Below are 57,671 nucleotides of genomic sequence, written 5' to 3'. Positions count from 1 at the left end.
GGCTGAGCCCAACCGCCGCGGGGTCGTCCTCGGGGCCCCGGATCGTCACCGCGTCCAAGTCGTCGACGATCGTCACCGATCCAGCCGTTGCTGTGCTCACCCGGCCAGCTTATCGACCGACGCGGGGACGGGCCGCACGGCTGTGAGCGAGACGGCGATCCACGCCCGAGCCCGCCGAAGGCGATCTCCGGCTCCGCGTTCCGAGTTGCCGAACCCGCGGGACTCGGCAATCCTGGGCCCTGTCATTGGCACTCGCCCGGGAGTCGACATGCCGATCTTGCTCGCCCGCATCATCGCCGTTCCGGTCAGTCTCTGGCTGATCACCATCCTCGCCGTCGACCCCGACTACCGCGCGGACAATATCTTCGCCCTCCCCGACGCCGCCTTCTCGCTGCTGCTGCTGATCGCCGCCGCGCTGCCCGCCCGGCTGGCTGTTCCTGCCCTGACCGCGGGGTTTCTCTTCGGTGCGGGCGTCATCACGGTCGCCGCCCTCGACCGCTTCGACCGCGACAACACACCACAGGGCATCCTGAACCTCGTCATAGCGGCGGTCTACGTCGTCTCCGCCGTGCTGCTCATGCGACGAAAGGAAACGGCCGCCCCCGTCTAGGGCCAGATGATGCTGCAATGGTGGACCGGACAGAGTTGGTACGCACCGGACGCTCGACGGTGCGCGGTCATCGGAGCTTCGACGTTCCGCCACGTCTCGGGAGCATCGCGACCGCGGCCGGAAGCCGCCACCGTGCTGCTCACAGCGGCGCCGTCTGCCACCACTGGTCGAACAGGTCCTGGCCGGTGTGGTGATCCCACGACACGTCGATGACCACCCACGCCCGCGCCGGGTCGTCGAAGCCGGCCGTGAGCAGTCCGGTATTGCCGCCCGGGTAGTGGCTCCAGCGCACCCGCCCGGAACCGGACGGCCTGCGCCAAGTGTCGCGGCGGGTGGTGTCGTTGTCGATGTTAGTGTCGAACGTCGAGTCGCGCCGGGGATCGCCGCGCCGGAAAGACCATACGTACCAATGGATGCCGTTGTCCTGACGGCACTCCACCGCAGGGGCTCCACCGTTGTTGACCACGTTGATGTCGGTGCATCGCGCGCCTTGATAGCCGGACCCCTCGGGGGTGGCCGGGAGCAGCCCGGGGAACAGTGCGACGAGTTCGGCATTGCGTCCCCAGGCAGCGGCGGCCACCGTGGTGGTTCCGGCACTGGATGACGTCGCAATCGCGGTGGATGTGGCGGAGGACGTCGCGGTATCGGGAATTCCCGCTCCGGGTACTGTGCTCGAGCGAAAGAGCAGCACACCGGCCAGCGCCAGTACCAGAACCGATACGGCGGCCGCGGTCACCAGCACCCGCGGCGATGTCCGCGCGGACGGCGACGGCGCGACGAATCGCGGGCCGGGTGGTGCGGGCGGCGGGGCGAATGCCGCCGCGGCAGCGGCGGCCAGCGCGCCGCAAGTGGCGTAGCGGTCCTCGGGCCGCTTCGCCATCGCGGTGGCGACGACGGCGTCCAGCGCCGCGGGCAGCGCCGGGTCGGCCGCCGAGGGGCGCGGCGGCGGTTCGGCCAGATGCGCCCGCAGCACCGCCGCAGGGGTCGTGTGCGCGAACGGCATCGCGCCGGTCAGCATTTGGTAGAACGTCGCGCCGAGGGCGTACACGTCGCAGCGATGGTCGAGCGGCTCGCCACGGATCTGTTCGGGGGCGACGTAACCGAGCGTCGCGATCAGCGCCCCGGCGGCGGTGAGGCCGGTGGTGTCGTCGCGGCTGCGCGCGATGCCGAAATCGGTGACGAAGACGTGGTCGCGCCCGTCGTCGCCGGTGGCCACCAGCAGGTTGGCCGGTTTGACATCCCGGTGCAGCAGGCCGCGCCGATGCGCGGCGTCCAGCCCCTGGGCGGCCTGGGCGAGGATCTCGATCGCCCGGCCCGGCGGCAGCTCGCGTGACCGCCGCTGGATCAGCTGCGCCACATCCGAACCCGCCACGTACCGCATCGACATCCACAGCCGGCCGTCGTCGCTGCCGCGATCGTAGATCTCCACGACATTGGGGTGATCGAGGCGAGCGGCCAGTTCGGCTTCCCGCTGGAACCGGGCGCGGAATTCGGAATCGGCGCCCGCCACGGGGTCGAGGACCTTCAGCGCCACCGAACGCGGCAGCCGTGGATGACGCGCCAGATACACCGTCCCCATGCCACCCGAGCCGAGCGTGCGCTCGATACGATACCCGGCGAACACCTGCCCCGGTCGCAGCGTCATACCCTTCCCGTCCTCGGTTCAGATCGGCGCACCGGTCCACCATCTGTCGTAGACGTCCTGGCCGCCGCTGCCGCCGGAAGCGCCGACGGTGCAGAAACTGCGGTGGTCGGTGAACGCCACGTCCAGCAGGCCGAAGCCGGCGAGACTGTCGGTGGCCCAGCGGACCGTGCCCGTGCCGGACGGTCGCGTCCAGGCCTGTTCGTGCAGATCGGCGCGGCCGAGGGTATCGGAGGTGTAGGTCACCGGACGGCGCGACGGGTCACAGCGGATGTTGACGTTGATCCCGTCGTCGGTCTCGGCCGGGCAGTGCAGCCACGCGCCGCGGTCGTCGTTGAGAGCGCAGCGGATTCCTTGGTAGCCCACGCCTTCCGGGTCGGCGGGCAGCAGGTTCGGGAACGCCTCCACGATGTACGCGGCAGGTCCCCACGCGGAGGTGACCGCGGTAGTGGTGACCGGACTGGTGGTCGTGGTCGGCGAGACGGCCGAGGACGGGGCGGCGACCGGATTCCCGCCGGATCGTTCGGCGGTGCGCAGGAGGACCGCCGCCACGGTCGCGATGACCACGAGAGCGACCGCACCGGCGATCAGCGCCGGCCGTCCGCTCCGCGCGGGCGGAGGTGGCGGCGCGAACGCCGGGGCGGGCGGGATCGGCGGCGGCTCGAGCGCCCGAATCGCCGCGGCTGCCAGTTCCGCGCAACTGCCGTACCTGGCGGCCGGGTTCTTCGCCATCGCCCGGGTGACCACCTCGTCGATGGCCGGTGGCAGCGCCGGGTTCGCCAGCGACGGACGCGGTGGCGGCTGGTACAGATGCGCCTGCATGCTGGCCGCCGGAGTGCGGGGGCCGAACGGCACGGAGCCGGTCAGCATCTCGTACAGGGTGCAGCCGAGGGAGTAGATGTCGGCGCGATGGTCGAGCGGAGCGCCGGTCAGCTGCTCGGGGGCGGCGTAGGCGAAACTGGCCAGCACCGATCCCGTGGTGGTCAACGAGGCGGTCGCGTCCAGCGAGCGGGCGATCCCGAAATCGGTGATGCGCACCGCGTCGGACCCGTCGTCGGCCGTCGACACCAGGATGTTCGCCGGTTTCACGTCGCGGTGCAGCAGTCCGCTGCGGTGTGCGGCGTCCAGGCCGCGGGCCGCCGCCGCGACGATCCGCACCGCACGCCCAGCGGGCAGCACCGCCGGGCCGCGGCGCACCAGCTCCGCGGCGTCCACGCCGTCGACGTACCGCATGGCGATCCACAGCACGTCACCTTCGGCGCCCCGGTCGTAGATGGAGACGACATTCGGATGTTCCAGCCGGGCCGCCAATTCGGCCTCCCGCTCGAACCGGGCCCGGAACTCAGCGTCCGTCCCCAGACCCGGATCGAGGATCTTCAGCGCGTCCCGGCGCGGCAGCCGCGGATGCTCGGCGAGATACACCGCCCCCATCCCACCGGCCCCGATCCGGCGCACGATGCGGTAGCCGGCGAAAACATCGCCAGGTTGCACAGACACGACGCGTCCTCCTCCCTGACCGGCAGAATACCGGTCAGGTCGGGATCAGCGGTTGTGCAGCCAGCTCTCCTTCAGTTTCCAGTGGTTGTCCCACCATGCCTGGACGACGGCGGGATCGGCGTTCCAGGGCGGCGGCGGGGACTCGCCAGGGAAGAGGAAGGGTTCGTCGGGGACGGCGGCGGTGGTCGGCGGCGGGCCCGGAGGTTCCGGTGAGATCGTCGTGGTCGGCCGGTGCCGGTCCGGTGTCGGCTGCTGTTCGAGCGGCGGTGCGGGAGCCGGCGGAATGATCGGTTCGACCGGCATCTCCGCTTGGGTATTCGCGGGGTACGGCGCCGGTTGCGGTGGCACCGGCGGTCCGGGATACGGCCCGGGGACGGCGGCCGAGTCGGGCTGCGGGGCTATGGGAACCACCTCGGGCGCGGGTGCCGGGGGCGCTACCACGGGATTCGGCTCGACAGGTTGGGCGGCGGAGACCGGCGCTTGCGCAGGGCCGCCGACCTCCGCGTTCGCCGGGAGGTCCTCGCGCGCCTGAACGACCGCGACCGCGGCTCCGCCCAGCAGTGCGGCGGCGGCCGCCCCGGCCAGAATCCCGCGGCCGACATGTCGGCGGTGGGCGACCGGCGGTGCCGGCGGCGCGCTTCGGAACGGAGCGGCGGCGACCAGAGCGGCGCCGTAGGCGGCCGCGTCGACATGATCGGGCGATACCACGACGGACTCCGGGAAGCCCAGCCGCAACACCGAGGCGATACCCGGATCCCGCACCGACGAGCCGCACAGGACGACGGCGTCCGGCAGCAGCCCCGCCGCCTCCAGCGCCGACTGGATCCGGCCGAGCGCCGAGCGCGCGGTTTCGGCGTCGACGACACCGGAGGACCACGAGTCGAAGGCGAGAACGTCCGCCCGATTCGGCCCGACCACCAGATAGGACGTGTGGTAGCCGACGACTTCGACGACCAGCAGGGTGCCGTAGTCCGCCAGATCCGGCAGGTCCTCGACCAGTGCCAGCAGCGCTGTCTTGGTCGACACCAGCGAGGACGATCGCCACGCCGCCGACGACAGCTGCGACACGATCGCCCGCCGCTCGGCCACCGTGCGGTACGCCACGGCGACGTCGTCTATCTCCGCGCCGGAAGCGGCGTCGGCGGTCAACGCGTCGAGGGTGGCGGCGACCGACGCGGCGGTCGAGTGCTCGACCGGCCGTTCCACCTCCCGCAAAACCGTGGGACAGGTGCCGCGTGGCGCCGTCGACGACAGCAACACGCCACGCACCACGGCCTGTTCCGCTGCAATACCGACTGTGGCCCTCATGAGATCACCTCTGCTCGAGACCGGTCTTGAAAGGAGTTCGTCACCGCGGTCGCCAACGATTGGCCCGGGTTCGTTTTCGAGCCGCGCACAGTCGCCGCGACTCCCCTTCGCCGACGCTCGCGGAAGCTCCCGTTGCCGAGCGGTGGTACTCCGTGGTCCCGCAGCTGCGACGAAGACAGACAGCCGAATGACCTGGGCATCGCCTCGGGAGACGGGGCCGATGCGGCACGACTGTCCCTACTGCGGGTTCACCCGGTGCATAGGGATTGCCGCCGACCTCACATAGTCCGGCGAGTTCGAAGCTGAGCGTTTGCTCGACTGCGTTGGAAGGAGTGCGAGACCGCCCCGCCTGCGATGTCCGGCGGTGTGCCAGACGCGCGGGCGAGCGCTCGGATCAGCCCGCCGGAGGAGGCGGCGGTGCGGGGAGCGGGATCACGATCCCGAAAGGAAGGGTGATCGCGGGCGGCGGGGTGGGAACTGGTTCCGGCGCGGGCGCCGGTTCGGGTTCCGGCGCGGGCGGCGTGGTCATGGCGGGTTCAGGGGCGGCGTCCGGCTCAGGGTTCTCGGGCGCGGGGTCCGGCGCCGGGGCGGCAGGTGCGGGACCGGTGGCGGCCTCCGGCCCTGGTTGCGCGCAATCGCCTGCTCCGGCTTCGCCGAGGCCAGATTGCCCGGCGGCGCCTGCGCTGTCCGGGTTCCTCTGTGCTGCGGGATCGTTCGGATCGACATCGGGTAGCTGCCCGGGAGCCGCGCCGTAGGGTTGCCCTGGTGCGAGTGGGATGCGCGCGATACCGGGCTGTCCCGGTTGCGGCATGGGTGCGGGGACGGGTTGCGCCACGCACGGATGCACGGGCGGCGGCGGTGGGCAGAAGATGCCGCACGGAATCGGCGGCAGTCCCGGAATCGTGATCATCACTTGCGTCGGCTGCGGGCGCGGCGGCGCGTGGCCCGCCGCCCGCGCCTGCTCGGCAGGATCGACCCGATCGGCCGGATCGACCGTCGGAGTGCTGGTGCGCACCGCGGACATGTCCGGTCTCGGCGACAACGTCCCCGGCGCCACCAGATCCGGCGAAATATGCACCTGCGTCGGCGAACCCCCACTCCGATACGCCGCCGACCAACTCAGCACATTCGCCGCATACGCCATCGAGTTGTTGTACCGCAACACCGCCCGCAACTCCTGCGACCGATCACGCAGATCCATACCCCCCGAACACAAATACTTCCCCGCCGCCAACGCCGCATCGAACACATTGTGCGGATCGGCCACACCGTCCCCGTTCCCGTCCGCGCCATAACCACCCCAGGTCCCCGGCAAGAACTGCATCGGACCCAACGCCCGCACGAACCCCCCATCAGCAGCCCGGATCACCTCGTTACCCGGCAAACTCCCATCCAACGCCGGACCGAAGATCGGCGTCACCGTCGTACCCGCCGCATCCGTACGCCCACCCCGCGCATGCCCCGACTCGATCCGCCCGATCCCCGCCAGCAGATGCCACGACAACCCACACCCCGGCGCCGAGGACGCCAACGCCAACTCCGCATTCCGATACGCCGCCAACACCACCTCCGGAATCCCCAACGCACCCCCCACCGCGGGCAACCGAACCTCCTGCAACGGCACCACACCCGCGAACGGTGGCGACACCGCCCGCAACCGCCGCGGCAACTCCGCCGACACCGGCAACAACCCCACCACCCGCGACTCCGCGCCTCCGGTGCCCGCGGCCGCCGCCAATACCTCGGGCGCTCGCGGCGCTTCGGTACCCACCGGGGAATGCACCCCCGAACCACTCACCACCACACCAGCAACAACCAAAGCCGAGACCGTTATCGGAGCAGATACACGCATTCGGCCACACCCAATCCTCGACGTCGTGGGAGCGGCTGTCCGGGACATCCCCTGCCCTGGCCGCTCTGGACAACGTTGTCCAGGTTACCCACCAGTCAGGTCGTTATTCGGTATTTCCGGTTGATCACTGGTTACCGCTGGTGAAACCGGAGTGGGGGCGGGCTTTCGGCCGGAGCTTTTCTTGCGACCGCTCTTTCCGCCGCTTTCCACGCGGATCTCGTGATCCGGGGATTCCGCGGACTCGATGCGGTCCAGAATCCCTTTCAGCTCTTCCAATTCCCGGCGCAGGTAATCGCGGGTGGCCACTTCGCCGACCGCGATGCGCAGCGCGGCGAGTTCGCGGGCCAGGAACTCGGTGTCGGCCTTGGTCTGCGCGGCCCGCATGCGGTCCTCCTCCAAGGCGACCCGGTCCCGGTTGTCCTGCCGGTTCTGCGCGAGCAGGATCAGCGGCGCGGCGTAGGCGGCCTGGGTGGAGAACGCCAGATTCAGCAGGATGAACGGGTACGGGTCCCAGCGCAGCGCGACCACGAAGACGTTCAACCCGATCCAGACCAGCACCAGCAGCGTCTGCACCGCCAGATATCGTCCGGTGCCCAGGAATCGCGCCACCCGCTCGCTGCTGCGGGCCAGCGCCTCGGCGTCCCACTCGAACCGGAATCGGCCTTCCACCGGCGTCTCCAGGCGCTGGCGGGCCCTGCTGTGACCGAGCCGCGCGCCCGGTTCGTTGTCGCTCACGGTGTGTCCTTCCGGGCGTGCGGGCGGCCCCGCGTGGTCACGCCGCGCTGTCGCCTCACGCCCCACCCCTCTCGTCGGTCTCTTCCTGGTCGCGCCAGTCCTCCGGCAGCAGGTGGTCGAGGACGTCGTCGACGCTCACCGCGCCGAGCAGGTGGTTCTCCTCGTCCACCACCGGTCCGCAGACCAGGTTGTAGGTCGCGAAATACCGGGTCACCGCGGCCAGCGGGAGTTCGGGGCGCAGCGGCGCGAGATCGGTGTCGAGAATGCCGCCCACCAGGTGGGCCGGTGGCTCGCGCAGCAATTGCTGGATGTGCACCGAACCCAGGTAGCGACCGGTCGGCGTCGCGGTGGGCGGACGGACCACGAAGACCATGGAGGCCAGCGCCGGGGTCAGGTCGGGGTTGCGCACCCGCGCCAGGGCTTCGGCCACCGTGGTGGACGGCGTCAGGATGACCGGCTTCGGCGTCATCAGACCGCCCGCGCTGTACGGGGAGTGCTCGAGCAGCCTGCGCACCGGCTCGGACTCCTGCGGGTCCATCAGGGCCAGCAGCGATTCCGCCTCGCCCTCGGGCAGCTCACCCAGCAGGTCGGCGGCGTCGTCGGGGTCCATCGCCTCCAGCACGTCGGCGGCCCGGCGCACTTCCAGGTGGCTGAGCAGTTCGACCTGCTCGTCGTCGGGAAGTTCCTGCACCACGTCGGCCAGGCGTTCGTCGTCCAGCGCTACGGCCACCTCGATCCGCCGCTTCTCCGGCAGCTCGCGCAGCTGCTGCGCGACGTCGGCCGGGCGCATGCCCTCGAACTGTTCCAGCAGCTGGGTGACGTCCTGTCCCGGCCTGCCGATCTCGTAGGGCGTCAGGCCGGACACCATGGTCCAGTCGACCACGTGCACGGTGCGCCTGCGGCCCAATCTGCGGTGCCCGCGCACCGCGACCCTGGTGACCAGCCAGTCCCTGGATCGGGCCTGTTCCAGGCCGAGATCGATCACGTGCACGTCGACGCCCGCCAGATCCGGCAGGTCCGGGTCCTCGACCCGCACCACCGAGTCGACGATCTGCGCGAGGGCCAGCATCTCGCCCGGTCGCTGGGTGAATCGCCGCAGGCTGACCGTTCCGGTGTTCAGCGTGACCACGCCAGGCTCGATCGCGGTGACCCGCAGGATGGGCACGAAAATACGCCGCCGCGTGGGCAATTCGACGACCAGGCCGTGCACTCGGGGCTGCTGGCGGTCGGAGCGGACGGCCACGACGACGTCACGGATCCGGCCGATAGACTCCCCGTCCGGTCCCAGCACCGCCAATCCGGCCAGCCTGGCGACGTACACCCTGGTAGCTGCCATGCTGCCCAGGCTAGATGTTCGCGGGCCGGTGTTCGCACCGCGCCACGATCGACGGGAGTGATCATGCAACCACGCCGTTCGGTGCTCGCCTGTCCGGGCAGCAACACGAAGATGATCGAGAAAGCCAAGACCTTGCCCGTCGACGAGGTGTTTCTCGATCTGGAGGACGCGGTCGCCCCGGCCGCGAAGGCCGAGGCGCGGGCGAACATCGTCGCGGCGCTGAACGACTCCGGGTGGGGAGGGCAGCTGCGCGTGGTCCGGGTGAACGACTGGACCACCGAATGGACCTACGCCGACGTCATTTCCGTGGTCGAGGGCGCGGGCGCGGCGCTGGACGCGATCCTGCTGCCCAAGGTCACCGACGCGGGCCAGGTGCGCGCGCTGGATCTGCTGCTGACCCAGCTGGAGAAGACCTGCGGCCTGGAGATCGGCCGGATCGGCATCGAACCGCAGATCGAGAACGCGCTGGGGCTGCGCAACATCGACGCGATCGCCACCGCCAGCCCCCGGGTGCAGACCCTGGTGTTCGGCCCCGCCGACTTCATGGCCAGCATCAACATGCGCACCCTGGTGGTCGGCGAACAGCCGGAGGGCTACGACACCGGCGACGCCTACCACCACATCCTGATGACCATCCTGCTCGCCGCCCGTGCGCACGGACTGCAGGCGATCGATGGGCCGTACCTGCAGATTCGGGACGTCGAAGGCTTCCGGCGGGCCGCCGCGCGCACCGCGGCGCTCGGCTTCGACGGCAAATGGGTGCTGCATCCCGGCCAGATCGAGGCGGCCAACGAGATCTTCAGCCCGCGCCAGTCCGACTACGACCGCGCCGAGGAGATCCTCGACGCCTACGCGTTCCACACCTCGGCGGCGGGCGGCGCGCGCGGCGCGGTGATGCTCGGCGACGAGATGATCGACGAGGCCAGCGCCAAGATGGCTCAGGTGATCGCGCAGAAGGGACGCGCCGCGGGGATGACGCGCACCACGCGTTTCACACCACCGCGGGATGCGTCGGAATAGCAGAATGGAGCCATGACGAATCCTTTGGGGAACTCGAGCCGCGCGCGGCAGGGCCTCCCGACGCCCCCGTCGGGCTGGCCGGTCGGTTCCTACCCGACCTATGCCGAGGCGCAGAAGGCGGTCGACTACCTGGCCGACAACCAGTTCCCGGTGCAGGACGTGACCATCGTCGGTGTCGACCTGATGCAGGTCGAACGGGTGCTCTACCGGCTGACCTGGGGCAAGGTGATCGGCGGCGGGGTGGTGTCGGGCGCCTGGCTCGGCCTGTTCCTCGGCCTGCTGCTGAGCCTGTTCACCACCAGCGGCGCGCTGGGGCCACTGCTCGTCGGCCTGGTCGGCGGCATCATCTTCGGCGTCATCTCGACCTCGATCCCGTACGCGGCGACCAGGGGGCAGCGCGACTTCGCGTCCACCATGCAGCTGGTGGCGGGCCGCTACGACGTGCTGTGCGATCCGAAGTCGGCCGAACAGGCGCGGGATATGCTCGCGCGGCTGGCGATCTGACGCATGGAGGTGCTGGAGAAGGTCCGCACCGAGGTGCTGGGCCATTTCGGCGTGGACGTCGCGCACGTCGACGCCGCGTCGGTGACTTTCCTGGGCTTGGAGCCGATCGAGATCCTGCGCATCGCCGACGGTGACCTGGTGCACTACGTGACGCTGGGCGGCAGCCGTCACCCGATGGGCGATCCCACCGCCCTGCTCGCGGATCCGCTGCGCGGGCCGCGCGCGGAGTTGGTGCTGACGCTGCGCTCCGGCGTCGGCGCGAGCGCGGGGCTGGCCAAGTCGCTCGGGGTGCTGGCCGCGGCGCCGGTGGTCGAAGGCGTTGTCCTGCAAGCGGACGCGCTGATGGACCTGGGCGAGCCGATCTGGCGCGACGCGCCGTTCACCGCGGTGCTGCTGGGCGACAGCGATATACCGGACGTGGCGCTGCCCGACCCGGCCGAGCCGGTGCGGTACTTCGGCGTGACGCCGGTGACCGCGACGGAAGCGGCATGGGTGCGGGTGCGTGGCGCGCAGGCATTGCGGGACGCCTGGCAGGAGGCCGGGATCGACGTGCGCGACCCGGGACGCGGCGCCGCCAGTCTGTGACCCGCGGCCCGGCTACAGCCACTTGTTGCGTCGGAAGGTGAAGAACAGGCTGGTGCAGATGGTGAGGATCACCAGCCATACCGCCGGATAACCCCAGACCTGGTGCAATTCGGGCATGTGGTCGAAGTTCATGCCGTAGATGCCCGCGATCATCGTCGGCACCGCCGCGATCGCGACCCACGCTGAGATCTTGCGCATGTCGGTGTTCTGCTGCACGCCGATCCGGGCGAGCGCGGCGGTGATCAGCGCACTGAGCGACTCGTCGAAGTCGTTGATCCGTTCGGCGACGGCGGCGTGCTGTTCGGCGACGTCGCGCAGATATCGCCGGACCTCCTTGGGCACCGGCAGATCCGGCTTGCGACTCAGCTGCTCCAGCGGCGCGGCGAGCGGGTTGACCGCACGCCGCAATTCGACCACTTCGCGCTTGAGCTGGTAGATCGATTCCACCGTGACCCGGCTGCGCGGGGTGAAGATCTCCTCTTCCATCTCGTCGATGTCGTTCTCGACCTGCTGGGCCACCTCGATGTAGGAGTCCACGATCCGGTCGGCGATCGCGTGCAGCACCGCGCCGGGGCCCAGCGCCAGCTGCGCCGGATCCTCTTCCAGGGCTTTGCGCACCTCGGCCAGTCCGGAATGCTCACCGTGCCGGACGGCGACCACGAAGTCGGGACCGGTGAACACGATGATCTCGCCGGTCTCCACGATCTCGCTGACGCTGTTCATATCGTGCTCGACGTAGCCGACCGTGCGCAGCACCAGCAGCAGCGAATCGTCGTAGCGCTCCAGCTTGGGCCGCTGGTGCTGCTCCAGGGCGTTCTCGGTGGCCAGCTGGTGCAACCCGAAAGTCTGGGCGATGTCGGTCATCTGCGCGAGGTCCGGATCGTGCAGCCCGACCCAGACGAATCCGGTTCGCTCCTCCCTGGCTCGCGCCAGCGCCGCCTGGTGGGTGAACTTCCCGGGCAGCCGCTTGCCGTCCACGTACACCGCGCAGTCGACGATCGCCTGCGCTGTCGGAACCGGGATGAACCGTTGCTCTCGGCGGGGCGGCGTCCGGCCGGAACCACGAAACGACGAGAGCGGAGAAAACGACGGCACGGAGACGATGCTACGTGGAACGGGGCCGGGGAAGGTCGCCTGCGCGTGCGGGCCGACCGCGCCGCACTGTAAGACTTGAAGGCGTGCGCATCGACCTGCATACCCATTCGACCGCGTCCGACGGCACCGACACTCCGGCCGAACTCGTGCGGAACGCGGCCGCCGCGGGCTTGGACGTCGTCGCGATCACCGATCACGACACCACGGCCGGATGGGCCGACGCGGTCGACGCGCTGCCCGAGGGGTTGACGCTGGTGCGCGGCATGGAGATGTCCTGTGTCGGGCTCGGCGCGGACGGCTGGCCGGTGCCCGTGCATTTGCTGGCCTACCTGTTCGATCCGACCCATCGTGGCTTCGCCGAGGAACGCGAACGGCTGCGCGCCGAACGCGTGGAGCGGCTGCGCGCCATGGCCGAGCGCATGGCGGCCGACGGACTGCCGATCGATCCCGACGCGGTGCTCGCCTCGGCGGGCCCCTCGGCGGGCCGACCGCACCTGGCCCGCGCGCTCGTCGCCGCGGGCGTGGTGCCGAGCGTGAACGCGGCGTTCGACGAGTTGCTCGCACCGCACGGCCGCTACTACGCCGAGAAGGCCGACACCCCGCTGCGTCGCGCGGTGCAGATGATCGCCACCGCGGGCGGGGTCAGCGTCCTCGCGCACACCAGGGCGCGCAAGCGGGGCAGGCTGCTGGCGCTGGACGACATCCGCGAGCTGGCCGCGCTCGGACTCGGCGGCCTGGAGATCGCCCACCCCGACCACTCCGCCGCCGACCGGGCGGTGCTGAGCGATCTCGCCGCCGAACTCGGCCTGCTCACCACCGGTTCGTCGGACTACCACGGTACGAACAAGACCATCCGGCTCGGCGAATTCACCACCGACCCGGAGCAATTCGAGAAGCTGGTGGGCAAAGCCTCCGGTGTGCCGGTGATCACCTCGTGAGACCGGTGCGCGGACTCAGCGGCCTGGTCGCCGGGGGAACGGTGGTGGGGATGCTGGTGGTGGTCGTCGCCGCCGTCCTCGCGGATCGGCGCGGGTTCCCCGGTCCCGGCGGCGAATCGGTGGCATGGCACGTGGCGGCCGCGGCGGTAGCCCTGGCGGCGCAGATTTATGCGGATCGCCATCGGGGTCCGGCCGCCTTTTCCGGGTCCATGGTGGTTTTTCTGGCTGCTGGACTATTGCTCTGGACACAATGGTGGAGCTAGAACCTCGCTTTGGTTGCGGGCAAATGAATTGTGCCCGAATATTTTCTCTATGATCGAACTCGAGACGGATGTACTGGTTATCGGCGGTGGTCCCGCCGGTATCTGGGCGGCCGTCTCGGCCGCGGCGGCGGGCGCCGCCGTCGTGCTCGTCGACAAGGCGCGCTGCGGGTCGAGCGGCCCGACCGCGCACGGCGCGATCTCGCTGTGGCACATCCCGCCGGGCCCCGCGCGGGACGAGGCGGTCCGGCGAGGGCACGCGCACGGCGGCGGACTGGGCGACCCGGACCTGATGCACCGCGTGCTGGAGGAGACCCATCAGCGGATCGAGCAGGTGGCGCGGTGGGGGCATCGGATCGCCGCCGATCCGGCGGGTCCGGCCACGCGGCGGATCCATCTGGACGGCGCCGGTTACCTGCGGCGGATGCGTCGCGTACTGCGGGAAGCGGGTGTGCGTGTGCTCGATCATCATCCCGCGTTGCAGTTGCTCATGGACCGTGACGGTGTGGTGGCCGGCGCCACCGGCTTGCGTAGCGATGCCGGGTTCCAGCCCTGGACCGTGCGCGCGGGAGCGGTCGTGGTGGCCACGGGCGGCTGCGCGTTCCTGTCCGGTGGCGCAGGCACCGACGTGGACACCGGCGACGGTCTGTTGTTCGCCGCGGAAGCGGGCGCCGAGCTGTCCGGGATGGAGTTCTCCTGCGCCTACAGCCTGGTTCCGCAGGGGAACGCCGAGACGGCCGCGCCGCGGAGTCGCACCCTGCGGTTCGCCGCGCTCTACGACGAATCCGGCGCGGAGTTGCCGGGGCATCGCTCGGCGGCGCTGGCCGCCATCGCCGATGGTCGCCGGGTCTTCGCCGCCCTGGACGACGGTCCCGCCGTGCTGGACGACGGTCCTGCCGCGCTGCGCGCCCGGCCTGCGCGCCAGGGCATCGCCGACCGCGCGAAGCGGGTGCCGCTGCGTGCGGTGCTGGACGGCACCGTGCGCGGTACGGGCGGCCTGCGCGTCACCGGGCCGGAATGCGCGACGACCGTCGCCGGCCTGTTCGCCGCGGGCGACGTCGCCAGTCGCGAGCCGGTCACCGGCGCGGTGAGCGGCGCGGACGGCCTGGGTGGGGCGTGGGCGATCGCGTCCGGCGTCTGGGCGGGGACGGGCGCGGCGAGATTCGCTCGCACGGCCGATCGGCGTGCTCCGGCGCACGGGGTGCCGGGTGCCGGGCTCGATGCCGTGGCGCGGATCGATCCGCGGGCGGTGGTCGGTCTGGTGCAGGAGCACACGCTGCCGCTGCGGCGCAGCTACTGGCGCAGCGCGGGCAGTCTGCGCGACAGCATCGGCGAACTCGACGGGATGTGGCCTGGCGCGGAATTCGACCTCGGCGGCCGGGGTGTGGACCTGCTGCGAGCCCGGCAGGCCGCCGCGCTGCTGGCGGTGGCGCGCTGGACGAAACACAGCGCGCTGCTGCGCACGGAGAGCCGGGGCATGCACCGCAGGACCGATCATCCCGGCGCGGCCGACACCTGGCGGGTGCGGTTGACCTCGGGCGGAGTGCGCAGCGTGTGGGTGCGCCCTGAGGCGCCGCGCACCATGCCGCGGCAGCCTCGCGATATCGTCGCGTGACGGGGGCCGGACCCGCCGGCTGCGGGACGTGCGCGGGCACGTCTCACATCGGCGCCGCCCCGAGCGGTGCGACTACTCACCGCGTCCGGGCCGGAAACGGCGAGTTTCCCCTTACCTGAGGGTAATTCCCGGCCCCTAACGTTGGGTGATGGAGCGCGACACGGCCCGGAGAGTAGCCGGTTTGGCAACTCGCCCACCGGGCTGGCAGAATGTGTCGGATTCCTTACCTCCGCCACCGCCGGGTGAGGGAATCACGGAGGTCTCCGCCTCGCCGACGTACCGTCGCGACCCGAGAGATCACACCGCATGTTCTGTCCGGGCACACCCGTCCGGTTCCGCTTCGCGGATCAGTGCCGCGCCCGTCGTCGAGATACCGGCAAGCCGTGTTCGCTCGCTCGCAGCCACCTCGAAACACAGCGGTCAGCGCACTCGATGAGCGTAGTGAAACGACTTATACCCATTACCCGGTGGTAACCGTCCCCCGGTTTAGCCCGACCTGAGCAGGAGTGAAATCGTGTCACCTGTGACTGATGCACCGAATTCCACCGCAAGCCTGTCCGAAATCACAAACGACGAAATCTTCGCGGGACATCTCGGCGGCAAGCTCTCGGTCGAACTCAGTGCTCCCCTGGAGACCCAGCGCGACCTCTCGATCGCCTACACACCGGGCGTCGCCCAGGTCAGCCGCGCGATCGCGGAGGACGAGGCGCTGGCCAAGCGCTACACCTGGACCGATCGGCTCGTGGTCGTGGTGAGCGACGGCACCGCCGTGCTCGGCCTCGGTGACATCGGCCCGCGCGCCTCGCTGCCGGTGATGGAGGGCAAGGCGGCGCTGTTCAAGAAGTTCGCCGGGCTGGATTCGATCCCGATCGTGTTGGACACCAAGGATGTCGACGAGATCGTCGAGACGCTGATCCGCCTGCGCCCGAGCTTCGGCGCGGTGAACCTGGAGGACATCTCCGCGCCGCGCTGCTTCGAGATCGAGAAGCGCGTGATCGAGGCGCTCGACTGCCCGGTGATGCACGACGACCAGCACGGCACCGCGATCGTGGTGCTCGCGGCCCTCAACGGCGCGGCCAAGGTGCAGGGCCGCGGCATCGAGGGGCTGAAGGTCGTGGTGTCCGGCGCGGGCGCGGCAGGTGTCGCGTGCACGAACATCCTGCTCGCCGCCGGTGTCCGGGACGTCACCGTGCTCGATTCCAAGGGCATCGTCAACCGGGAGCGCGGCGACCTCAACGAGGTGAAGGCCGAGCTGGCCACCCGTACCAACCCGCGCGGCCTGGCCGGCGGCGCGGCCGAGGCGCTGGCGGGCGCCGACGTGTTCCTCGGCCTGTCCGCGGGCCTGATCGCCGAGGACCTCATCGCGTCGATGGCGCCGGAGTCCATCGTGTTCGCCATGTCCAACCCGGACCCGGAGATCCACCCGGAGGTGGCGCGCAAGTACGCGGCGATCGTGGCCACCGGCCGCAGCGACTTCCCGAACCAGATCAACAATGTGCTGGCGTTCCCGGGCGTCTTCAAGGGCGCGCTGGACGCGGGCGCCCGGCGGATCACCGAGGGTATGAAGATCGCCGCCGCCGACGCGATCCTCAGCGTGGTGGCCGACGAACTCGGCCCGGACAAGATCGTCCCCAGCCCGCTGGACCCGCGGGTCGCTCCGGCCGTCGCCGAGGCGGTCGCGGCCGCCGCCCGCGCCGAGGGCGTCGCGTAACTTCCCACGCAGCGACGAAGGCGCCCCGTTCAGCTCGAACGGGGCGCCTTCGTCGTAGGACCCGGGCTGTCGATCGGTGATCTGCAATACGGCCGCGGGCGGACCCGGCCTGCAGCGAGATCAAGCCGGGGACCAGAAGGCGCGCAATACCTTCGCGTCTACGTCGGTGACGGTCTCGGACTCGGGGAAAGTCGCCGAACCGACGGTCAACGCCTCGCCCGAACAGTTGCCGCCGGTGGCGAGCGGGCCGGAATCGCCGCACGCCGACAAGATCATCGCGACGGCGAGCGCCGTGGCGGCGACGAGGACGCGGGCGGCGCACAGCGCGACGCGCACAACGGGGCGCCGACGCGCGGCGGCGTCGCGACTGCGGGTGGATTTCACGACAGTCCTTCCGACGTGACGGCGGTGCGCGGTCTCGGCTGCGAGCGGCCGCCGGTACATTCTGGGTGTCCATACTGCCCGCTGACGGGTTTTGCTGGTTGGTGTGTCGATTCGACGGAGAGTTGGTGTCGCCGGATGGTATTGGCCGCGTCACAGCGGGTGCTGGCTCGGTTGCTGGTCGTCGCGTCCGTCGCGCTGGTCGTCTCCTGCGGGAACGACGCGCGGGAACCATCGATCACCGTCGGCGCGGGCGATTCGGTGGAGTCGTCGGTGCTCGCCGAGATCTATGCGGGCGCGCTGGCGCGTACCGGGGCACGCACCGCGGTCGCCGCGCGTCTGGGCAGCCGGGCGGACTACCTCGCCGCGCTGGACGCCGATCGGGTCCAGGTGGTCGCCGAGCACACCGGCGCGTTGCTGACCCATTTCGATGAACACGCGGCGGAGCAGCTGCCGAAAAAGGTGGCGGACGCGGTGAGCGCGGCCCTACCCGAGGGGCTGGTGATCGCCGACTTCGCCGATGGCGCCGATCTGCGTCCGCGGCTACTGCTCACCGCGCAGGCGGCGGCCGGGGACAAGGTGCGTTCGGTGGCGGATCTCGCGCCGCGCTGCGGTGAGCTGACCGTCGGCGTGGCGGTCGCGCCCGGGCTGATGCCCTCGGGCCGAAGCGAGCGCGTCAGCGGATGTGATTTCGCGGCCACCATGGCCTTCCCGGATCCGGCCGCACTGCGAAAGGCTTTGCTGGACGGGCGGATCCAGGCCGGTCTGCTGAGCGGCCCGCCCGAGCTGGCGCCCGGCGCGACCGACGGGCTGGCCGTGCTGTCCGACGACGGCTACGCGGTGCGTGCCGAGAACGTGCTGCCGCTGTTTCGCAAAGGGCTGCTGGACCAGCGCCAGATCAAGAAGCTGAACTATGTCGCGGGTGAACTGACCACGGACGAGCTGGCGGGAATGATCCGGCGCGTCCGGGACGAGGGCGCCGCGCCGGGTGACATCGCGCGCGACTGGTTGGACCAGCACGCCCTGTAGGTGGTCGTGGTCCGCTCCGGTACCCGTTCGGCGCAAGGCCGACCGCAGGAGTGATGTCGGAAATCGAGCGATAGATGTCGCATCCGACACTGCCGCTGCGGGCAACTCGGGCATAGCCTTCTTATCGAGCCCTCTGATGGGTTCGCGAACATCACTACGCAGTCCCCGTATCAGCAAAGGCGCTGGACCTAGGTCGCCGACGATGCCGACCTCGCGGCGGGAGCTGATCGAGAGGCCGTCGAGTGTCACACTCGACGGCCTCTCGTCGTCTATCCGGCAGGTCGTCGGTATCAGGAACTGTGTCACCCATCACCGGTCGCGCACCCTTGCCGTTCAGTTGTTCCGCGCCGTATATTCCATGTGGAATATTTAGCGTGGAGCATGTCGGGAGCCGCCGATACCGTGCGTGGTTCGGGCTCGGTGTAGGCGGCCGACAGTCGAAAATCCGCTACGGAGGTGAACGGGTATGGGGGAAGGGCAGGCGCAATCATCGGTGACGCCGCTGGCCATCGCCGTGCTCGCGCTGCTCGAGGAGCGGCCCATGCATCCCTACGAGATGTTCCAGACGCTGATCGCCCGGCGCGAGGACAAGCTGGTCAAGGTGCGGCCCGGTTCGCTGTACCACACCGTGTCCCGGCTGGCCGACCAGGAATTGGTCCGCGCCGAGGGCGTCGACCGGGCGGGCAACCGCCCCGAACGCACCACCTACCGGATCACCGGGCGCGGCAGGGACGCGCTGCGCAACCGCATCGCCGAGATCGTGCGACGACCCGTTCCGGAGTATCCGATCTTCCCGGTGGCGCTGGGCGAGATGCACAACCTGCCCAAGCCGGAGGCGCTCGCGCTGCTGCGCGAACGGATCGGCGTATTGCGAGCCGAGTTGGCCGACACCGACATGCTGAGCGCGTGGGCCGGCGAGCACGCCGTTCCCCGCCGCTACTGGATCGCCCTGCCCTACCTGCGGGCGATGCTGGCCGCCGAACTCACCTGGGTCGAGGAGTTCACGGCCGAATTGGACAGCGGCGCACTCGAATGGGAGGACTTCGACCCCGTGACCGGCGCGCCCACCGGCTCCGGCGACGGCCCGCCGCGGGCCGCCGACCCCAGCACGACGCCACCGCCGCCGCGCGGCCACGTGGCGGACCCCGACGCGAGCTTTTCGGATAGTCCGAGTTAGGAACGAAACCCATGTCCACACCACGCAATCCGTGGCCGGCGCTACTCGCGCTGGTCGTCGGCTTCTTCATGATCCTGCTGGACATGACGATCGTCGCGGTCGCCAACCCCGCGATCATGACCAGCCTGCACGCCGACATCGCCCAGGTGATCTGGGTGACCAGCGCCTACCTGCTCACCTACGCGGTGCCGCTGCTGGTCACCGGACGGCTGGGCGACCGGTTCGGCCCCAAGAACATCTACCTGATCGGCTTGGCGGTGTTCACCGCCGCGTCGCTGTGGTGCGGCCTGTCCGGCAGCATCGGCATGCTGATCGCGGCCCGCGCCGCGCAGGGCATCGGCGCCGCGCTGATGACGCCGCAGACCATGGCCGTGATCACCAGGACTTTCCCGCCGGACCGGCGCGGCGCCGCCATGGGTCTGTGGGGTGGCGTCGCGGGGTTGGCGACGCTGGTCGGTCCGATTCTCGGCGGTGTGCTGGTGGACGGCCTCGGCTGGGAGTGGATCTTCATCGTGAACGTCCCGGTCGGCGTGGCCGCTTTCGCGCTGGCGGTCTGGCTGGTGCCCGCGCTGCCGACCCACGAGCACAAGTTCGACATCCCCGGCGTGCTGCTCAGCGGCGTCGGCATGTTCCTGCTGGTGTTCGGCATCCAGGAGGGCAACAGCTACGACTGGTCGTTGCGGATCTGGCTGCTGATCGGCGCGGGCCTGGTGGTGCTCGCCGTGTTCTTGGTCAATCAGGCCAGGAACAAGGGTGAGCCGCTGCTGCCGCTGAGCCTGTTCCGGGACCGCAACTTCGCGCTGTCGAACGCCGCGATCGCCGCGATGGGTGCGGCGGTGACCTCCCTGATGGTGCCGACGTACTTCTACCTGCAGGCCGTGCGGGAGATGTCGCCCACCGAGTCCGCGCTGGTGTTCGCGCCCATGGCGGTCGTGACCGGCTTCGCGGCCCCGCTGATCGGCAAGTTCGCCGATCGGTTGCACCCCAGGACCGTCCCCACCGTCGGCTTCGGCCTGTTCGCGCTGTCGGTGTTCTGGTTCTCGGTGCTGATGGACCCGCACTCGTCGCTGGCCTGGTTCCTGGTGGCCGCCGCGCTGGCCGGCTTCGCCAACGCCTGCATCTGGGCTCCGCTGGCGGCCACCGCGACCCACAATCTGCCGGTCCAGCAGGCCGGCGCAGGCGCCGGTGTCTACAACACCACCCGCCAGGTGGGCTCGGTGCTCGGCAGTGCGGCGATCAGCGCGTTGGTGGCGGCCAGGATGACGGCGAACGGACTGGGCGGCGGCCAGGTCGCCGAGGGCGGCGCGGGCCAAGGCCCGATCCCGGAGGTCGTCGAGGATTCCTTCAGCCACGCGCTGAGCCAGTCCACCCTGCTCCCCGCGGCCATCCTGCTCCTGGGCGTCGTCGCCTCGGCACTGTTCATCCGTCACGGCAAATCCGCTGCCGCGGGCGCACCCGCTCCGGTGGAACCGGTCAAGGCCGATCTGAGCAGCAGCTGAACCCCGTTGATGCCCGTCCGGCGGATGTTTTCCGGGCGGGCATCAGCGTGCCAGCACGCCGAGCCTGGTCCAATCGATTTTGATCTCGATCGGCACATCGATCACGGTCTGTGCATCCGTCGGCTCCAGCTTCCTATGCGGTCGATAATGGCCGAGTACATGGTCGAGTACGTAGACCTCGATCGAATCGACGCGATTATCCGACACCCAGGCAATCCAGTACCACGGGATCCCGGCCAGCGCATATTCTGCGAGCTTGTCGGCCGTGTCCACCCGCTCGGTGCCCGGTGAGACGACTTCGATCACCAGTTTGACCATGGAAGCGGGTAACGGACGAAGGTCGGGCGGAGCGCATTCGAACAGTGCGATGTCCGGTCGGCGAATAGTCACCCTCGGCAGCTCCCACAGCAGCACATCGAAATCCATGTCGACGTCCAAGGAGCCGTCACGGTATCGACCGACGTGAGATTCGGCAGCGGTCTCGACGAAGTCGGCCAACCTGCGAGCGGACTTCTGCTGCGGCCTCGAAGGCGACTCCGCCCGAACAGCTTCGCCGTTCACCACCTCCACTAAGCGGCAGAAATCCTCGGGAAGCTTTTTCCAGATCTCCAACGTGATCGGCGCCGGCTGCAGATTCTCTTCTCGCGCCCAATCCAAGATTTCGGACATGGCCCCCTCCTCGAACGGCGGACGACTACCGGACCCGCTCGATCCTATCCGGTCGATACGGGTTCACTGCCTGCTGATACGCGACCCCACCGGAATAGGGATCAGCCGACGCTGACGGTGACCGAGGGGTGGCCGGTGGCGCCGTCGGGGATCACGTCGCGGCGTTCGGCGGTTTGGGTTTCGCCGGTCGCGTCGGTGGCGCGGGCGCGGATGGTGTGCGGGCCGGTGGCGGCGTCCCAGTCGAAGACCCACTGGCGCCAAGTGTCGATGGACAGTTCTTCGGAGAGGCGGGCCTGCTGCCAGGGGCCGTTGTCGATCTGGACTTCCACTGCGCGAATGCCGCGATGCTGCGCCCAGGCGACACCAGCAATGGCGATGCGGCCGGGTTGGAGGCGGCCGCGGGCGCGGGGAGTGTCGATGCGGGTGCCGGTCTTGATCGGACCGAGCGCCGACCAGCCGCGGCGAGTCCAGTACGCGGTGGCGCGGTCGAAGCGGGTGATTTCCAGTTCGGTCACCCATTTGGTGGCCGAGACGTAGCCGTAGAGACCTGGGACGACCAGCCGGGCCGGGTAACCGTGCCGCACCGGAAGGGGTTCGCCGTTCATGCCGATCGCGAGCAGGGCGTCGCGTCCGTCGGTGAGCACCGCCAGGGGAGTGCCCGCGGTCCAGCCGTCGGCGCTGCGCGAGAGCACCATGTCCGCGTCGGGGTGCGGTCCCGCTTCGGCGAGCAGTTGATCCACGCGGTAGCCGAGCCAGCGCGCGTTGCCGATCAGGTCGCCGCCTACCGGATTCGACACACAGGCCAGCGTGACCAGGTATTCCTCGGCCGGACGATTCGCCAGATCCGCCCAGCTGAGCCGGATTTCGCGGTCGACCATGCCGTGGATGCGCAGCGACCAGCCGTCCTTGGACACCTGCGGCACGATCAGCGCGGTATCGATCCGGTAGAAGTCGTCGTTCGGGGTGAGGTACGGCGTCAGACCGGGGACGCGAAGATCCACGCCGGGCGGGAGCGGCTCGCCGGGGGCGGACGGTTCCGGCAATCGCACCGCGGCTCGCTCACCGGACACATCGCTGCGCCGGGCGCCGAGCAGTCGTCCGCCGACGCCGGTGACCAGGGCCGATCCGCCTACCACCAGTAACCCCTGCAGGATCTGCCTGCGCTCAGGGGTCGAGGATCCGCGCTCGGAGGTGTCCTCGTCCGCCGAAGACGACCGCGCGGGGCTCGAAGTACCCTCCGCCGGTGCGGCTTCGGCGGCCGGAGCCGGTCCGCTCGCCGCGTCGATGCGCCGGGTCAGTGCCCGCAACGCAGAGATCCCTACGGCGACGCCGATGACAGTCGCCACCGCGGCGGACAGCCCGGAACGCGACACCGCCGCCCATGCCGTGATCACCCCGAACACCACGAACAACCACGACCCGGCGGCGCGGCCGGTCCGTTCGATCGCTCCGGCCGCTGCGGCGACCAGCACGGCCATCACGCCCATGATCAGGTACAGCACGGCCTTGTCGTTCGTGCCGAAGGTGGTGATGGCCCACTCCCGCAACCCGTCGGGCGTGTGGTCGACCACGGCCGAGCCGAGGACGTGCAGCGGCGCGCTGCCGGGGGCGAGTAAGGCCGCGAGCAGTTCGGCCACGCCCAGTGTCAGACCCGCCGAGACGATCCCGGCCACCACGCGCAGTCGCAGATCGGCCATGGCACCGAGACTACTGCCGGTCGGCCGCCGTGGCCTTCGACCGATCGACGGTGACCACGTCGTCTCCGGTTCGGACGTCCTCGACGGGTTGCGGTCAGCGCGGACGAGGACAGTTGGATACGCGAAAGGCGCTGTCCGCGAACAATTCGCGAACAGCGCCTCGCAGCGATCAGCTCAATTGTAGATGCTCGCCACGTCGTCGGCGTGCTGCTTCATCACGACCGCGCGCTTGAGCGACATCTTGGGGGTGAGTTCGCCGGTCTCCTGGGTCCAGTCGATGGTCAGCAGACGGATCTTCTTGATCTGCTCGGCGTGCGAGACCTTCTTGTTGGTCTCGGCCACCGCCGCGTCCACCTCGGCGATCAGGTCCGGGTTCTCGATCAGCTTTTCGATCGGGGTGTCGGCAGGCAGGTCGTGGCGGTCCTTCCAGCCGGGCAGCGCCTCCGGGTCCAGCGTGATCAGCGCGCCGATGAACGGCTGGCCGTCGCCGACCACCATCACCTGGCTGATCAGCGGGTGCGCCCGCAGCGAGTCCTCGAGCAGCGCGGGGGAGACGTTCTTGCCACCGGCGGTGACGATGATCTCCTTCTTGCGGCCGGTGATGGTGATGAAGCCGTCGCCGTCGATGGCGCCGAGGTCACCGGTCTTGAACCAGCCGTCCTCGAACGCGTCCTCGGTGGCCTCCGCGTTGCCCCAGTAACCGCTGAACACGACCGAGCCGCGCAGCAGCAGCTCGCCGTCCTCGGCGATCTTGGCGGCGTGGCCCTCGATCGGGCGGCCGACCGAGCCGACCCGGATCTGCTCCGGGGTGTTGACCGAGACGGCCGCGGTGGTCTCGGTGAGACCGTAGCCCTCGTAGATGGTCACGCCGACGCCGCGGAAGAAGTGGCCCAGCCGCGCGCCGAGCGGACCGCCGCCGGAGACGGCCGCCTCGCACTGGCCGCCGAGCGCCGCCCGCAGCTTGCTGTAGACCAGCTTGTCGAACAGCGCGTGCTTGAGCTTCAGACCGATGCCCGGCCCGCCGTTGTCGAGCGCCTCGCTCCACGCGATCGCGGTATCGGCGGCGGCGTCGAAGATCTTGCCCTTGCCGCCGTCGTGCGCCTTCTGCTTGGCGCTGTTGAACACCTTCTCGAACACCCGGGGCACCGAGAGGATGAAGTGCGGGCGGTAGCTGCCGAACTGCTCGACCAGGGTGGTCCAGTCGGCGGTGTGCGCGACGATCACCTTCGCGTCGAACGCGGCGAGCGCGACGGCGCGGGCGAACACGTGCGCCAGCGGCAGGAACATGAGGGTCTTCTTGCCCTCGGTGACGTACTTGTGCAGCGCGATCCGGTCGGACTTGGACTCCGCGTACAGGTTCGCGTGGGTCAGCATGACGCCCTTCGGGCGACCGGTGGTGCCCGAGGTGTAGATCAGGGTGGCCGGCGACTGCGCGCCGACCTGGGCGCGGCGGTCGTGCACGACCTGGTCGTCCAAGTCGGCGCCACGGCTGGTCAGATCGTCCAGCGCGCCCTTGTCGATCTGCAAGGTTTCCCGCAGGTCCGGCAGCGAACCTGCTTCGATCTCGTCGATCACCTTGCGGTGCTTGTCGCTGTCGAGGATCAACAGCTTGGTGGCCGAGTCCTGCAGGATCCACTTGGCCTGCTCGGCGGCCGAGCTGTCGTAGATCGCGACGGTGCAGCCACCGGCGGCCCAGATGGCGAAATCGAGGACGGCCCACTCGTAGCGCGTGGGGGCCATGATGGCGACGCGATCGCCGAGTTCGAGGCCGGCGGCGATCAAGCCTTTCGCCACGCCGGTTACCGTCTTCGCGAACTCCGCGGCCGTGACGTCCTGCCAGCCGCCACTGCCGTTCGGCACGTTGAACAGCACCGTGTTCGGCGCTTGTTCGGCGTGGCGGAAGACGTTGTCGGAATTGTTCGCGTCATCCGGAATGGTGTAGGAAGCCGGGACTTCGAACTCTCGCATCAGTGCCCTTCCACGTGGGTTTACTCGCCAGTAATCTACGACACCTGCGCCGGGGCCGTGAGGTCGACCACCGAAATCGCCTCCGTACATCACCGCAGGGTAGGGACCCGCTCGGATCTCATCCTAGTTCGCGCAGGTCCGACGGTTGAATCGCTTCGCGCAGGAACTCCGCGAGTTCGCGCAGCGCGGCCGCCGCGGGCGCGGCCAGCGCTGCCTGCAACTGTGCGACGTGCCACAAGCCCTTGCTCTCGGCGAAGCGGACGTGCACGCCCGCCGCGCGCAGCGCCGCGACCAGCGCGACGCACTGGCGGTGCAGCAGTTCGCTGACGTCCACCTGCACATAGGTGGGCGGCAGTCCGCGCAGTTCACCGGTCAGCGGGGCGTAGGACGGATCGGCCGGGTCCCCGTCGCCCAGGTAGGCAGCCGCGCAGGCGCGTGACCACGGCTTGTTGATCACCAGGTCGCGTTCCCGGTCCGGGATCTCGTTGGGATCGGCCCACGGTGCGATCAGCCCGAGCGCCGCCGGGGTCTGCCCGTGCCGGGCGATCAGGCGTTGCGCGAGCGCGAGGGACAGACCGCCCCCTGCGGAATCACCCGATACGGCGATCCGGCCGGGGGACAATCCTTCGCTCGCCACCAGTTCGAGGAAGGCGGCCTCGGCGTCGTCCAGTGCCGCGGGCAACGGGTGTTCCGGTGCGAGGCGATAGTCCAGCACGTAAACCGGGTAACCGGTGTCTCGCGCCAGCCGGGCCGCCAGTGAGCGGTGCGTCGCCAGGGAGCCGACCGCGTAGCCGCCCCCGTGGAGGTAGAGGACGGCGCCGTCGTCGGCGGTGTCCGCGAAGTCGATCTTCTCGGCCGGTCGGCCGCCCAGCCGCAACGTCCGCACGACCGCGCCCGCGGGCAGCAGCTGCGCCCGCGAACTCACGTCGAGCAGCCTGCGCTGCAAGGCGAACGGCAACCGCTTGTTCAGCGTCACCCGGAAGATCGGATTCAGTACCGCCCGCGCGAGGGGCAGCGGAAGGTTGATATCCCGCATCGTCGTCTCTCGAATTCCGGGATCAGGGCAGGAAGCGGCGTTCGACGTTGGCCGCGATCCGCTGGTAGCCCGACGCGGTCACCCGCACGAACAGATCCAGCAGCTTGGCCTCCCAGCCGATCAGCACGCGGCCGTGCCCCTTGCGCACGCCCTCGGTGATGGTCTGCGCTGCCATCTCCGGAGTGTGGATGGCCAGCTTCTTGTCGAACATCGAGGCGGCCGACTTGCTGTCGATGCCCTCGGCGTAGGTGGCGTTGCGGGCGACCGCGGTCTTGATGCCGCCGGGATGCACGCAGGTGACCTTGACCGGATGCCGCGCGACCAGCATCTCCTGGCGCAGCGACTCGGTGAAGCCGCGCACCGCGAACTTGGCCGCGTTGTAGGCGCTCTGACCCGGGATCGCGATCAGACCGAACAGGCTGGAGACGTTGACGATGTGGCCGTCACCGGACTCGATCACCATCGGCAGGAACGCCTTGGTGCCGTTGACGACACCCCAGAAATCGACGTCCATCACGCGCTCGAAGTCCTTGTACTCCGAGCGGATGACCTCGCCGTGGTGGGCGATGCCCGCGTTGTTGTACACCTGGTGCACGGTGCCGAAGTGCGCTTTCACCGCGTCGGCGTAGAGGATCACCGCTTCGCGTTCCACCACGTTCACGCGGTCGGACTTCACCTGCGCGCCGAGCTGCTCGCAGCGGCGCGTGGTCTCGGCCAGGCCCTCGACGTCGATATCGGACAGCGCCAGCTTGGCGCCGCGCCGGGCCAGGTTCACCGCCAGCGCACGGCCGATCCCGGAGCCCGCTCCGGTGATCACACAGACCTTGTTCTTGAAGTAAGCGTCACTGCTCACGATGCCACTGCTTTCACATCGGTTCGGGAAATGGAGATGTCGTACGCCGCCACGTCGAATGTTCGGGTGAGCCTACGGAATTCGAAGGTCCAGTCCGGCCACAGCGTGGTGTTGTTGCCGTGCTTGTCCAGGTACCAGCTCGAGCACCCGCCGGTCAGCCAGACGCTGCCGGCGAGCTTCGCCTGCAGCTCCTTGTTGTAGGCATCCTGCACGTCGCGGCGCACTTCCACGGTACGCAGGTCCAGACGGTCGATCGTGGCCAGCGCGTCGGCGATGTAATTGATCTGCGATTCGATCATGTACACCATCGAGGTGTGCCCGAGGCCCACGTTCGGCCCCAGCAGGAAGAACATATTGGGGAAGTTGGCGATCGAGGAGCCCTTGTAACCCTGCTGGCCGATCTCGTCGAACACTTCCGACAGGGTGCGGCCGTCGCGGCCCGCGATGGTGTCGTAGACCGGCGAGTCGGTGACGTGGAAGCCGGTCGCCACGATCAGCGCGTCGATCTCGCGCTCGGTGCCGTCCTCGGTGACGATCGAGTTCGCGCGCACCTCGGCGATGCCGTCGGTGACCACGTCGACGTTGGGGCGCGACAGCGCCGGGTAGTAGTCGTTGGAGATCAGCATGCGCTTGCAGCCGATCCGGAAGTTCGGCGTCACCTTGGCGCGCAACCGCGGATCACGAATCTCGTAGCGCAGTTTCGCCTTCGCGATCGCCTCGAACAGCTGCATCAGGGCCGGAACCTTGGCCAGGCCGACCACCTGGGTCTCACGCGCGGCGTAGATGGCCGCGCGGGACAGTCGTTGCAGACCGGGCACGTGCTTGAAGGCGAGTCGCTCGGCCTTCGTGTACGGGCGGTCCAGGCGCGGCAGCAGCCACGGCGCGGTGCGCTGGTAGACGTCCAGGTGGCCGACCTTCGGGGCGATGGCGGGCACGATCTGGATGGCCGAGGCCCCGGTGCCGATGATGGCGACCCGCTTGCCGGTGAGGTCGGCCTCGTGGTTCCAGCGGGCGGAGTGGAAGATCTCGCCTTCGAACTCGCCGATGCCCTTGATGTCCGGCAGCGCGGGCTCGCACAGCGCGCCGACCGCCGAGACCACCGTGTCGGCGGTGAAGCTGCCCTTGCTCGACTCGATCTCCCACAGCGCGGTCTCGTTGTTCCAGCGGGCGCTGGTCACGTCGCAGTCGAAGATGTGCTTGTCGCGCACGTCGTAGCGCTTCGACACGTCCTGGATGTACTGCTGGATCTCGCCCTGCCGGGAGAACGACCGCGACCAGTCCGGGTTCAGCGCGAACGAGTACGAGTACAGGTGCGAGGGAACGTCGCAGGCCGCGCCGGGGTAGGTGTTGTCGCGCCAGGTGCCGCCGACGTCGCTGCCGCGCTCGAGCACGAGGAAATCGTTGCGACCCTGCTGGGTCAGCCGGATGGCCAGACCCAGACCCGCGAACCCGCTGCCGATGATGATCGTCCTGGCGTGGCGCGTGGGTCGGCCGGCGACAGCTTTGTCTGTAACCTTGCGACTCATGTAATCGAGCCTACGGCCCTATTGAGCGTGAGTCAACAGTGTATTGACTTCCGTTCAGTAGGATGTGGCGGTGACCAGAACTCAGGGAGACGCCCCCAAGCGCACGCGGCTCAGCCCCGACGAGCGCCGCGAGCAGCTGATCACCTTGGGCGCCAAGATGCTCGGCGAGCGCTCCATCGAGGACATCTCCGTCAGCGAGATCGCCACCCAGGCCGGGATCTCCCGCGGCCTGCTGTTCCACTACTTCCCGACCAAGCAGGATTTCCAGCTGGCGATCGTGCGACACGCCAACGCCGAGCTGCTCGAGCGCGTGGCACCGGACCGCACGCTGAGCCTGTTCGAGATGCTGCGCGATTCCATCGATCGCTACATCGAGTACGTCACCGAGAACCGCACCTCGTATCTGGCGCTGCTGCGCGGGCCGACCAGCGTCAGCCCGGAGCTGGCTCCGCTGGTGGACCAGACCCGCGACGCGATCATCGGCCTCATCCTGGCCGAAACGCCCGTTCCGGTCACCGAGTCCGACCATCCCCGGCTGATGCTGGCCATGCGCGGGTGGATTGCGTTCGTCGAAGAATCCACGCTTACTTGGCTGCGCACCGAGCCGGTGCCCCGCGAACAACTCGTCGACCTGCTGGTCGAGTCGTTGATCGCCATAGCCTTCTCCGTGGACCCGGCTCTGGCGTCGGCGCTGCGAGGGTGAAGTGTGTCCTGCGGGGCAGCTGTGGGTGGCGACTCCACCGGCTTCGTCCACTGAAGGCGGCTCTTCGGTCATCCGACCGCACGTAGGCGTCGCATAGTGCAACGCGCCTGTGGCGCTGCCCACACGCCGCCCTCCGTATGCCCCTGTGCTGCCAATACCGTGCTCCTACAGTGCCTTTCGATTTTGTGACGGTGAACGCGGGACATACCGTTGTGTCGTCCATGGTGTGGGACGGTGATGGAGGCCGCCGATGTTGGTCATCAACGAACGAACGACGGCACCGCGATCCGAACAGCGTGTGCTCGGCTGGATGCGGAACTGGACCGGCCAATACGTCATTGTGGGACTGGCGATCTCGGGCTGTTACCTACCCGACCGCGAGCGCAAGGGCGAGGCGCGGGAAGCCGATCTGGTGGTGATCACGCCGCGAGCCGCAGTGGTGATCGAAGTGCGGGACACCGTGCCGGAGGCGACGGCCGGCGTCCTCTCCGTGCAGGCCAACGGCCGCTGGCGGCTGTCCGGCTTCGCGGGCGACCCGATCCAGGTGCACGATCACGACGGCAGCCCGTTCGACCAGTTGTCCGACAATGTCGTCAATCTGCAAGCGCTGGTCCGCAAACACCACGCCGAAGCCTCCGTCGACGGCCTGATCGTCGTGGTGCCGCCCGAGGAATCGGCCCTCACATTGCACATCGAGTCGCGTCGGCGCGGTTGCGCGGTGGTGCTCGGAGCGAGCGCCGTCGACCTTCGTGCCTGGTTCCACCGCACCGCCAGCCGCAAGCTCGTCTGGACCGCCGAACGCACCCACGCCCTGCTCGCCGATTTGAACCTGGGCGATCAAGTGACCATCGACGATCTGGTGGCGGACGGATTCCCGCCGGAGCGGAAGTTGCGTGCCGGGACACTGGCGGCGCTGGAGAGTGTGACGCGAAAAGTTCCTGAGCTCGAGGACAGGACGTCCGCTGAGGATTCCGACACTGACGACGTGTCGACCGGTTCGGACGCACCAGTGCCGAATGCCGTGCCCGAGCCGCCGAACGTAGCGCGACGCACCGCATCCGACTCCACACGAACCCCCGAAAGCGGTGACGAGGCCGCCCCGCAGTTCCCGGAGGCAGATCAGCCGACTGCGGTGCTTTCGGCCATGCCTACGCCGAAGCGGACCGACGCCTCGGAACCTGGTATCGAAGAGCGCGAGGGCTCGGCATCCGTGCAGTCGACGCCGTCCGGCGCCGGAAGCGCACCGCGAGCTGACCGGTTACCGACGACGGCTGCGCGGCCGCTCGCCGCGCCAGACGGCAGCCAGGACGTGCCAGCGTTCGAGTCGGCGGCCCCGCAGGCACCCATTGCCGGGTCCGAGCAGACGCAACCTGCCGAGGCGGATCCTTTCGCGCCGGAATTCCTCGCGCCGGAGCCCATATCGGAACCCGCGTCATCGGCGGACACGACAGCTCGCTCATCTGCCCGCGAAGAAGAGCGCCCGTCGGCAGCATCGGGCGCAGATGCGCGGCCGCTGGAGCCCGGCGTGCCAGAGAACGACCATCCGGAGCCTCCTCGCTTCGAAGGCCGACTCGCGGCGAGGTCCGCATCGGAAGACCTCGCCGAGCCGTACTCCTACGCGACAGAACGCTTCGCTACCGGATACGTGGCGTCGATACGGCCCGTCGCAGCCGAGTCCACCACGCCGGAACGAACTGAACCCGAACTCCCGCCCGCCGATGAAGAATTCGATCCGGCTGCGCGATCGGCATCCGCACCGTCGTCGTTCACGGACAGTTGGTCGTCGTGGATCGAGCCCGCCCCCGACCGGCCGCTGCGCCCACGCCCGGCGCAGGCACCTCAGCAGGCCCAGCCGACAGCGTGGTCCACACCCACCCCCGACCCGGAACCACTGCGCCGACCCGTGCCGACCGCTGTGCTCGAGCGTCCACGAATCGCGGTTCGCGAGCAGATAACCGCACTGTCCGCACGCATCCCTGGCCGCACCGCCGAGAAATCGAAGCCAGGCGGCCACCGCTCACAACAGATCGCGGCGGTCGCACTGATCGTGCTCGTCATCGGCATGCTCTGGATACTGGCAGCCTCCTGCTCCACTCCCACGGGCGGTGCCGTGCAACCGTCGCAGGCCCCGGTGCCCACCACCGAGGCAGATGCCCCACCGCCGGCTGTCACACAAACCCCGGGCCGAATGAATCTGCTGCCGTTGTGCACTCCGCTCACGCCCAAGTGCTGACAACGCAGTCAGGTGGTTAACGCTGCGGCATACGACATCGTCAACTTCGGGGAGCGGTGCCTTCCGAACAGGCCGACAACGCGGTCTCGGCAGTGGGGGAACGAACATCGGCCGGGTGGAAATGGAAGTCGTCGACCGCTCCAGCTATCGCGAACGGCAGCAGCCGAGCTTACGGCCTCTTACCCTGTCCAGCTTCGGATGGCCGCTCAGATCGGAAAGCGCATCTCGAACGGCGCGGTCGGCCAGGTCACGGGCTATGGCAGTTTCGGCCACGTTCGATTTGGGTCGGACTCAGCGATCCCGCAGAATCGGAGCGCGGGCTGCACCTGATCGACGTCTTCCGACGGCAGGCTCGGCGACTCGCAACGGGCACGCGTCCGGCGCAGCCAAGATGACTTGATACCGGGGGAAACGATGACCAGATTGCTGCTATTGACCGCTGAAGAAGCGGCCTTGGTCCTCGACGGCTACATCGCAGACCCGACGTACCGGCCGCTGCCGGTCTCGATCTATCAGTCTTCGGTCGGCCATCTAGAGCGATACGACATCGGGGATGACACCGAACCGCCGATCCGGGGCGCATCCGGCCCTCTCGCTCCGCCTGCACGCCCGCGACAAGCCGAGCAGGTGCGCGAAGACGACACGCCCCTGACCTTCCCGAGGATGGTGCCTGCTCAGTACTGGACCGCTCATGCGGGTGCTGTTGTCGTGCTTCTCGTCAGATCGACCGATGGGGTGAACGTCGTCGGTCTGGCGGCGGTCAGCGGTGGACCCCGTAATCGGAAGAGTCATGGCATCCGTGATGTACAGGTCGGTCCATGGCGGGTTATTCGCCCATTCCCCCTGACCCACTTGATGGAGGGGCTCGACTCCGCGCAACGAACGCGTCTGGAACGGATGTTGAACAAGCCGATCAGGGATCTACCTCCGGCTATGGATGAGATCGTCCGTCGAAACCTGCGGCGACTGTATCCGGGTTTCGAAGCCGCTGTGCGCGAACTCCAACCAACCATGCGATCGGCGATCGACCGGAGCCCGGCGGCTGTCCACGGCCGGGATCGAGTCGCTACAGCTCTGCGGATGTTCGGATACAAGTACTGGAAGGACGTGGTTCCGGAGCCGACCGATCAAGTGGGGGAGCTTCGCTCGGAGTATGCGGATGCGCTGGTCGATTCGGTGGTCGCCAACGAGGATGACTACATCACCGACGACGCAGCGGTGTTTCCCAGCTGGCAGCGGTCCGATCGGCCGAATCGGGGCTGGTGGGTGTTCCGAAGCAGATCCCGACGGCTTCTGGTCAAGAACATCAACGTGAGCACAGCCGAAGGCAGGACCGGTGCGGATCTGGTGTATGTGCGCCGGAACCCGGATGCCGTTGTCCTGGTTCAGTACAAGTTGCTGGAGAAATCGAAAAAACCGGCCCGGCTGCTCTACCGGCCGAACGACGGCCGGTTGGACTCGCAGGTCAGTCGTCTGCTCGATCTGGAAAAGCCGCAAGAAGGCGCAGCGGAGCGGTCGGTTGACGACTATCGGATCGGTCCGGGCTTCACGTTCGTGAAGTTCGTCGCACCCTACCCGCCCAATCGATCAGAAGACGACGGGTTGTCGGACGGATTCTACTTCCCGGCGGCAATTCTGAAGAAGATGCTCGAGAAGCCCGACACCGGCCCTTCGGGAGGAACCGTCTTCTATCCTGACGCTCGCAGGTACATCGATCCAACCACCTTTGTGAAACTAGTGCAGGACAACTGGATCGGCACTACGGCGAAGGCAACGGACGTCGTGTTCACAGCGCTCGGCTTGCGCATGCCGGAGGAGCGAACACCGTTCACCATCGCCGTTGATGAACTCAGCGACCCGTGGTGATCAGCCGTCGGAAATGGCGGCGTATAACTGACTCGCGGATCATGTCGAAGCAGGTGGGCGCCGACTGTGCCCGTGGTCGAATAGCCGTGGTGCGACCTCGGGCGACGCGATGTGCCAGCGGTGAGTTAATTCGTCTTGGTATTCTTCAAGTGACGGCCGATATATCCGATATAGATCTTCCCATCTTTCGCCCAGTGGTCCAGGTAGTACATTCTAGGACTGACCATCCCTATCTGGCCGAGGCGGAAATGGGCTTGCATTTCGATCCATCCATTCGAGGCCACGTTCTCGGGTACGCGGAAGCGCCGCTGGTGGCCCCACTGCTGCATAGTTGTCGAGGATTCTCCGGCGGCATGCTTCTTGGCCGAAAGAGTTTGATATCCATCCGGAGTGCGAGAGAGATAGTCGTGAACGCTACCCGACCATGCACCGTCGTTTCTGGCACGTATATAGTCACGCAGTGCCAGTACAGCTTTCCATCCGATTCGTGCCGAGGCGCCGAGCTGGTCGCATGGCTCCAGTTCGAGGCATGACTTCGGATCGCCGGTAAAAACTACACCTTCACCTTCCATCTTGCTGATCATATCTACCAGATCGATATAGGAGTCAGGATAGGCGGTTATCTCGGATGTGGGAGTGAGAGAGCTTGCTATATCGAATGCCTGAACGGCTCTCAGTTCTTTCCGCAGCCAGCGAGATTCATCAGAGAGCCGCTGGCGTTCTTCGAACTCCACACCATATTCGAGCTGCCAGTAATCAACCTTCTCACGCAGCTCGGCGATCTGGTCTTCGAGTGAGTCGAGTTGTTCCTGCTTCTGTTCGAGAAGTTGATTTGTTCGGTGTAACGCGGCTGGATCGGTAACGGGGCTGACTCGTGCCCTGATCGATTCGAGAGTCGCACGATCAATCGCCTCGACTTCGAACACATCCATTACAAGACGCAGCAATTCCTGTGCATCGTTTTCGGATTGATGGGTGACCCGGTCGACCGGTGTGACCGACTTCGGCACGGCGGGCTCGGCCGGACGTGTTACCTCCGAAGTCGTGGGAATCTCAGTGACCCAGGGCGACTCCACTGTCGGCGCCAAACCCTCGATCACATACTTGTTCTCTACTCGGTCCAGCGTTCGAAGATATTTGAGTACTTCCGGTGGCAGTTTTCGAGTGATCGAATGACTGCGAGCGATCCGGCCGAGCAGCTGGTTGAGCGCTGAATCGGAAAGATTGACGAGTTTACCAATGGTTAGGAATCGATGCCTGAGATGATCATCGGGAGTGGCCGGATCCGCACCCGGAAGAAAGTTCCGGATGGTCCAAGGCGATACGGCATGCTGGTCGCCCATCGCGGCCCGGAATTCCGTAGTCGCGAGCGGATCGAGTACGGCGACTTCAGCCAGCCCGACGACCTGCCGGGTCCATTCACCCATTTGGGTGTAGAACTGATCGAATGGCAATTCGCCATCGGTACCGGCGATGAAAATGAGACCGTGCCGCTCAGGGTCGGTCACCCGAGCGGCCAGATCCTCGACCCCATGGACGCTGACACGTTGCGGTTTGGGGGTCAGGTGCAACGACTCCTGGGTTTGGATCGGCAGCACATCTACCAGACCCGGAGCGACTCTGGGTACGGCCACCCAGCTATTGCGGCTATTGCTGACCTGTAGCAGAAACCAGCCGGCGCCCCCGGCCTTCGGTGCACCGGCCGCGAAATCGGTCGTCCAAATTCCAGTGCTGGGATGATCCTCCGTCAACCGGAACCGCAGCAGGTCGATGTTCCCGACGGAGTGATGCACGACGGCCAATGAGCGTCCGTCGTCCTCTCGGAACCCGGGGACGGTCAGATCAACCGCCCACTTCCTTTTGCCCGCCAGCCAGGTCTCGAATTCCCGGGTGATTATCTTCAGCGAAGACCTGTCGGCATCGAAATGAGCGAACGACCGGTAGGGGTCTTCGGAATATGAGGGCTTCCTCGTGGCGGCCCTCCGCGCCAGATCTTGCGGACTCGGACCCATGGTCAACCCTCTCGCTGCCCGTCCCGACCCGTATCCATCGGATGGGAACGGACAACCATGCCGTCGGTATCGACTCGCCGCGAGTTATGCATTGCGCTCCTTGCCGAGTGCGGAGAAGTGCCTGGCCGCCAGCGGCTCAGAATCGCTGATCTTCGGGGAAGTGGCCGGTTTCAGCGTTTTCCGCATGCGGATGTGCTGTAGGTGGTTCTGCGGTAGCTGACCCAGTCGCTGCCGGAGTTCTTCGGCTGAACCACGATCAGTCCTGATCGGACAGCAGACCGAGCTGCCTTTTGACCCGGTTCGAGGCCTCGCGGACAGGGCCGCGCTGGGTGGCGACCTTGCCGTCTTCCGACAGGATGCTGTTCTGCCAGAGCGTCGCGCTGCGTCGCCAGTCGATCTCGGTCGCCAGGCGCTTGTACTGGTTCAGTCGCCAGTCGAGATCGGGGCTCTTGCGGATTTCGTAGGCGACGCGTCCGATGATGACCAGCCCGGTCGCGGTCATGTTCACGTACTTCTGCCGGAAGTCGGCAACCCGGTTGGCCGGGCCGCCGCTGGTGGGCAGCGCGCAAATCTCCTGCCAAGGGTCCATGTGATCGGACATGGTCTCGACGAGCGTGACCGCGTCGGTGACGAGTTCGTCGCGGGCGGCCTTGTCGCCGATCAGCTGGGCGCTCTGCCTGGCCACCGAATCCTCCGCGAGCGCGTAGTCGGCGAACAGCAGTTCCTTGACGAACTGGCGGACCTGGTTGAGCAGGAACACCGACTGCGATGCTTTGGGCAGGGTCTTGGAAGTGGCATCGACGCGGCCGCGGAAGAATCGGGTCCGGTCGACCAGATCGGCGAGAACGCCATTGACGGGTTCTCGGGTGTTGTACACGGCGAGAAGACTGGCCGGGATCTGCTTCGTCTGGGCGGCATCCGCGAAGTCCTGATGGATGCGCTTGAGGTCGTCTTCGACGACGATCAACACCGCGAGGCAGTCGTTCTCGAAACCGGCTTCCAGATCGACCAGCCCCGGGATGGCGGAGCGGCCGGTGCCGTGGCCTTTGATCGCGGTAATGCGGTGCTGTCCATCGGTGACGTAGAAGCGGACGTCGTCGCCGATCACCATGAAGCCGAGGCGGTTTTTGAAATTGCCGCGGGGGACGTGCAAGGCGGGCAGTTGGCGAGCGTTCAGGGTGACCGGAGGGAGGATGTAGTCCTCGGGATTCTCGCGGACGTAGCTGTTGATGTTCTTCACGTGGTCGGTCATCAGCGGCCGGTTCGTCGTATTGGTGGGGTCGCCACCCTTCTCGACCGACTCGGACACGACCTGCCGGGCGAGGAAAGCGTAGGGGAACGATGTCGAGATCATGGTCCGCCGTCCCTGGCGGAAGACGGTGCAGGGAAATACGCGGGCACCGACCGCTGCCGCATCGCCGGAGGCTGCCGCGAGAGCCTTGTCCAGACCGTCGTGCTCCTGGAGACCGATGTGGTTGTCAGACATAGCCAAATCTCCTGTCTATCAGATTAATTCGTGCAGAAGGATAGTGCGCTGAGCATTTGGAGGGGCGCGATTGCGCTACCTCGGAACTCGACGCGTGCGGGCCCTCGATGGCGCTGGAGCAGGCCTTACGAGAGGCCGTCGAAGCTCCCGGTAGCCAAGTTCCCCAGTGGTTGTGCGAATGGCGAACGAAGTCACCGGCCCGCGCGATGACGCGCCCTGCCGAGTTGTTGCAGCGGGCTTCCTGCGGTCAGCGCCAGGTCGGCGATACTGCTGACACCCGCGAGTGCGGCGAGCCGGATGGCGATGTCGGCGGTGGCCGCCGCGTCGGCGCCCGCGTCATGGTGGTTGCTCAGGACCACGCCTAAAGCGGCCGCGACATGGGGCAGCCGGTATTTCTCCAGGAACAGTTGTCGTTTCGACCAGATGTAGGTGCATCCGTACGCCCAGTCCGGCAGGTCGGCACCGCTGAAGGAGCAAGCCCGGGCGAGGTTGTCCATGTCGAAGGCGGCGTTGTGGGCGACCACCGGCAAGTCGCCTACGACCGACAAGACTTCGGGCAGTCGTTGCGCGAAGCCGGGCTGACCATCGACGACGGCGGGAGTGATCCTGTGCACTCGCATGTTGTACGGCGCGAATTCGCCGATCGCGGATGGAGGCCTGCACAACCAGGTGTGGGTGCCGATTCGGACGCCGCCGCGCACGATGGCGACGCCTATCGCGCAGATGCTGCCGCGTTTGGGATTGGCCGTCTCCACGTCGAACGCGGCGAAGGAGAGATCGGATGCCATCGGTTTCCTCCAGGGAGTGAACGGGCGGATAGTCCGCCGAAGAGAAAGAGGTCCGCGCAAGGCTCGAATGCTCGGCAGGACGGAGCGTGGCCGACCGATCGAAACGAACAGTGCTGGTCGAGAGTTGGTGCGGCTCAGTCCGATTGGTGGATCGGTGCGGGACCGCCAGTGGATCGAAACGAACCGTATCTGAGACTGAAAACATTGTCAATCACAGATCCTCTGATTGACTTTGACGGTAGTATTCGGGAGGCTGGACCCGAGAGGAGGACCATGTCGGAAACCACCCCGTTGGTCACCGCCGCGGAGATTTCCCGGCTGGCCGGCGTCACCCGTGCGACCGTCAGCAACTGGCGCCGCAGGCACCAGGACTTCCCCGGTACGGCCGGCGGTAGCGAATCGCGTCCGCTTTTCGATTGGAATGAGGTGCGGCAATGGTTGCGTGAGCATGGCGTGGATGCGGCGGAGTCGCCGGTTCAACGCTTGCGCACGTTCCTGCGCACTCACCTGGAGCCTGCCGTCATTCCTGAGCTGTTGGACCGCTTGGTTTGCTCTCCGCCCGACAGCCCGTTCCTGGAGTTGTCCGAAGAAGCTGTGCGGGAGGCGCTACGGGTGGGGCATTTGAGACCTGACGCCCAGAAAGCCGCCCGTGTGATACGTGCGGAACTACCGGCGATGCTGCGGGCGGCCGAGGCCGAGGTAGGGATAACGGGAACCCTGGAGATACTGGCCGAGCGCGGTCTCGACGGCACACCGACCACGGGTGTCTACCCAACCGAGCGGCCTGTCGCAGCGCTGATGGCCGACCTCGCCGCCGCCGGGTCGCCACCGGAAACGGTGCTCGACCCTGCCTGCGGCAGCGGAACCCTGCTCGTGGAGGCTGTACGAGTCGGCGCGCGCACCTTGCGCGGCCAGGACGTGCTCGCGGTCCAGGCCAAACGCGCCGGCGCACTGCTGCGATCGCGAGGCGCCGGTCTCGACATCGACATCAGCACGGGTGACAGCCTGCTGGCTGACGCGTTCCCCGGCCTCGCCGCCGACGCGGCGCTCGTCAATCCGCCCTATCAGCAGCGGGATTGGGGCGCCGACGAGCTCGCCCTCGATTCCCGGTGGCAGTATTCGGTGCCGCCGCGCGGTGAATCCGAGCTGGCCTGGGTGCAGCATGCACTAGCCCACCTACGGCCGGGTGGTGTCGCCGTTGTGCTGCTTCCGCCCGCGGTCGCCGCCCGCGGTTCCGGGCGGAAGATCCGGTCCGAACTGGTGCGCGCCGGTGCCGTCCGGGCGATGGTGGGCCTACCTGCCGGTGTCTCCGCGCCACGTCAGGTGGGGCTGCACCTGTGGGTGCTCCGCCGTCCCGAGTCCGGTGGGCCGATCGCCGATCGACTGCTGTTCATCGACACCACCGCGATGATGAATGCCGGTAGCGGGTGGGACTCGCTGGCCCGCACCGTGCTGGATTCCTGGCGGGCTTTCGACCAAGGCGATTGCGCCTCCGCCGCGGTACCCGACGTGGCGGCCGCCGTGCGAACGATGGATGTGCTGGACGACGAGGTCGACCTGACACCCGCGCGCCACGTGCGAGCGGCTCTGGACCCGGCGGGTGTTTCCGGAGCGGCGAACGATGCGATCCGCGTGCTGGCCGACGAGCTGACCATGCTCACCACGGCTGCGGCTACGGTCAGTGCATGGTCTTCTTCTTCCGAAAAGCCTTGGCGCACAGTGACCGTCGGAGACTTGATGCGTGGCGGCGCATTGCGGACTATCGTCGCGGCACGCGGACCGGAGGATATGGAGAGCGATGTCAGCGACGAGTCGCGTCCGGTGCTCACCGGCCGTGATCTGGTGACAGGCGCGCCGCCTTCGGGCCGGACCGCATCGGGGTCTTCGGATGACCAACCCGTGATCGCTGCGGGGGACGTGCTCGTCTCCCGTTTCCGAGGTGATCATCGCACCACCCAGGGCGCCCGCGTCGCGGACGGCGCGGACGTCGGCGCGGTCGCGGGCACGGGTGTGGTGGTGTTCCGTCCGGACCCGACCAGACTGGACCCCTGGTTCCTGGCCGGATTCGTCGGCAGCGCCGAGAACTCCGCCGCCATGGTTGGCACCACGACGATCCGCCTCGAGCCCGCCCGGCTGCGCATACCGATGATGAAGCTCGCCGACCAGCAGCGCTATGGTCAGGCATTTCGCCGCTTGGACCAGCTGCGGTCGGCCGCTCGTCGCGCTGCCGCCGCCGCACAGCACACCGCCGACCTGATCAGCACCGGCCTTACCGTGGGCGCGCTCGCGCCCCAGCACACGAATATCGACGCGGAAACGAAGGATTCGGAAGGTAGGAAGTGAGTACGAGGAAGCACACCGAACTCGCCAACCATGCTTGGTCGGTCGCCGACCTGCTGCGCGGGGACTACAAGCAGTCCGATTACGGCAAGGTGATCCTGCCGTTCACGGTGCTGCGCAGGCTGGAGTGCGTGCTCGAGCCGACGCGAGACGCGGTGCTGGCGAAGCTGGAACAGATCAAGGACCGCGACCTGGACGTGGACCCGTTCCTGCGTAAAGCCTCGGGCACCGTCTTCTACAACGTCTCCGACCTGACCTTGAAGAAGATCCTCGCCGACCCCGGTTACGTGGCGAAGAACTTGCTCAACTACGTGGGCTCCTTCTCTGAGAATGCCCGCGAGGTGATGGAGAAATACGAATTCGCCCAGCAGGTGAAGCGCCTCGACGGAGCCGGGCTGCTGTACCAGGTGATCGGCAAATTCGCCGACCTCGACCTGCATCCTGAAGTGGTCTCCAACCACAACATGGGCTACGTCTTCGAGGAACTGATCCGGCGCTTCGCGGAGCAGTCCAATGAGACTGCTGGTGAGCACTTCACTCCCCGTGAGGTGATCGAGCTGATGGTGAACCTGCTCGTCGCCCCCGATCCGGAACTCGTCGGGAAACCCGGCGTCACCCGCAAGGTGCTCGACCCCGCCTGCGGAACCGGCGGCATGCTCAGCTCCGCCGAAGAACACATCAAGGCGATGAACCCCCAGGCGCGGGTGGAGACCTACGGTCAGGAACTCAACCCCGAATCCTGGGCGATCTGCCGCTCCGATCTGATGATCAAAGGGCAGAATCCTGACCACATCGTCTTCGGCAACTCCTTCAGCGACGACGGCCACAAGGACCTGCGCGCCGACTACCTGCTCGCCAACCCGCCCTTCGGCGTCGAGTGGAAGAAGGTGAAGGCCGATGTCGAATGGGAGCACCAGACCCTCGGCGACGCAGGCCGATTCGGAGCCGGCCTGCCTCGAATCAATGACGGCTCCCTGCTCTTCCTGCAACACATGCTCTCCAAGATGAAGCCGGTCGACCTCGGTGGAGGCGGAGGCAGCCGCGTCGCCATCGTCTTCAACGGTTCACCGCTGTTCACCGGCGCCGCCGAATCGGGCGAATCCAACATCCGCCGCTGGATCATCGAAAACGACTGGCTCGAAGCAGTGGTCGCCCTCCCGGACCAGTTGTTCTACAACACCGGCATCTCCACGTACTTCTGGATTCTCACCAACCGCAAGTCGCCCGAACATCGGGGCAAGGTGGTGCTGCTCGACGCGCGCGACTACTGGCAGAAGATGCGGAAATCGCTGGGCGACAAGCGCAAGCTGATAACCCCCGAACAGATCACCGAGATCACCCGGCTCTACAGCAACGCCCTCGAGGTCGCCGCCGAACCCGACCATCCGCAGCACGGCAAGGTGAAGATCTTCGCCAACAACGATTTCGGCTACCAGCGCATCACCGTCGAGCGTCCCCTGCGGTTGCGCTTCGAACTCACCGAGGAAGCGCTCGACAAGCTCGCGGGCACCGCCCAGGTCGCCAAGCAGTATTTCGACATCGACGACTTCCGTCGACTGCTACAGCCGCTCCTCGGCTCCACCTGGAAAACCAAAGCCGACGCCGTCACCGCACTGAAGGACGCAGTCGTCGGTGCCGGCGAGCCGTGGCCCGCCGGAGCGCCGTTCGGCAAGGTGCTTCGTGACATCATCGGCGTCCGCGATCCTGAGGGTGAAGTTCAACTCGTCAAGGGGGAACCGGAGCCGGACTCCGACCTTCGGGACTACGAGAACGTTCCCCTCGATGAGGATGTCGAGGACTACCTCGCGCGCGAGGTTCTTCCGCATGTCACGGATGCGTGGATCGACCACAGCAAGACCAAGATCGGGTACGAGATCGCGTTTACGCGACAGTTCTATGTGTATACGCCGCCACGTCCGCTGGCTGAGATTGATGCGGAGCTGGAGGTAGTGGAGGCAGAGATTCAGGAGTTGTTGAGGAAGGTTACCGAGTGAGTTCCCGTATTCCACTCTGGACAGTTCTCCGTAGTCGTGAGGAGTTCGGCGATTCAGAATTGCCACTTCTAACTGTGAAGTCAGAATCGGGCATTGAGCTGCGTGATCTTTCACAAGGCCGCCAGCCCAGTGAGGATCTATCGCGATATAGCATCGTTCGTGCTGGCGACTTGGTTGTCAACCGACTCTGGGCGAGGTTCGGTGCATACGGTACGTCTCGGTTTGACGGCGTCATCTCTCCGGCATACTGGGTCTTGTCGGTTGACGGGCGGAAAATTGACCCGCGTTATCTCCATTTTCTCCTTCGCTCCGAACCATTTAGGCAGGAAATTGGTCGGAGATCTAAGAATATGCCGCCTAATGGGTTTGAGATCCCGTGGGACCAGTTCAAGAAGATCGAAATCCCTTCCCCTCCGCTGGAGGAGCAGCGCCGCATCGCCGATTTCCTCGACGGCGAAACATCGCGCATCGACAGTATCGCTCAGAGGCGGCGGCGGATGTTGAAGCTACTGTCGGAGCGTCAGTCTGCTTTCCGGGATGGTCTAATCAATAGCCTCGCGGATTCGGTGGGGGAATTACCTCTCCGCAGATTCATCACACGCATAGAGCAAGGTGCTAGTCCTCAATGTCATTCGGTGCCTCGCAAAACGAGTTCAGAGTGGGCGGTTTTGAAACTGAGTGCCGTTAAAGCGGGAGTATTCAACGCTGCGGAAAATAAACTCTTGCCGGAGGATGAATCGCCTTCACTCGAGTTTGAGGTGCATGCAGGAGATCTGCTAGTGACCAGGGCCAACACGCCGGATCTTGTAGGCGACGTTGCGGTTGTGCCAGATGAATCCCATCGCTTATTGCTGCCCGACCTCATCTATCGAGTTGGCTTGATGCCTCACATCAGTTCCGAGTACGTCGCGCAAGTCGCGCTGAGTCGGCGAGTTCGCTCGGTGGTCGAGTCCATTGCGAGGGGCTCTTCGCAATCTATGGTCAAACTGAGGGGTGAGGACATCAAGGTATGGCCGATTCCCAAGGCGGATCTCGCACAACAGACCAAAATTGTTGAGATGATCGCAAAGGGTACGGCAGAATCATCCCGTTTACGAATAGTAATTCAACGACAGCTCGAACTCTTCGCAGAACGCCGACAGGCCCTCATCACTGCAGCCGTAACTGGCCAATTCGACGTCACCACCGCCAGCGGGCGGAACACGATCCAGGGGGTATAACACCATGAGCCCGGTTCACGACGAACTCACCTTCGGCGACGCGATCGTCGCCAGCATGCGAGAAGCCGGTTGGCGGCAGGGCAACCCGCACGAGTACCGCCCCGAACTCGGGCTCGATATGGGTGAGCTGCTCGCCTTCATCGGCGCGACGCAGCAGGTGGAGTGGGACGACCTGGTGACGGCTTACGGCGGTGACCAGGATGCCGCACAGCGCAGTCTGGCAAACACTGTTGATGAGCAGATCGGGACGAAGGGCCTGATCGAGGTGTTGCGGTCGGGCGTCAAGGATCGGGGTGTGCGGATTCGGCTGGCGTACTTCAAGCCGAATCTGGTGACGTCCGAGGCGGATCTGGCGGAGTACCGCGCGAACCGGCTGACGGTCGTGCGGGAACTGCGATACGCCACGAAACATGCGGACGCGGGGAATGAGCTGGATTTGGTTCTCATGCTCAACGGCATCCCGGTCGCCACGGCGGAACTGAAGAACCCGCTCACCGGCCAGACCGTGGAGGACGCGAAGCGGCAATACCGCACCGAGCGCGACCCGAGTGAGCTGATCTTCACCCGCCGGGTGATCGCCAATTTCGCGGTCGACCCGCTGCTGGTGTTCGTCACGACTCAGCTGCGCGGCCCCAAAACCCAATTCCTGCCGTTCAACACGGGTTCGGAAGGTCCGGGGCGTTCCGGCGGCGCGGGCAATCCGCCCGCGTCGAGACCGGGCCGGTACGCCACCTCCTACCTGTGGGAGACGATCTGGCATCCGGACAACTGGCTGGACATGCTGGAGCGCTTCGTGCACACCCAGCAGTCGAAGGGCCCTAGCGGGCGCAAGAGCATGTCGATCGTCTTCCCGCGTTTCCATCAATGGGATGTGGTAAAGAAGCTCGCCGCGCACGCAGCCACACACGGGGCCGGCCACAACTACCTGGTGATGGCTTCGGCGGGTTCGGGAAAGTCCAACACCATCGCCTGGCTGGCGCATCGCTTGTCCGACCTGCATACACCCACCGATCCGGCTGCGCTCGACCCCGACGCGGCCGCAGGTGGATTGCAAACGGGTGTCCCGGTTTTCGACAAGATCATCATCATCACTGATAGACGCAACCTGGACGCCCAGCTGCGCGACACCGTGGGCAGCTTCGAAAAGGTCCAGGGACTCATGGTGAACATCGATGAGAAGCGAGGGGCGAAGTCGGAGCAGCTTGCTCGAGCACTGAACGAAGAGTCGGGCAAGATCATCCCGATCACGTTGCAAACCTTCCCCGCGCTGCTGGACTATCTCCGCCGCAACGAGGCCGAACTGCGGCACGGCCGGTTCGCCATCATCATCGATGAGGCGCATTCCTCGCAGTCCGGTGACGCGGCCACCGCCGTGCGCGCGGCCCTGCGCGACCTCGGTCTCGACGCCGATGACGACGAGGCGGGCGCCACCGAACTCACGGTCGCCGATCGGTTGAAGCGCAAGGCCGAGGATCGCAGCAAGGCGCACAACATGTCGTACTTCGCGTTCACCGCGACTCCGAAGGCCAAGACCCTCGAAGCCTTCGGCACCCTGGTCGGCGACAAATACCAGCCGTTCCACACCTACTCGATGCGTCAGGCGATCGAAGAGGGCTTCATCCTCGATCCGCTGCGCAATTACGTCACCTACAAAACCTTTTACAAGCTGGTCAACGAGAATCCCACCGATTACGAGGTGCCGGAGTCGAAGGCGAAGACGCTGCTGGCGCGGTTCGCGTTCACCCACCCGTCCACGGTGGCGCAGCAAGCGCAGGTGGTGGTCGAGCATTTCGTGGTTCACACCCGTCCTCGTCTCCAGGGGCGGGCCAAGGCGATGGTGGTGACCGACTCGCGTAAGAGCGCCGTCGCGATGTGCCGGGCCATCCGCCGCCACCTCGAGGACACGGGGTTCGCCGAGAAGTACCCGGATATCGGCGTGCTGGTGGCCTTTTCCGGAACGCTGGACTACGAGGGCGAGGAGATCACCGAATCCAAGGAGAACGGCAGCTTGCCGGAATCCCAGCTGCCCAAGGCTTTCGCGTACACGCGCGCCGACGATGTCGCGACCCGCTCGGGCGGCAAGGGCCAGCGTGAGTACCGGATCCTGGTGGTCGCCGAGAAGTACCAGACCGGTTTCGACCAGCCGTTGCTGACAACGATGTATGTGAACAAGTCGCTCTCGGGCATCGCCGCGGTACAGACCCTGTCCCGGCTCAATCGGACCGCCGAGGGGAAATCGGTGGAGGACCTCGCCGTCCTGGACTTCTACAACGAGGCCGAGCACATCCAGGAGTCGTTCCGCCCCTACTACGAGGAAGCCGAAGCGCTTCCCACCGACCCCAACCTTCTCTACCGCGCACAGGACCGTGTGCTGGCCCCGCCGATCCTGCTGCAACAGGAGATGCGTGACTTCGCCGACGCCTACACGCGGGCGGAGCAGCGGGCAGGTGGTTCGCAGGCCAAGTGGCAGAAAATGCACGCCGAGTTGTACCGGCACCTCGAGCCCGCCGCCGCCCGGTTCTCCGTACTGCTGCACAGCGACGAAGCCGATGACGTGGAAACCGCCGAAAACTTCCGCGCCGACCTGCGCGACTTCGTCCGCAAATACGGGTTCCTCGCTCAGATCGTGCCGTATCAGGACATCGAGCTGGAGATGTTGCACCTGTACGGGAAACACCTGCTCAACGTTCTGCCCAGGCTGGAGGACGGCGGCGTCGACATCGGCCAGGTCGACCTCAGCCACCTGCGGGTCGAGCGGACCGGCGAGCACGATATCGGTCTCGAACCGGAAGGCGCGGCTGTGTTGCCCTCGTTCGCAGACGGTTCGGCCAGCGCCAAGGACCCGGAGCAGGCGCTATTGTCGGCGTTGATTGCCGAACTCAACGACCGCTTCGGCCTCGAACTGGGGGAGGACGACCTGCTCAAGCCGTATCGCGATGCCCTGGCCGACCCGAACGTGGAGCTGGCCGCCCTCGCCAACCGCAACGAGGAGGATTTCCGCAACCAATTCGTGGAGGTCCTGCGCGACAAGATGATGGACCACATCGACACCATCGTCGAGGTCGGTAACAAGTACTTCAACAAGGCCGATCCATCCTTCCAGGAGACGGTGAATCGCCAGCTCAGCCGCGCTGCCTGGCGGACCATCCGCCGCCAGGCCGGACTCGACAGCGTGGCCTGAGACGGCGTCGTTCGGATACCGTCGCAACTGATAGCGGCATTGAGCAGGGGTGCGGGATGCGGGAGCGGCGGATCGACAACCGATACGAGCTGACCGAGGAGATCAGCTCGGGCGGTATGGGTTCGGTGTGGCGGGGCTACGACACCGTGCTGGACCGGGAAGTCGCTGTCAAGAAGATCCGCCTCGACCAGGTGCAGACGAATGAGCAGGCCGAGGAGTTCACGCAGCGCTTCCGCCAGGAAGCGCGGGTGACCGCACGCATCCGTCACCACGGCGTGCCGCAGGTCTTCGACGCGGTGCTCGACGCCTCGTTCGAGGCGGTGTATCTCGTAATGGAACTCATCGACGGGGTTCCGCTGCGCGACTACATCAATCCCGGCAATCCGCTGCCGCTCACCTGGGTGGCGGCGGTCGCGGCGCAGATCGCCACCGTGCTCTCCCACGCTCACGCGATCCCGGTCGTGCACCGCGACCTCAAGCCGGACAACGTGCTGGTCACTCGCGAGGGCGCGGTGAAGGTGATCGATTTCGGTATCGCCGCGATCCTCGACGGGGGACCGAGGCTGACCAAGACCGGTCAGCAGATCGGCACCTTCCGCTACATGGCTCCCGAACGAGTGCAGGGCGCGCGGATTCAGAACCCGAGCAGCGATCTGTACTCGCTGGGCTGCATGGTCCACGAAATGGTCAGTGGCGCTCCGCTGTTCGATGCGGCTTCGGAATTCGACCTGCAACTCCAACACGTCGACGCCGAACCGCAGCCGCTGCGTGAGATCCGGCCCGAGGTTCCCGCCGACTTCGAGCGACTGGTACTCGACCTGGTGCGGAAGTCGCCTCAGGACCGCCCAGCCGACGCCTGCGCGGTGTACGAACGCCTGCTGCCGTTCCTTCCCGTCCCCGGCACCCCGGTCGCTCCCGCCGAGCTGTACCTTCCTGGTTTTCCCGACCCCACACGAATCTTTCGGCGGCCCAACGCGCCGCTGGAGACTTCACAGATCGAACCCACCCGCCTGCGGCCCAACGCCGCGCCGCCGACCGTTCCGCTCTCGGCGATGCACTTGCGAACCGCGATCGAATCGGCGGAGCGGCGCTACAACGAATTGCTGGAACAGGGCCGATTCGATCAGGCCGCGGCCGCGCTCAACGCTGTCCTGGACAGCGCCGCCGAGGTCAATGGCGCGGACAACCTCGCGGTACTCAGGTTGCGCAGCCTGGTCGCGGCGGCCTGGTCGCTGGGCGGGGAACACGGCAAAGCGAAGCGGGAGTTCGAGGCGCTCGCCGAGGCATACCGCCGTGTCCAAGGCCGCTTCAGCGAGTTCGCGTGGGACAGCCGCGCGAGCGCCGCCCGCTGCCGCATCGCATTGGGCGACACCGACGGTGGCATCGCCGCACTGCGGTCGGTACTGGACGAGGTGGTCTCAGCCAACAGCGACGGCAGTGAAATGGCGTTGACCCTGCGCTTCGACCTCGGTGAAATGCTCGCGAGCATCGGGCAGTTCGCCGAGGCGAGGATGTTACTCGGCGCCCTGCACGAAGATCTCTGCGTCATCAACGGGCCCGCGGACGAATTCACGGTGGAAGTTGCGGCGCTTCTGCGGACGTTGCCGGAGGAGGATCCGAAGTGACCGCTCGCTGGCCGCTGGCAGCGGTCACGGATGCAGGTAGAGGCGCTCGCACGGCAACCGGCTGAGACCGGCTGTAGGGCCAGGGAAGACGGTGATGGGTTCGTGCTCCCGGGCGTGCCATTCCGCGATGAAGCGGAGGGCGGCGGTGCGGCAAGCCGCGTAGTCCAGTCTTGTTCCGTGCCGGAAGATGCTCAAGTGGAGGTCGGGTTCGCCGGGGCGCGGTGTGCTGGGATCGGTCACGGGGCGCAGGCGACAAGGGCGTCGAGCACGGTCTTCAGGCATGGGCGGTAGCCGTCGCGAGCTGGTTCTATCCATCTGCGGTAGGTTCCGTGGTCCGTGGGAGAGGGCAACGCGACGATGCCGAGTGGCGGAATGATCAGCGAGTTCGTGCGGAGCAGGGTGCGCGCGTAGAGCGAATGGTCGTCGGCCTCAGCCGAGTAGCTTGTGAGAAACGTGTACCTACGCGAGCGGTGCCATACGATCGGTCCCGTCCACGACCGGGCGAGTAAGTACTCACGGATGGCGTTTCCGAGTGGTTCGGGCGTGGTGACCGCGCGGACTCGCCCGCCGATGGTGACAGCGATGCGTCCGGATTCATCGATGTGGCAGGGCAAATGGCAAACGGTGCGGTAGTAGTGGCACCGGCCGAGCGCGTCCGCTACGGCGGATGCGGACATAGTGACCCCCTGGATGCTCGTACCTGTGGGTGCGCCCGGTCCGACATGTTGACGGTGTCGGATCAGGTTGCGAAGGGGTTCGCGGCGTCACTTGATCCGGGCGCAGTGATAGCTTGACGCTTCAAACGAATGTCAGCCACGGCACTTAAGAGACATCTATGATGCCTCTATGCGACGCAACGGCTGATCGACGCGCGGAAGGCATCAGGAAAGACTCAGGAGCAGATCGCAGAGTTCGTGGGGGTAGATAGAACGACACTAGGTAAGTGGGAGCGTGGTGAGTCCACGCCGCAACTGACGCAGCGGGAGCGGTATGCCGACGCAATCGGTGTGTCCATGCGCGAGTTGGACGCGATGCTCAACGGTGTCGTCCCACAGGTCGACGAGGTACCAGAGTGGTTGGTGGCCTATCTCGCAATGGAGCAGTCGGCGATCAGGATTCGCACCCACGAGCCTCGGGCTGTGCATGGGCTTTTGCAGACTCCCCGATATCTTGCGAGTATCGGCAGCACCGTGGGAATCGTCGGCATGTCGGAGACGTCTATCCAGCGGATGATCGATCAGCGATTTCATCGACAGAAGCGTGTACGCAATGGTGATTTGACGATTGACGTTGTCCAGCCGGAGTCGGTTCTGCATCTTCGGATGGGCGACGGTTCGGTGATGGCCGAGCAGCTGACTGCGATGGCTGATTTAGCGGACCTGCCGAACGTGACGATCAGGATCACCCCCTTCGACGCAGGGATGTACGAAGCTCTGCGGATGGGGGACTTCACGATCATGGCACACCCGTGGGGAGGTGCCGAGCGCGTGCATTTCGAAAGGCATGGGAGCGGACAGTTCGTTACCGACGTCACCGAAGTTGCCTCCTTTTCCGCTGTGTTCGACCACGCGTGCCGGACAGCGCTGTCCCCGCGAGAATCGCGCCAGTACATATTGCAACTGGCCGAGCGATGGAGTCAGCGCTCGTGCTGAGCGGGGCTGGGATTCAGCGCTAGAGCTTGGAGTAGGGCTGAGAACACTGTTCTGAAGGGAAGTCAGCTCTACCCACCCAGGGACGTGCATCGAGGTCGCTGCGGATCCAAGGGCGGACTGCCCCGCAACACCAACGCAACAGAACCGAAGCACTGGAGTTCACCCGATTCGAGCTCGGCGCTTGGCTGGAGGGATGTAAACGGGCGGGTCCGACGACCGTGCTGTCTGATGCCGTGGGCGGCGTGAGTGCTATACAGCGACCGCTTCGACCTCGTTGCGCCGCACGACCGAACCCGACCGCCACCGATCAACCGTCGGCGCGAACGCTGCCACCGCCGAGTCACCGCGGCGCGGTTGTTGTCTCAGGCGGAGTGGGGTCGACGAGCCGTACCTCCAGAGGGGCAACGTTAGCGTCGAGACGTACGGCAGGGCTGTAGACGCCGTCGGGAGGAAGATACCCGCGGATGTACGCGGCTCGTTGGACCGCACCGTCTTTCGTGAACACGAGAATGCTTCCACGCTCGGTGAAGATGGGTTCCATCTCGACCGGAGCGCCGACGAACGCCTCGACCTTCTCGCGGGTGTCGGCGGTCACGACGTAGACCCGGTCCCAATCGCCGCCGGTGATGTCCCGGAGCAGCGCTGATCCGTGAGTGCGGAAGAGTTCATCCTTCTTCGCCTCTAGTTCGGTGTCCTCGGCAAGGCGCGGACCGCTCGGCGGGGGCTCCGCGAACTCGAGATAGCGCGGGTAGCCGGGCGCTCGAAGCTCGACGGCGGCGGTGTAGATCCCCGAAATCAGTGGCACTTCGACCCATGCCGCCCGCTGGACGCTATCCCCTTTCACGAAGACCAGCACAGAGGCGCCCTGCTTGGAGAAGGTGTCCTCCATCTCCACCGGTGCGCCGACTTCGCGCTCCACCTGCTCTCGACCCACGTATTCCTGCTGGTAGACGTAGACGCGGTCCCACTCTCCCCCGGCGAGATCGCGCAGCGGCGCGGAGCCGCCTTTCCGCCACAGGTCGTTCAACTGTGCGGACAGCGCCTTGTCCTCACTCAAGTGCCGTTCGAACGGGCCGCCGCTCACATACGCCAGCAGTCCGACCACCGCGAACACCGGCGCAGCGACGAGAAGAACGCCCCACAGCACCCTGCGAAGCCACTTTCCCTCAGTAGTAGGTTCCGTTCTTGGGTTCACCGCGCGTCACCTCCGGGTCGTGACCACCTCGTGCCGGGGGCTCTCTGTCGGTAATCCCCGTATCGCCGAATGGCACCTGGTTGCTGTACTTCAGTTGGCCGTCGGGTCCGACGACAACCAATTGACCGTTTTCTACCGCCTTCTTCACAAGCTCCTTCAGTTCGGTGGGCGACGCATTCGGATGCTCGGCTTGGATTCGACGACCGACCTCGTTGTTGTGCAGGTCCATCGCCTCCGCGCTCGCGTGTGAAGTCGGACCGTCGATGCGCTCGTGCGCAGTCGTGTACGCGTTCGCCCAGTCCTGGCCGAATTCTTTTGCAAGCAGGGTGTTCCAGTAGGCGTGCCGGAATGCGTCGGCGTGACCGTCGCCCACGCCGCCCGCACGTGGCTTATCCTCGAAGATCGTCTTGCCCTCTTCCGATGCGGCCTGCTCGATCATGGAGAACGCCAGGACACCGTGCAAGTCGAGTTCGGACAGCATTCTGGCCTCACTGGCGGTCACGCGTCTGGGCTCGAATCCGGCGGCTGCCAAAGCTTTGCCGAGTGCGCTGTCCGGATCGGCAGGGAACATGACCGTCCCGTCCGGATCGGGTGTGACATTGTATTCGGCTTGCAGACGCTCGTGTAGCGTCGCCGGTCCTGCCCCGGCGGGTCTACCCTTGATCTCGGCTACTTCGGCTGGATCGGTCGCGAAGCGGTCCGCTGCCGACTGCGGTGCCAGCAGTCGAATATCTTTGATGACCTGTGTGATCTGCGGAGCCCACGTCTCCATGGAGGATCCGATGTGCTTGGCCTGAGCCTGCAGACTGACGGTGTCATTGGTGGCCCGATCCTTGTCACCGCCGTCGGGCGCATGAACCGTCCAGTCCTGGTCAACCGTAAAGCCCTCGGACATGAGCAGCAGCGCTGTGGACGTCAGAAATGAGACGGCGTAGGACATGTCGTTATGTGCGCCGATCGCCAGTTCACCGAGCCGACCGTGCGCATCGGCGATCCTGCGAACGTCCTGGTACTCCTGATCGGCGCGATCTGTCGCGGCGCGGCTCGCGGCGCCCGACCACTCCAGTGCCTGGATCTGCCGGCGCATCGCGTCGGCCGTGGCGTTGAGCCCTTTCTCGACGTTCTCTGCCCGTTCGCCCAGCGCCCTCAGGGCCGACACGTCCAACGATCGAGACTCCGTATCAGCAGAGATGCTGATGAGGTCGGCGAGCTTCGGAATCCACATCGGTAGGTTCTCGTTTCAGTTCAACTCGCCCATGGCGTGCAACTGGTTGGCCAGATCGACGTCCACGCCGTGGAACGTTGTCGCAGTGAGATACAGCAGATGGGCCATCCATCGGTACCGTTTCTCCATCACGATCTTGGCCTGCTCGCTCGCGCCATCGGCGTCGCCGAGCGCGGTGGCGATCGGTGAATCCCGCAACGACTTGATGCAGTCCGCAGCATCCAGGCGTGGCGTCTTTACCGGATCCTTGACGTCGTCGGCGATGAATTCCAATACGCGCGCTGCATCTGTCAGCGTCACGGGGTCGATCTGCACTCCAGCCACCCCCACATCAACGGTCCGGGAGCGTACAGCGTACATAGCGGCGTGATCAGGCTGCCAGGCGTGGGGTATGAGGTCGCTGCGCGTGGGCTTCTTCAGGCGAGCAGCCGGTCGAGATTCCGAAGCGTGCGGTGAACCCTACGCCCTCGAAATCGTTGTGGGCGTGCCGGTCAACAGGTCATTGCCGCAGCGCTTGCGCGGCATCATGCTCCATTCTGCGTGCAGGCTACCGGGATGTGTGTGACCATGTCTTGCTCCAGACCTGCGTCACCAGGGGGAATAGTGAGGCAACACCGGAAAGAAATGCTGGTGAGAACTATTCGCGAATTGGTCGCGAATCGCCGTATCTCGACCGAGGAGCTGCTCGCTCAGCTCGACGTCCGGGGGTTCCGGCGGCTGGAACCAACGGATCTGTTCATGCTTTGTCATGAGCACCGCATCGCGGAGTTCGACAAAACCACGGAGCACTGGTACGACCCAGGGCGTCCGGAAACGATGGCGGCCAGCGGGACCGCGGATCGGGCGCACGACGCGGTCGCGGACAAGATGGCCAAGACCAGCGCGGCGTTTCGCCATGAGCTTCACGTGCTGCGTGAGCGTCTCGTACGGGCCTTTGAGGCGCCCGTGACCGCTGCCAGCCCAGTCGCACCCGGCTGGAAAGACATGGCCACAGCCGCACGCTCGGCGCTGATCCGGGAGAAGAGCGCGGTCGTCAGCAAGACGGGATGGCAGAACATCGAGCTGATCGACGGAGAGATTCTGGAGGAGACTCCAACCCGGCGGATCGTGCGGTACGAGATCCAGGGTAGCGATAACGTGCGTGAGGGAACCGTAGCGTCTCTCCTGCCACCGACTGGCGCGGCAACCGACCACAGGGGCGGCGTGGATGTCGAAGTGCTTACCCAGTACGGGTCGGAAATCACGGTGGACATGCGCGCGAACGAGCCGTTCTGGAAACAGGCTCGTCTCAAATGTGATCTGTCGTATCTCGTAACCGAGCAGATCGGAAAATTCTCCGAGCTAATCCAGGGGCCGACGCAAGGATTCGATTCCGCCGCCGCCCTGCAACCCGTTTCGACTGCCGGCGTGCTCGAACGGGTGCCGCCGATCGAGCCATATCCCGTGGCGGGACTGAACGAACGACAACGCCTGGCGGTCGCGCACGGACTGTGTTCTCGCCTCACTTGGCTGTGGGGACCGCCGGGCACCGGTAAGACGACGACGCTGGCCGTCCTGCTCGCCGAACTTCTCGATGCGGGCAAGACAGTGCTGCTTGCTGCCCCGACCAACGCGGCCATCGATGTCGCGTTGAGCGCTCTCCTCAGACGCCGACCGCAGTTCTCGACCGGCGAGGTGGTACGAATCGGGCCGACCGTCGACGACTTTCTGACGGACCGTCGTCCCGCCGTCCTCCTAGACGAGATCGCCGCCGATCAGGGAGCCGAACCGGCACGCAGGCTGGTGGAGATCCGGCGCGAACTGGCCGAGCTACGTGCTCGCCACCGCGCCATCCCCGCACGCGAGGCGAACCGCGCCCAGGAACGTGTCGCGTTGGTTCGTAAGATCGCCGATCTAGGAGGATTCGCCAAGGGACTCGTCGCGCTGCTCGGCGAAGTACGCGATCAGGTGATCCAGGAAGCGCAGCTGATCGCGTGCACGGCGCACCAGGTGGTGTTGAAAGAACCGGTGCGAGACAAGGACTTCGACGTGGTCGTCATCGACGAGGCGAGCATGATGACCGCGGCTATGACGATGCTCGTCGCGGGTACCGGTGTCGGGCACACGATCGTGGCGGGCGACTTTCGGCAGCTTCCACCGATAGTGCAGTCCAACGACCCCGAAGCTCGTGAATGGCTGAGTCAGAGTGCATTCGAGAAGTCTGGGGTAGCGAAGGCCGTGGGCTCGGCCCGTCCGCCCGCGAACCTTGTCGCACTCGACACCCAGCATCGGATGCGGCCGGAGATCGGCGATGCTATTGGACGGTCCTTCTACACTGAGGTGGGACTTCGGACGGCGGCGTCGGTTCGCAGCCGACCGGCTCGCACGATCCCACAGGGCGAACCGGAGATGATCCTGATCGACACCGCGGAGCTGCGGGCTCCGCTCGCTCGACGCGAAGGTATGTCGTCTCGATACAACGTGATGCACGCCCAACTGGCTGCCAACGTCCTCGCGGGCCTATTGAGGGCTGCCGCCGCACCAGGAAGCATAGGCCTTATCAGCCCGTTCGCGCCGCAGGCGAAGCTGATGCAAGCCCTTGCGCCCGAAAATGATCCGCGAGTTCTCGCGTCCACCGTGCACCGATTTCAAGGCGGTGAGACCGATGTGGTGCTGTACGACGCCGTGGAAAGTAGCGGCAGCGGACTCGACCTTCACGACTGGTTCAAGAGAACATCCGCGGGTAGTGAAGGTGCCCGCCTGCTCAACGTCGCCATGAGCAGGGCGCGGGAGCAGGCGATCATGCTCGCCGACATGGGCCGTATCCACCGCAGCCGGGCGGCGTTGCGGACGCCGGTGCGGGAGTTCCTGCAGAACCTGAGTCAGGAGGCGCGGCAATGGACTTGGCGTGAGGTAGCGCATGGGTCAGGGCCCACACGCATCGAACACAGCCTGGCACTCCTCTGTGACGATATCGCGCACGCGGCAGATAGCGTCCAGATCTTCTCGGCCACGGTGGACGGACCGGTAACCCCGTCGATACTCGATGTGCTCACGAACCTTCCCGACAGAGTGAAGATCGAGTTCTGGTTCGGCCCCTCGAGTATCGGCTCCCTGGTCGAGCGTGCGCTACGCGACCACCACACCACACTCCATCCACTGCAGCAGTGCCGTGAGTCGTTCGTGGTCACCGATTCCGTGCTCTGGTCGGCGCAGGCCCCGATCCTCGGTCGGGATCCTGGCGTGCTGCTGCGCAGCGAACACCCCGACCTCGCCCAAGCGGTACGACGCCAATCGTTGCGCCGCCACATCAACGGCGTACCGGGCACGGGCGACGACCCCGAGCGGTGCGCCTGCGGGACACTCCGGATGCGCGCTGAGATCAATGGCGGGCCGAGGGCAGGAATACGCAGTGTGTGCCCACGGTGTGGCGAGTGAACGTCGCTCACCTCAGCCGTTCGTTCGTGTGAGTCCCAACGAATCTACCCCTACACTTGGACGGTGAGAATCGAAACGCGTTGGCCCGCAGCAAAGTTCAGATATCGATTCCTATGCTCGTTCCGTGAACCCACCGCCTAGATCGGTTGCCGAGAGCTGGGCCGATTCCCGGAATTTCGATGCAGCAGTTCTTTTCGCGGAGGCCCGAACAGTGGCGCTGCCGCCTGGCCAGCCTGTGCTGAGCGGTTGGTACCTGCTTCGATTCCACGATGACAGCTTCTATGTCGGCGAATCTGTGAACCTCCGGGGCCGAATGGTTGGGCACCGCGCGAAGTGGGGCGACGAGATCGCCACGGTGCGGTTTCGGCCGGAGATAGCGTCGAAACAGAAACTCAAGCGGCGTGAGCGGACCTTCACCCATGAGTTGGAGGCGCTCGGCGTACCGCTACGGAATGTGATCAATGCGAGAGCCACCGCTGGGCGCGACGCCCTCGAGGAATTGCTGCCCGTCGGTGAGCAGGATCGGTGGCTGGCCGACCCGCTGGTCTACAACGCCGCCGATGCGACACCGCTGAAGTCGATGCCGGCGCAGGAGGTCCGATACGCGGCAAACGCGCGTCGGTACCAAGCGAGGCCGGGGGCTGATGAGGTCACCGCGCTGCTTCGCGCCTTTTTGGACTCTTCGGTTCCCGTGCCGCGCGCGACTGAGTTTCAGTATTGGTCGGTCAGCACCGGAACCTACGGCGGCCAGCGCCGTTTCTGTGTGAGTGTCGGTGCGATGGAGGTATTCGTCGTCTCCGATGGTCTGTCGGGCTTTCTCAATGTCCGCCGCAGCCTGCTGGTACCCACCGCCGAGGCCGAACGCAAATTTCTGCGTCGGCATCCTCAGGTGCGGTTGTCGTATGGCGAGTATGCCGACGCGGGCAGTGACGACATCTCGGTGCAGTGCTCGACTCTGGACAGTCTCCGGCGCCTTGTCGATGACCCACACGTCACCACCGCCGCGGCCCGATTAGTTCTCGACATCATGCGTAAGCACTTCTGCATCTATACCCGCTACCACTGTCCGCAACTGGTGCAAGCGGTGTACCCCGATCACCCGCGCCCCGGGTTGCCGCGTAACTCGGCGACGAAAAGCGCCGAGGCCGTACCATAGCCGCCCGTTTCTCGGGACAGCGGCGATTCCTTCGACGACGGCGGTATGGTGTTGCTCCGGTATATCGTTGCTACTATTGGTAGTATGAAGGGCATGGGTGGTAGTAAGAAGTACTCGATCAGCCTCCCCGAGGAGCTCGCTGAGCAGGCCCGAGCCCATGTCGGTCCCGGCGGCTTCTCCGCCTATGTCGCCGAGGCGTTGGAGCAGCGTGTCGCGATGGACAAATTGGGGGAGTTGGTGGCCGACTTCGAGAAGGACGACGAGCCGTTGACTCGTGCGGAGATCGATCAGGCGCGGGCGGAGTTGGGCTTTGAGCGGCGGCGTCGGGGTTCGCGCGGATCGGCCGCCTGATGCCGGATGTGCTGTTCCTCGACAGCGAGGGGCTGTCCATGCTGTACCGGAAGGATCGCCGCATGCTTGCATGGGTGCAGGCGGCCAAAGAGGATGGCGTGCGAGTAGCCACCACGGCTATGACGACGGTGGAAGCCGATTACAGCAAAGTACATGCCGCCCGGATCGCATGGACACTGTCACAGATCGATGTTCACGCCGTAACGCGAGAGTTGGCCGCGCAGGCCGCTGCGCTGTTGCGCGAGCATGGCCTTGGTGGGCACAAATACGCGATCGACGCCGTTCTGGCTGCGTCGGCCCGCTCGGTTCGTGGGCTGGCGACGGTGGTGACGTCGGACCCCGAGGACATGGCGTTGCTGTGCGGTCCGAAGATCGAGATCGTCAAGGTGTGAGCTCGTTCGATGCGTGAGCAGCGATCGGGAGAGCCAACGACCTGTGCCTCAGCGCTGACACCTTGTTCGACGTCCTAGAACTCAAACCCGCAGTACGAAACCGGGCCGAATCGCTCGAGAATTGAGCGATCCGGCCCGGCGTCATAGCAGGGAACTAACTTGTCGGTTCGAACGACTCCGCGATGATCTCCGCCTGTTCCACCGCGTGCACCTTGCTCGACCCCGAGGACGGGGCCGACATCGCGCGGCGGGAGATGCGGCGCAGCTTCGTGTTGGCGAAGCGGGCGGGGAG

Annotated in this window: 47 protein-coding genes (1 of these 47 running past the window's edge); 24 read left to right on the top strand and 23 right to left on the bottom strand. The window is 66.6% G+C overall.

The genetic code is table 11. The annotated features are described in order from the left end of the window. A protein-coding gene (locus HOV91_RS09360) for a serine hydrolase (RefSeq protein ID WP_174185050.1) crosses the window boundary here: on the bottom strand, window positions 1-100 show its beginning. 1,124 nt of this gene lie to the left of the window's left edge; the window shows 100 of its 1,224 coding nt (coding positions 1-100); its start codon is at window positions 98-100; its stop codon lies off the left edge, out of view. 168 nt (window positions 101-268) lie between these two features. On the opposite strand from HOV91_RS09360, the gene HOV91_RS09355 reads away from it, so the two are divergent. Next, window positions 269-610 (top strand): hypothetical protein, encoded by a 342-nt coding sequence (locus HOV91_RS09355; RefSeq protein WP_174185049.1) that lies wholly within the window; start codon window positions 269-271, stop codon window positions 608-610. A gap of 139 nt (window positions 611-749) precedes the next feature. On the opposite strand, the gene HOV91_RS09350 is transcribed toward HOV91_RS09355, so the two are convergent. The 6 genes from HOV91_RS09350 to HOV91_RS09325 form a co-directional block, all read right to left on the bottom strand. After that, window positions 750-2,255 carry a serine/threonine-protein kinase gene (locus tag HOV91_RS09350; RefSeq protein WP_174185048.1) on the bottom strand — a complete coding sequence of 502 codons (1,506 nt, stop codon included), beginning with the start codon at window positions 2,253-2,255 and terminating at the stop codon, window positions 750-752. Between the two features lie 18 nt (window positions 2,256-2,273). After that, the gene (locus tag HOV91_RS09345; protein WP_312884532.1) at window positions 2,274-3,749 is read right to left on the bottom strand and encodes a serine/threonine-protein kinase; all 1,476 of its coding nucleotides are present in this window, start codon (window positions 3,747-3,749) and stop codon (window positions 2,274-2,276) included. 45 nt (window positions 3,750-3,794) lie between these two features. Next, on the bottom strand, window positions 3,795-5,057 hold the full coding sequence (locus tag HOV91_RS09340) for a hypothetical protein (protein WP_174185047.1): 1,263 nt from the start codon (window positions 5,055-5,057) through the stop codon (window positions 3,795-3,797). A gap of 394 nt (window positions 5,058-5,451) precedes the next feature. Next, the gene (locus tag HOV91_RS09335; RefSeq protein ID WP_312884531.1) at window positions 5,452-6,828 is read right to left on the bottom strand and encodes a lytic transglycosylase; all 1,377 of its coding nucleotides are present in this window, start codon (window positions 6,826-6,828) and stop codon (window positions 5,452-5,454) included. A gap of 165 nt (window positions 6,829-6,993) precedes the next feature. Beyond that, the gene (locus HOV91_RS09330) at window positions 6,994-7,644 is read right to left on the bottom strand and encodes a DUF1003 domain-containing protein (RefSeq protein ID WP_174185045.1); all 651 of its coding nucleotides are present in this window, start codon (window positions 7,642-7,644) and stop codon (window positions 6,994-6,996) included. Between the two features lie 55 nt (window positions 7,645-7,699). Continuing rightward, entirely contained in the window at window positions 7,700-8,980 is a 1,281-nt protein-coding gene (locus HOV91_RS09325) for a magnesium transporter MgtE N-terminal domain-containing protein (protein ID WP_174185044.1), read from the bottom strand. A gap of 63 nt (window positions 8,981-9,043) precedes the next feature. Between HOV91_RS09325 and HOV91_RS09320 the strand changes: the two genes are divergently transcribed. Genes HOV91_RS09320 through HOV91_RS09310 form a run of 3 tightly spaced genes read left to right on the top strand, consistent with a single transcriptional unit; the run spans window position 9,044 to window position 11,089 of the window. Then, window positions 9,044-10,000: an HpcH/HpaI aldolase/citrate lyase family protein gene (locus HOV91_RS09320; RefSeq protein ID WP_174185043.1), complete on the top strand. Its 957-nt coding sequence runs from the start codon at window positions 9,044-9,046 to the stop codon at window positions 9,998-10,000. Between the two features lie 12 nt (window positions 10,001-10,012). Further along, a complete protein-coding gene (locus tag HOV91_RS09315; RefSeq protein WP_043731283.1) occupies window positions 10,013-10,504 on the top strand; it encodes a YflT domain-containing protein in 492 nt (163 codons plus the stop codon). Window positions 10,505-10,507: 3 nt separating this feature from the next. Beyond that, the gene (locus HOV91_RS09310; protein ID WP_174185042.1) at window positions 10,508-11,089 is read left to right on the top strand and encodes a suppressor of fused domain protein; all 582 of its coding nucleotides are present in this window, start codon (window positions 10,508-10,510) and stop codon (window positions 11,087-11,089) included. Window positions 11,090-11,101: 12 nt separating this feature from the next. On the opposite strand, the gene HOV91_RS09305 is transcribed toward HOV91_RS09310, so the two are convergent. Then, a complete protein-coding gene (locus HOV91_RS09305; protein ID WP_438822647.1) occupies window positions 11,102-12,193 on the bottom strand; it encodes a magnesium and cobalt transport protein CorA in 1,092 nt (363 codons plus the stop codon). A 74-nt stretch (window positions 12,194-12,267) separates the two neighbouring features. On the opposite strand from HOV91_RS09305, the gene HOV91_RS09300 reads away from it, so the two are divergent. The 4 genes from HOV91_RS09300 to HOV91_RS09285 all read left to right on the top strand — a co-directional run bounded on the left by HOV91_RS09300 (window position 12,268) and on the right by HOV91_RS09285 (window position 16,708). Continuing rightward, a complete protein-coding gene (locus HOV91_RS09300) occupies window positions 12,268-13,122 on the top strand; it encodes a PHP domain-containing protein (protein ID WP_174185040.1) in 855 nt (284 codons plus the stop codon). 50 nt (window positions 13,123-13,172) lie between these two features. Continuing rightward, window positions 13,173-13,385: a hypothetical protein gene (locus HOV91_RS09295; RefSeq protein ID WP_217439985.1), complete on the top strand. Its 213-nt coding sequence runs from the start codon at window positions 13,173-13,175 to the stop codon at window positions 13,383-13,385. 49 nt (window positions 13,386-13,434) lie between these two features. Then, complete coding sequence (locus tag HOV91_RS09290; protein WP_174185038.1) at window positions 13,435-14,997, top strand: FAD-binding protein; 1,563 nt, start codon at window positions 13,435-13,437, stop codon at window positions 14,995-14,997. Window positions 14,998-15,511: 514 nt separating this feature from the next. Continuing rightward, complete coding sequence (locus tag HOV91_RS09285) at window positions 15,512-16,708, top strand: NAD(P)-dependent malic enzyme (protein ID WP_438822646.1); 1,197 nt, start codon at window positions 15,512-15,514, stop codon at window positions 16,706-16,708. 120 nt (window positions 16,709-16,828) lie between these two features. Here the strand turns inward: HOV91_RS09285 and HOV91_RS09280 are convergent, their stop codons facing one another. Then, window positions 16,829-17,092: a hypothetical protein gene (locus tag HOV91_RS09280; protein ID WP_174185036.1), complete on the bottom strand. Its 264-nt coding sequence runs from the start codon at window positions 17,090-17,092 to the stop codon at window positions 16,829-16,831. Window positions 17,093-17,227: 135 nt separating this feature from the next. On the opposite strand from HOV91_RS09280, the gene HOV91_RS09275 reads away from it, so the two are divergent. The 3 genes from HOV91_RS09275 to HOV91_RS09265 all read left to right on the top strand — a co-directional run bounded on the left by HOV91_RS09275 (window position 17,228) and on the right by HOV91_RS09265 (window position 20,794). After that, on the top strand, window positions 17,228-18,118 hold the full coding sequence (locus HOV91_RS09275; RefSeq protein ID WP_174185035.1) for a glycine betaine ABC transporter substrate-binding protein: 891 nt from the start codon (window positions 17,228-17,230) through the stop codon (window positions 18,116-18,118). Between the two features lie 466 nt (window positions 18,119-18,584). After that, window positions 18,585-19,295 carry a PadR family transcriptional regulator gene (locus HOV91_RS09270; RefSeq protein WP_174185034.1) on the top strand — a complete coding sequence of 237 codons (711 nt, stop codon included), beginning with the start codon at window positions 18,585-18,587 and terminating at the stop codon, window positions 19,293-19,295. Between the two features lie 11 nt (window positions 19,296-19,306). Then, the gene (locus HOV91_RS09265; protein ID WP_174185033.1) at window positions 19,307-20,794 is read left to right on the top strand and encodes a DHA2 family efflux MFS transporter permease subunit; all 1,488 of its coding nucleotides are present in this window, start codon (window positions 19,307-19,309) and stop codon (window positions 20,792-20,794) included. Between the two features lie 42 nt (window positions 20,795-20,836). Here the strand turns inward: HOV91_RS09265 and HOV91_RS09260 are convergent, their stop codons facing one another. From HOV91_RS09260 to HOV91_RS09235, 6 genes are all read right to left on the bottom strand, one after another. Then, window positions 20,837-21,463 (bottom strand): Uma2 family endonuclease, encoded by a 627-nt coding sequence (locus HOV91_RS09260; RefSeq protein WP_174185032.1) that lies wholly within the window; start codon window positions 21,461-21,463, stop codon window positions 20,837-20,839. 101 nt (window positions 21,464-21,564) lie between these two features. Further along, entirely contained in the window at window positions 21,565-23,160 is a 1,596-nt protein-coding gene (locus tag HOV91_RS09255) for a molybdopterin-dependent oxidoreductase (RefSeq protein ID WP_174185031.1), read from the bottom strand. 174 nt (window positions 23,161-23,334) lie between these two features. After that, complete coding sequence (locus HOV91_RS09250) at window positions 23,335-25,128, bottom strand: AMP-dependent synthetase/ligase (protein WP_174185030.1); 1,794 nt, start codon at window positions 25,126-25,128, stop codon at window positions 23,335-23,337. Window positions 25,129-25,246: 118 nt separating this feature from the next. Continuing rightward, window positions 25,247-26,164: an alpha/beta hydrolase gene (locus tag HOV91_RS09245; RefSeq protein ID WP_174185029.1), complete on the bottom strand. Its 918-nt coding sequence runs from the start codon at window positions 26,162-26,164 to the stop codon at window positions 25,247-25,249. A 22-nt stretch (window positions 26,165-26,186) separates the two neighbouring features. After that, entirely contained in the window at window positions 26,187-27,017 is an 831-nt protein-coding gene (locus HOV91_RS09240; protein WP_174185028.1) for an SDR family NAD(P)-dependent oxidoreductase, read from the bottom strand. Beyond that, window positions 27,014-28,543, bottom strand: coding sequence for a flavin-containing monooxygenase (locus tag HOV91_RS09235; protein WP_174185027.1), 1,530 nt, complete (start codon window positions 28,541-28,543; stop codon window positions 27,014-27,016). Before HOV91_RS09235 ends, HOV91_RS09240 begins: the two co-directional genes overlap by 4 nt. Before the next feature lie 70 nt (window positions 28,544-28,613). Here HOV91_RS09235 and HOV91_RS09230 point away from each other — a divergent pair, with 70 nt between their 5' ends. The 3 genes from HOV91_RS09230 to HOV91_RS09220 all read left to right on the top strand — a co-directional run bounded on the left by HOV91_RS09230 (window position 28,614) and on the right by HOV91_RS09220 (window position 33,345). After that, window positions 28,614-29,246 carry a TetR/AcrR family transcriptional regulator gene (locus tag HOV91_RS09230; RefSeq protein ID WP_174185026.1) on the top strand — a complete coding sequence of 211 codons (633 nt, stop codon included), beginning with the start codon at window positions 28,614-28,616 and terminating at the stop codon, window positions 29,244-29,246. A 250-nt stretch (window positions 29,247-29,496) separates the two neighbouring features. After that, on the top strand, window positions 29,497-31,479 hold the full coding sequence (locus tag HOV91_RS09225; protein WP_174185025.1) for an NERD domain-containing protein: 1,983 nt from the start codon (window positions 29,497-29,499) through the stop codon (window positions 31,477-31,479). 414 nt (window positions 31,480-31,893) lie between these two features. Then, on the top strand, window positions 31,894-33,345 hold the full coding sequence (locus HOV91_RS09220) for a hypothetical protein (protein WP_174185024.1): 1,452 nt from the start codon (window positions 31,894-31,896) through the stop codon (window positions 33,343-33,345). Window positions 33,346-33,470: 125 nt separating this feature from the next. On the opposite strand, the gene HOV91_RS09215 is transcribed toward HOV91_RS09220, so the two are convergent. The 3 genes from HOV91_RS09215 to HOV91_RS09205 form a co-directional block, all read right to left on the bottom strand. Next, entirely contained in the window at window positions 33,471-35,357 is a 1,887-nt protein-coding gene (locus HOV91_RS09215) for a cell division protein ZapB (protein WP_174185023.1), read from the bottom strand. A gap of 256 nt (window positions 35,358-35,613) precedes the next feature. Then, the gene (locus HOV91_RS09210) at window positions 35,614-36,843 is read right to left on the bottom strand and encodes a DNA sulfur modification protein DndB (protein ID WP_174185022.1); all 1,230 of its coding nucleotides are present in this window, start codon (window positions 36,841-36,843) and stop codon (window positions 35,614-35,616) included. Between the two features lie 191 nt (window positions 36,844-37,034). Beyond that, entirely contained in the window at window positions 37,035-37,631 is a 597-nt protein-coding gene (locus tag HOV91_RS09205; protein WP_174185021.1) for an exonuclease domain-containing protein, read from the bottom strand. Window positions 37,632-37,904: 273 nt separating this feature from the next. Between HOV91_RS09205 and HOV91_RS09200 the strand changes: the two genes are divergently transcribed. The 5 genes from HOV91_RS09200 to HOV91_RS09180 are packed head-to-tail and all read left to right on the top strand — an operon-like array spanning window position 37,905 to window position 47,991. Continuing rightward, window positions 37,905-39,974 carry an N-6 DNA methylase gene (locus HOV91_RS09200; RefSeq protein WP_174185020.1) on the top strand — a complete coding sequence of 690 codons (2,070 nt, stop codon included), beginning with the start codon at window positions 37,905-37,907 and terminating at the stop codon, window positions 39,972-39,974. Then, complete coding sequence (locus HOV91_RS09195; protein WP_174185019.1) at window positions 39,971-41,965, top strand: type I restriction-modification system subunit M; 1,995 nt, start codon at window positions 39,971-39,973, stop codon at window positions 41,963-41,965. The genes HOV91_RS09200 and HOV91_RS09195 overlap by 4 nt, the downstream gene beginning before the upstream one ends. Beyond that, a complete protein-coding gene (locus HOV91_RS09190; RefSeq protein WP_174185018.1) occupies window positions 41,962-43,185 on the top strand; it encodes a restriction endonuclease subunit S in 1,224 nt (407 codons plus the stop codon). The genes HOV91_RS09195 and HOV91_RS09190 overlap by 4 nt, the downstream gene beginning before the upstream one ends. Before the next feature lie 4 nt (window positions 43,186-43,189). Beyond that, window positions 43,190-46,366 (top strand): type I restriction endonuclease subunit R, encoded by a 3,177-nt coding sequence (locus HOV91_RS09185; protein WP_174185017.1) that lies wholly within the window; start codon window positions 43,190-43,192, stop codon window positions 46,364-46,366. Between the two features lie 56 nt (window positions 46,367-46,422). Continuing rightward, window positions 46,423-47,991, top strand: a complete 1,569-nt coding sequence (locus HOV91_RS09180) for a serine/threonine-protein kinase (protein ID WP_174185016.1) — start codon at window positions 46,423-46,425, stop codon at window positions 47,989-47,991. Between the two features lie 24 nt (window positions 47,992-48,015). On the opposite strand, the gene HOV91_RS09175 is transcribed toward HOV91_RS09180, so the two are convergent. Then, the gene (locus HOV91_RS09175) at window positions 48,016-48,231 is read right to left on the bottom strand and encodes a hypothetical protein (RefSeq protein ID WP_174185015.1); all 216 of its coding nucleotides are present in this window, start codon (window positions 48,229-48,231) and stop codon (window positions 48,016-48,018) included. Continuing rightward, window positions 48,228-48,668, bottom strand: a complete 441-nt coding sequence (locus tag HOV91_RS09170; RefSeq protein ID WP_174185014.1) for a DNA-directed RNA polymerase subunit beta — start codon at window positions 48,666-48,668, stop codon at window positions 48,228-48,230. The genes HOV91_RS09175 and HOV91_RS09170 overlap by 4 nt, the downstream gene beginning before the upstream one ends. A gap of 183 nt (window positions 48,669-48,851) precedes the next feature. On the opposite strand from HOV91_RS09170, the gene HOV91_RS09165 reads away from it, so the two are divergent. Then, window positions 48,852-49,643 carry a helix-turn-helix domain-containing protein gene (locus HOV91_RS09165; RefSeq protein ID WP_174185075.1) on the top strand — a complete coding sequence of 264 codons (792 nt, stop codon included), beginning with the start codon at window positions 48,852-48,854 and terminating at the stop codon, window positions 49,641-49,643. 340 nt (window positions 49,644-49,983) lie between these two features. Here HOV91_RS09165 and HOV91_RS09160 read toward each other — a convergent pair whose 3' ends face one another. The 3 genes from HOV91_RS09160 to HOV91_RS09150 are packed head-to-tail and all read right to left on the bottom strand — an operon-like array spanning window position 49,984 to window position 52,378. Beyond that, window positions 49,984-50,838 carry a hypothetical protein gene (locus HOV91_RS09160; protein WP_174185013.1) on the bottom strand — a complete coding sequence of 285 codons (855 nt, stop codon included), beginning with the start codon at window positions 50,836-50,838 and terminating at the stop codon, window positions 49,984-49,986. Continuing rightward, window positions 50,810-52,063: a DUF6973 domain-containing protein gene (locus HOV91_RS09155; protein WP_174185012.1), complete on the bottom strand. Its 1,254-nt coding sequence runs from the start codon at window positions 52,061-52,063 to the stop codon at window positions 50,810-50,812. The genes HOV91_RS09160 and HOV91_RS09155 overlap by 29 nt, the downstream gene beginning before the upstream one ends. Window positions 52,064-52,078: 15 nt before the next feature. Next, on the bottom strand, window positions 52,079-52,378 hold the full coding sequence (locus HOV91_RS09150) for a hypothetical protein (RefSeq protein ID WP_174185011.1): 300 nt from the start codon (window positions 52,376-52,378) through the stop codon (window positions 52,079-52,081). Between the two features lie 315 nt (window positions 52,379-52,693). On the opposite strand from HOV91_RS09150, the gene HOV91_RS09145 reads away from it, so the two are divergent. The 4 genes from HOV91_RS09145 to HOV91_RS09130 all read left to right on the top strand — a co-directional run bounded on the left by HOV91_RS09145 (window position 52,694) and on the right by HOV91_RS09130 (window position 57,379). Then, on the top strand, window positions 52,694-55,480 hold the full coding sequence (locus HOV91_RS09145; RefSeq protein WP_174185010.1) for a DEAD/DEAH box helicase: 2,787 nt from the start codon (window positions 52,694-52,696) through the stop codon (window positions 55,478-55,480). A gap of 124 nt (window positions 55,481-55,604) precedes the next feature. After that, on the top strand, window positions 55,605-56,636 hold the full coding sequence (locus HOV91_RS09140; protein ID WP_174185009.1) for a GIY-YIG nuclease family protein: 1,032 nt from the start codon (window positions 55,605-55,607) through the stop codon (window positions 56,634-56,636). Window positions 56,637-56,729: 93 nt separating this feature from the next. Continuing rightward, window positions 56,730-56,987 (top strand): hypothetical protein, encoded by a 258-nt coding sequence (locus HOV91_RS09135; RefSeq protein ID WP_174185008.1) that lies wholly within the window; start codon window positions 56,730-56,732, stop codon window positions 56,985-56,987. After that, on the top strand, window positions 56,987-57,379 hold the full coding sequence (locus HOV91_RS09130; protein WP_174185007.1) for a DNA-binding protein: 393 nt from the start codon (window positions 56,987-56,989) through the stop codon (window positions 57,377-57,379). Before HOV91_RS09135 ends, HOV91_RS09130 begins: the two co-directional genes overlap by 1 nt. Window positions 57,380-57,671 lie beyond the last annotated feature (292 nt).

Source organism: Nocardia barduliensis (genome assembly GCF_013315795.1).
Classification (GTDB): domain Bacteria; phylum Actinomycetota; class Actinomycetes; order Mycobacteriales; family Mycobacteriaceae; genus Nocardia; species Nocardia barduliensis.
This window is presented reverse-complemented; position numbering and strand designations above follow the sequence as displayed.

Coding starts and splice junctions, on each gene's coding strand:
- HOV91_RS09215 (WP_174185023.1), bottom strand. CDS start 35,357: ATGGGTCCGAGTCCGCAAGATCTGGCGCGGAGGGCCGCCACGAGGAAG.
- HOV91_RS09200 (WP_174185020.1), top strand. CDS start 37,905: ATGTCGGAAACCACCCCGTTGGTCACCGCCGCGGAGATTTCCCGGCTG.
- HOV91_RS09315 (WP_043731283.1), top strand. CDS start 10,013: ATGACGAATCCTTTGGGGAACTCGAGCCGCGCGCGGCAGGGCCTCCCG.
- HOV91_RS09185 (WP_174185017.1), top strand. CDS start 43,190: ATGAGCCCGGTTCACGACGAACTCACCTTCGGCGACGCGATCGTCGCC.
- HOV91_RS09180 (WP_174185016.1), top strand. CDS start 46,423: ATGCGGGAGCGGCGGATCGACAACCGATACGAGCTGACCGAGGAGATC.
- HOV91_RS09310 (WP_174185042.1), top strand. CDS start 10,508: ATGGAGGTGCTGGAGAAGGTCCGCACCGAGGTGCTGGGCCATTTCGGC.
- HOV91_RS09290 (WP_174185038.1), top strand. CDS start 13,435: ATGATCGAACTCGAGACGGATGTACTGGTTATCGGCGGTGGTCCCGCC.
- HOV91_RS09130 (WP_174185007.1), top strand. CDS start 56,987: ATGCCGGATGTGCTGTTCCTCGACAGCGAGGGGCTGTCCATGCTGTAC.
- HOV91_RS09320 (WP_174185043.1), top strand. CDS start 9,044: ATGCAACCACGCCGTTCGGTGCTCGCCTGTCCGGGCAGCAACACGAAG.
- HOV91_RS09235 (WP_174185027.1), bottom strand. CDS start 28,543: ATGAGTCGCAAGGTTACAGACAAAGCTGTCGCCGGCCGACCCACGCGC.
- HOV91_RS09170 (WP_174185014.1), bottom strand. CDS start 48,668: ATGTCCGCATCCGCCGTAGCGGACGCGCTCGGCCGGTGCCACTACTAC.
- HOV91_RS09255 (WP_174185031.1), bottom strand. CDS start 23,160: ATGGCCGATCTGCGACTGCGCGTGGTGGCCGGGATCGTCTCGGCGGGT.
- HOV91_RS09265 (WP_174185033.1), top strand. CDS start 19,307: ATGTCCACACCACGCAATCCGTGGCCGGCGCTACTCGCGCTGGTCGTC.
- HOV91_RS09325 (WP_174185044.1), bottom strand. CDS start 8,980: ATGGCAGCTACCAGGGTGTACGTCGCCAGGCTGGCCGGATTGGCGGTG.
- HOV91_RS09250 (WP_174185030.1), bottom strand. CDS start 25,128: ATGCGAGAGTTCGAAGTCCCGGCTTCCTACACCATTCCGGATGACGCG.
- HOV91_RS09155 (WP_174185012.1), bottom strand. CDS start 52,063: ATGTGGATTCCGAAGCTCGCCGACCTCATCAGCATCTCTGCTGATACG.
- HOV91_RS09340 (WP_174185047.1), bottom strand. CDS start 5,057: ATGAGGGCCACAGTCGGTATTGCAGCGGAACAGGCCGTGGTGCGTGGC.
- HOV91_RS09295 (WP_217439985.1), top strand. CDS start 13,173: ATGCTGGTGGTGGTCGTCGCCGCCGTCCTCGCGGATCGGCGCGGGTTC.
- HOV91_RS09205 (WP_174185021.1), bottom strand. CDS start 37,631: ATGGCATCCGATCTCTCCTTCGCCGCGTTCGACGTGGAGACGGCCAAT.
- HOV91_RS09220 (WP_174185024.1), top strand. CDS start 31,894: ATGACCAGATTGCTGCTATTGACCGCTGAAGAAGCGGCCTTGGTCCTC.
- HOV91_RS09245 (WP_174185029.1), bottom strand. CDS start 26,164: ATGCGGGATATCAACCTTCCGCTGCCCCTCGCGCGGGCGGTACTGAAT.
- HOV91_RS09275 (WP_174185035.1), top strand. CDS start 17,228: ATGGTATTGGCCGCGTCACAGCGGGTGCTGGCTCGGTTGCTGGTCGTC.
- HOV91_RS09260 (WP_174185032.1), bottom strand. CDS start 21,463: ATGTCCGAAATCTTGGATTGGGCGCGAGAAGAGAATCTGCAGCCGGCG.
- HOV91_RS09270 (WP_174185034.1), top strand. CDS start 18,585: ATGGGGGAAGGGCAGGCGCAATCATCGGTGACGCCGCTGGCCATCGCC.
- HOV91_RS09350 (WP_174185048.1), bottom strand. CDS start 2,255: ATGACGCTGCGACCGGGGCAGGTGTTCGCCGGGTATCGTATCGAGCGC.
- HOV91_RS09225 (WP_174185025.1), top strand. CDS start 29,497: ATGTTGGTCATCAACGAACGAACGACGGCACCGCGATCCGAACAGCGT.
- HOV91_RS09210 (WP_174185022.1), bottom strand. CDS start 36,843: ATGTCTGACAACCACATCGGTCTCCAGGAGCACGACGGTCTGGACAAG.
- HOV91_RS09135 (WP_174185008.1), top strand. CDS start 56,730: ATGGGTGGTAGTAAGAAGTACTCGATCAGCCTCCCCGAGGAGCTCGCT.
- HOV91_RS09355 (WP_174185049.1), top strand. CDS start 269: ATGCCGATCTTGCTCGCCCGCATCATCGCCGTTCCGGTCAGTCTCTGG.